The organism is Pseudoalteromonas sp. MMG010 (assembly GCF_018100905.1).
In the GTDB taxonomy this organism is placed as follows: domain Bacteria; phylum Pseudomonadota; class Gammaproteobacteria; order Enterobacterales; family Alteromonadaceae; genus Pseudoalteromonas.
Genome location: NZ_JAGJEG010000011.1, coordinates 1 through 57,671 on the forward strand (window position 1 = coordinate 1; position 57,671 = coordinate 57,671).

Annotated in this window: 50 protein-coding genes and 1 riboswitch; of the genes, 25 read left to right on the forward strand and 25 right to left on the reverse strand. The window is 37.8% G+C overall.

The window, feature by feature from the left end:
- Window positions 1-599: 599 nt before the first annotated feature.
- From nqrM to erpA, 9 genes are all read right to left on the reverse strand, one after another.
- A complete protein-coding gene (gene nqrM / locus J8L70_RS11835) occupies window positions 600-812 on the reverse strand; it encodes a (Na+)-NQR maturation NqrM (RefSeq protein WP_211055798.1) in 213 nt (70 codons plus the stop codon).
- Window positions 813-914: 102 nt separating this feature from the next.
- A complete protein-coding gene (locus J8L70_RS11840) occupies window positions 915-1,946 on the reverse strand; it encodes an FAD:protein FMN transferase (protein ID WP_211055799.1) in 1,032 nt (343 codons plus the stop codon).
- Between the two features lie 100 nt (window positions 1,947-2,046).
- The gene (gene nqrF / locus J8L70_RS11845; protein ID WP_211055800.1) at window positions 2,047-3,276 is read right to left on the reverse strand and encodes an NADH:ubiquinone reductase (Na(+)-transporting) subunit F; all 1,230 of its coding nucleotides are present in this window, start codon (window positions 3,274-3,276) and stop codon (window positions 2,047-2,049) included.
- 18 nt (window positions 3,277-3,294) lie between these two features.
- Complete coding sequence (gene nqrE / locus J8L70_RS11850) at window positions 3,295-3,903, reverse strand: NADH:ubiquinone reductase (Na(+)-transporting) subunit E (RefSeq protein WP_211055801.1); 609 nt, start codon at window positions 3,901-3,903, stop codon at window positions 3,295-3,297.
- Between the two features lie 10 nt (window positions 3,904-3,913).
- Window positions 3,914-4,546, reverse strand: a complete 633-nt coding sequence (locus tag J8L70_RS11855; protein ID WP_211001516.1) for an NADH:ubiquinone reductase (Na(+)-transporting) subunit D — start codon at window positions 4,544-4,546, stop codon at window positions 3,914-3,916.
- A complete protein-coding gene (locus J8L70_RS11860; RefSeq protein ID WP_211055802.1) occupies window positions 4,546-5,298 on the reverse strand; it encodes a Na(+)-translocating NADH-quinone reductase subunit C in 753 nt (250 codons plus the stop codon). Before J8L70_RS11860 ends, J8L70_RS11855 begins: the two co-directional genes overlap by 1 nt.
- A complete protein-coding gene (locus tag J8L70_RS11865; protein ID WP_211055803.1) occupies window positions 5,291-6,493 on the reverse strand; it encodes an NADH:ubiquinone reductase (Na(+)-transporting) subunit B in 1,203 nt (400 codons plus the stop codon). The genes J8L70_RS11860 and J8L70_RS11865 overlap by 8 nt, the downstream gene beginning before the upstream one ends.
- A gap of 4 nt (window positions 6,494-6,497) precedes the next feature.
- Complete coding sequence (locus tag J8L70_RS11870) at window positions 6,498-7,841, reverse strand: Na(+)-translocating NADH-quinone reductase subunit A (RefSeq protein WP_211055804.1); 1,344 nt, start codon at window positions 7,839-7,841, stop codon at window positions 6,498-6,500.
- Window positions 7,842-8,299: 458 nt separating this feature from the next.
- On the reverse strand, window positions 8,300-8,638 hold the full coding sequence (gene erpA / locus J8L70_RS11875; RefSeq protein ID WP_211055805.1) for an iron-sulfur cluster insertion protein ErpA: 339 nt from the start codon (window positions 8,636-8,638) through the stop codon (window positions 8,300-8,302).
- Between the two features lie 206 nt (window positions 8,639-8,844).
- Between erpA and J8L70_RS11880 the strand changes: the two genes are divergently transcribed.
- The 6 genes from J8L70_RS11880 to J8L70_RS11905 all read left to right on the forward strand — a co-directional run bounded on the left by J8L70_RS11880 (window position 8,845) and on the right by J8L70_RS11905 (window position 18,714).
- Window positions 8,845-12,006 (forward strand): HD domain-containing phosphohydrolase, encoded by a 3,162-nt coding sequence (locus J8L70_RS11880; RefSeq protein WP_211055806.1) that lies wholly within the window; start codon window positions 8,845-8,847, stop codon window positions 12,004-12,006.
- Window positions 12,007-12,140: 134 nt separating this feature from the next.
- Entirely contained in the window at window positions 12,141-13,823 is a 1,683-nt protein-coding gene (locus J8L70_RS11885; RefSeq protein WP_211055894.1) for a chloride channel protein, read from the forward strand.
- 14 nt (window positions 13,824-13,837) lie between these two features.
- Window positions 13,838-14,272 carry a CopD family protein gene (locus tag J8L70_RS11890; RefSeq protein ID WP_211055807.1) on the forward strand — a complete coding sequence of 145 codons (435 nt, stop codon included), beginning with the start codon at window positions 13,838-13,840 and terminating at the stop codon, window positions 14,270-14,272.
- Window positions 14,273-14,355: 83 nt separating this feature from the next.
- A complete protein-coding gene (locus tag J8L70_RS11895; RefSeq protein WP_211055808.1) occupies window positions 14,356-15,372 on the forward strand; it encodes an aspartate carbamoyltransferase in 1,017 nt (338 codons plus the stop codon).
- 35 nt (window positions 15,373-15,407) lie between these two features.
- Window positions 15,408-16,688: a glutamate-1-semialdehyde 2,1-aminomutase gene (gene hemL, locus J8L70_RS11900; RefSeq protein ID WP_211055809.1), complete on the forward strand. Its 1,281-nt coding sequence runs from the start codon at window positions 15,408-15,410 to the stop codon at window positions 16,686-16,688.
- 184 nt (window positions 16,689-16,872) lie between these two features.
- Window positions 16,873-18,714, forward strand: a complete 1,842-nt coding sequence (locus J8L70_RS11905; protein WP_211055810.1) for a HAMP domain-containing methyl-accepting chemotaxis protein — start codon at window positions 16,873-16,875, stop codon at window positions 18,712-18,714.
- A gap of 78 nt (window positions 18,715-18,792) precedes the next feature.
- Here the strand turns inward: J8L70_RS11905 and mrcB are convergent, their stop codons facing one another.
- The 5 genes from mrcB to J8L70_RS11930 all read right to left on the reverse strand — a co-directional run bounded on the left by mrcB (window position 18,793) and on the right by J8L70_RS11930 (window position 24,659).
- Complete coding sequence (gene mrcB / locus J8L70_RS11910) at window positions 18,793-21,276, reverse strand: penicillin-binding protein 1B (RefSeq protein WP_282098180.1); 2,484 nt, start codon at window positions 21,274-21,276, stop codon at window positions 18,793-18,795.
- A gap of 81 nt (window positions 21,277-21,357) precedes the next feature.
- On the reverse strand, window positions 21,358-21,519 hold the full coding sequence (locus J8L70_RS11915) for a YqaE/Pmp3 family membrane protein (protein WP_211055811.1): 162 nt from the start codon (window positions 21,517-21,519) through the stop codon (window positions 21,358-21,360).
- A 149-nt stretch (window positions 21,520-21,668) separates the two neighbouring features.
- Window positions 21,669-22,892 carry an ammonium transporter gene (locus J8L70_RS11920; protein WP_211055812.1) on the reverse strand — a complete coding sequence of 408 codons (1,224 nt, stop codon included), beginning with the start codon at window positions 22,890-22,892 and terminating at the stop codon, window positions 21,669-21,671.
- Window positions 22,893-22,901: 9 nt separating this feature from the next.
- The gene (locus J8L70_RS11925) at window positions 22,902-23,240 is read right to left on the reverse strand and encodes a P-II family nitrogen regulator (RefSeq protein ID WP_211055813.1); all 339 of its coding nucleotides are present in this window, start codon (window positions 23,238-23,240) and stop codon (window positions 22,902-22,904) included.
- Between the two features lie 183 nt (window positions 23,241-23,423).
- Window positions 23,424-24,659 carry a response regulator gene (locus tag J8L70_RS11930; RefSeq protein WP_211055814.1) on the reverse strand — a complete coding sequence of 412 codons (1,236 nt, stop codon included), beginning with the start codon at window positions 24,657-24,659 and terminating at the stop codon, window positions 23,424-23,426.
- A 375-nt stretch (window positions 24,660-25,034) separates the two neighbouring features.
- On the opposite strand from J8L70_RS11930, the gene J8L70_RS11935 reads away from it, so the two are divergent.
- The gene (locus J8L70_RS11935; RefSeq protein WP_211055815.1) at window positions 25,035-26,552 is read left to right on the forward strand and encodes a carboxypeptidase; all 1,518 of its coding nucleotides are present in this window, start codon (window positions 25,035-25,037) and stop codon (window positions 26,550-26,552) included.
- Between the two features lie 61 nt (window positions 26,553-26,613).
- Here J8L70_RS11935 and J8L70_RS11940 read toward each other — a convergent pair whose 3' ends face one another.
- A complete protein-coding gene (locus J8L70_RS11940; RefSeq protein ID WP_211055816.1) occupies window positions 26,614-27,330 on the reverse strand; it encodes an START domain-containing protein in 717 nt (238 codons plus the stop codon).
- 2 nt (window positions 27,331-27,332) lie between these two features.
- Window positions 27,333-28,853 carry a CYTH and CHAD domain-containing protein gene (locus tag J8L70_RS11945; RefSeq protein ID WP_211055817.1) on the reverse strand — a complete coding sequence of 507 codons (1,521 nt, stop codon included), beginning with the start codon at window positions 28,851-28,853 and terminating at the stop codon, window positions 27,333-27,335.
- A 343-nt stretch (window positions 28,854-29,196) separates the two neighbouring features.
- Here J8L70_RS11945 and J8L70_RS11950 point away from each other — a divergent pair, with 343 nt between their 5' ends.
- Window positions 29,197-29,802, forward strand: coding sequence for a TIGR04211 family SH3 domain-containing protein (locus tag J8L70_RS11950; RefSeq protein ID WP_211055818.1), 606 nt, complete (start codon window positions 29,197-29,199; stop codon window positions 29,800-29,802).
- A gap of 63 nt (window positions 29,803-29,865) precedes the next feature.
- Here the strand turns inward: J8L70_RS11950 and J8L70_RS11955 are convergent, their stop codons facing one another.
- The gene (locus J8L70_RS11955; protein WP_211055819.1) at window positions 29,866-30,348 is read right to left on the reverse strand and encodes a winged helix-turn-helix transcriptional regulator; all 483 of its coding nucleotides are present in this window, start codon (window positions 30,346-30,348) and stop codon (window positions 29,866-29,868) included.
- 169 nt (window positions 30,349-30,517) lie between these two features.
- Between J8L70_RS11955 and putA the strand changes: the two genes are divergently transcribed.
- Window positions 30,518-34,321 carry a bifunctional proline dehydrogenase/L-glutamate gamma-semialdehyde dehydrogenase PutA gene (putA, locus tag J8L70_RS11960; RefSeq protein ID WP_211055820.1) on the forward strand — a complete coding sequence of 1,268 codons (3,804 nt, stop codon included), beginning with the start codon at window positions 30,518-30,520 and terminating at the stop codon, window positions 34,319-34,321.
- Between the two features lie 200 nt (window positions 34,322-34,521).
- On the opposite strand, the gene J8L70_RS11965 is transcribed toward putA, so the two are convergent.
- Complete coding sequence (locus J8L70_RS11965) at window positions 34,522-35,514, reverse strand: general secretion pathway protein GspB (RefSeq protein ID WP_211055821.1); 993 nt, start codon at window positions 35,512-35,514, stop codon at window positions 34,522-34,524.
- An 11-nt stretch (window positions 35,515-35,525) separates the two neighbouring features.
- Window positions 35,526-36,446, reverse strand: coding sequence for an AAA family ATPase (locus J8L70_RS11970; protein WP_211055822.1), 921 nt, complete (start codon window positions 36,444-36,446; stop codon window positions 35,526-35,528).
- Between the two features lie 233 nt (window positions 36,447-36,679).
- On the opposite strand from J8L70_RS11970, the gene J8L70_RS11975 reads away from it, so the two are divergent.
- Window positions 36,680-37,084: a VOC family protein gene (locus J8L70_RS11975; protein ID WP_211055823.1), complete on the forward strand. Its 405-nt coding sequence runs from the start codon at window positions 36,680-36,682 to the stop codon at window positions 37,082-37,084.
- 82 nt (window positions 37,085-37,166) lie between these two features.
- Here the strand turns inward: J8L70_RS11975 and J8L70_RS11980 are convergent, their stop codons facing one another.
- The 4 genes from J8L70_RS11980 to J8L70_RS11995 all read right to left on the reverse strand — a co-directional run bounded on the left by J8L70_RS11980 (window position 37,167) and on the right by J8L70_RS11995 (window position 40,486).
- The gene (locus J8L70_RS11980; protein WP_211055824.1) at window positions 37,167-37,682 is read right to left on the reverse strand and encodes a DUF1566 domain-containing protein; all 516 of its coding nucleotides are present in this window, start codon (window positions 37,680-37,682) and stop codon (window positions 37,167-37,169) included.
- An 8-nt stretch (window positions 37,683-37,690) separates the two neighbouring features.
- The gene (locus J8L70_RS11985; RefSeq protein WP_211055825.1) at window positions 37,691-39,349 is read right to left on the reverse strand and encodes a DUF1566 domain-containing protein; all 1,659 of its coding nucleotides are present in this window, start codon (window positions 39,347-39,349) and stop codon (window positions 37,691-37,693) included.
- 89 nt (window positions 39,350-39,438) lie between these two features.
- Entirely contained in the window at window positions 39,439-39,771 is a 333-nt protein-coding gene (locus J8L70_RS11990) for a hypothetical protein (protein ID WP_211055826.1), read from the reverse strand.
- Between the two features lie 22 nt (window positions 39,772-39,793).
- Window positions 39,794-40,486, reverse strand: a complete 693-nt coding sequence (locus J8L70_RS11995) for a DUF2982 domain-containing protein (RefSeq protein ID WP_211055827.1) — start codon at window positions 40,484-40,486, stop codon at window positions 39,794-39,796.
- A gap of 245 nt (window positions 40,487-40,731) precedes the next feature.
- Between J8L70_RS11995 and J8L70_RS12000 the strand changes: the two genes are divergently transcribed.
- The 3 genes from J8L70_RS12000 (at window position 40,732) to msrA (ending at window position 45,517) form a co-directional block, all read left to right on the forward strand.
- On the forward strand, window positions 40,732-41,784 hold the full coding sequence (locus tag J8L70_RS12000; RefSeq protein WP_211055828.1) for an efflux RND transporter periplasmic adaptor subunit: 1,053 nt from the start codon (window positions 40,732-40,734) through the stop codon (window positions 41,782-41,784).
- Between the two features lie 6 nt (window positions 41,785-41,790).
- Entirely contained in the window at window positions 41,791-44,889 is a 3,099-nt protein-coding gene (locus J8L70_RS12005; protein WP_211055829.1) for an efflux RND transporter permease subunit, read from the forward strand.
- Between the two features lie 91 nt (window positions 44,890-44,980).
- On the forward strand, window positions 44,981-45,517 hold the full coding sequence (msrA, locus tag J8L70_RS12010; RefSeq protein WP_211055830.1) for a peptide-methionine (S)-S-oxide reductase MsrA: 537 nt from the start codon (window positions 44,981-44,983) through the stop codon (window positions 45,515-45,517).
- A 56-nt stretch (window positions 45,518-45,573) separates the two neighbouring features.
- Here the strand turns inward: msrA and J8L70_RS12015 are convergent, their stop codons facing one another.
- Complete coding sequence (locus J8L70_RS12015) at window positions 45,574-47,400, reverse strand: TonB-dependent receptor (protein WP_211055831.1); 1,827 nt, start codon at window positions 47,398-47,400, stop codon at window positions 45,574-45,576.
- A gap of 35 nt (window positions 47,401-47,435) precedes the next feature.
- Window positions 47,436-47,613: riboswitch (cobalamin riboswitch) on the reverse strand.
- A 270-nt stretch (window positions 47,614-47,883) separates the two neighbouring features.
- Between J8L70_RS12015 and J8L70_RS12020 the strand changes: the two genes are divergently transcribed.
- The 10 genes from J8L70_RS12020 to J8L70_RS12065 all read left to right on the forward strand — a co-directional run bounded on the left by J8L70_RS12020 (window position 47,884) and on the right by J8L70_RS12065 (window position 55,703).
- Complete coding sequence (locus tag J8L70_RS12020; protein WP_211055832.1) at window positions 47,884-48,054, forward strand: DUF1328 domain-containing protein; 171 nt, start codon at window positions 47,884-47,886, stop codon at window positions 48,052-48,054.
- Window positions 48,055-48,099: 45 nt separating this feature from the next.
- On the forward strand, window positions 48,100-48,294 hold the full coding sequence (locus J8L70_RS12025; protein ID WP_211055833.1) for a hypothetical protein: 195 nt from the start codon (window positions 48,100-48,102) through the stop codon (window positions 48,292-48,294).
- A 307-nt stretch (window positions 48,295-48,601) separates the two neighbouring features.
- Window positions 48,602-49,969, forward strand: a complete 1,368-nt coding sequence (locus J8L70_RS12030; RefSeq protein ID WP_211055834.1) for a sigma-54 dependent transcriptional regulator — start codon at window positions 48,602-48,604, stop codon at window positions 49,967-49,969.
- Complete coding sequence (locus tag J8L70_RS12035) at window positions 49,966-50,190, forward strand: histidine kinase dimerization/phospho-acceptor domain-containing protein (protein WP_211055835.1); 225 nt, start codon at window positions 49,966-49,968, stop codon at window positions 50,188-50,190. Before J8L70_RS12030 ends, J8L70_RS12035 begins: the two co-directional genes overlap by 4 nt.
- Before the next feature lie 2 nt (window positions 50,191-50,192).
- Window positions 50,193-51,653, forward strand: a complete 1,461-nt coding sequence (locus J8L70_RS12040) for an ATP-binding protein (RefSeq protein ID WP_211055836.1) — start codon at window positions 50,193-50,195, stop codon at window positions 51,651-51,653.
- Between the two features lie 15 nt (window positions 51,654-51,668).
- Window positions 51,669-52,160 (forward strand): response regulator, encoded by a 492-nt coding sequence (locus J8L70_RS12045; protein WP_211055837.1) that lies wholly within the window; start codon window positions 51,669-51,671, stop codon window positions 52,158-52,160.
- Between the two features lie 26 nt (window positions 52,161-52,186).
- Window positions 52,187-54,145: a response regulator gene (locus J8L70_RS12050; RefSeq protein ID WP_211055838.1), complete on the forward strand. Its 1,959-nt coding sequence runs from the start codon at window positions 52,187-52,189 to the stop codon at window positions 54,143-54,145.
- Window positions 54,146-54,653: 508 nt separating this feature from the next.
- Window positions 54,654-54,977 (forward strand): DUF883 domain-containing protein, encoded by a 324-nt coding sequence (locus J8L70_RS12055; RefSeq protein ID WP_211055839.1) that lies wholly within the window; start codon window positions 54,654-54,656, stop codon window positions 54,975-54,977.
- A 67-nt stretch (window positions 54,978-55,044) separates the two neighbouring features.
- Window positions 55,045-55,446 carry a hypothetical protein gene (locus J8L70_RS12060; RefSeq protein WP_211055840.1) on the forward strand — a complete coding sequence of 134 codons (402 nt, stop codon included), beginning with the start codon at window positions 55,045-55,047 and terminating at the stop codon, window positions 55,444-55,446.
- Window positions 55,447-55,448: 2 nt separating this feature from the next.
- Window positions 55,449-55,703 carry a hypothetical protein gene (locus tag J8L70_RS12065; protein ID WP_211055841.1) on the forward strand — a complete coding sequence of 85 codons (255 nt, stop codon included), beginning with the start codon at window positions 55,449-55,451 and terminating at the stop codon, window positions 55,701-55,703.
- Between the two features lie 81 nt (window positions 55,704-55,784).
- Here J8L70_RS12065 and J8L70_RS12070 read toward each other — a convergent pair whose 3' ends face one another.
- Window positions 55,785-56,267 carry a YajQ family cyclic di-GMP-binding protein gene (locus J8L70_RS12070; RefSeq protein ID WP_211055842.1) on the reverse strand — a complete coding sequence of 161 codons (483 nt, stop codon included), beginning with the start codon at window positions 56,265-56,267 and terminating at the stop codon, window positions 55,785-55,787.
- Window positions 56,268-56,416: 149 nt separating this feature from the next.
- On the opposite strand from J8L70_RS12070, the gene J8L70_RS12075 reads away from it, so the two are divergent.
- The gene (locus J8L70_RS12075) at window positions 56,417-56,767 is read left to right on the forward strand and encodes a VanZ family protein (RefSeq protein WP_211055843.1); all 351 of its coding nucleotides are present in this window, start codon (window positions 56,417-56,419) and stop codon (window positions 56,765-56,767) included.
- Window positions 56,760-57,662, forward strand: coding sequence for a 2-dehydropantoate 2-reductase (locus J8L70_RS12080; RefSeq protein ID WP_211055844.1), 903 nt, complete (start codon window positions 56,760-56,762; stop codon window positions 57,660-57,662). The genes J8L70_RS12075 and J8L70_RS12080 overlap by 8 nt, the downstream gene beginning before the upstream one ends.
- The last annotated feature ends 9 nt before the right edge of the window (window positions 57,663-57,671 follow it).

The window sequence follows — 57,671 nt, forward strand, 5'->3', positions numbered from 1 at the left end:
CACACACATTTATAAAGATTTGGTTTTAAAAAATGTGGACGTTGATAGAGAATAAAAACAGTCCAGATAAGGTCACCACCTAACCTGAACTGCCTTTCACACTGACAACATCTTTACACACACATTTATAAAGATTCGGTTTTAATAAATGTGGACGTTGATAGAGGATAAAAACAGTCCAGATAAGGTCACCACCTAACCTGAACTGCCTTTCACACTGACAACATCTTTACACACACATTTATAAAGATTCGGTTTTAGATTAACGCCATTGGCATTAATAATTAATTTGGTTAGACAGCGCTTTAGTTATTTTTATTGTTTGCTAACTGCCTATAGGTTCAATTTAGAGTAATCACTCAAAACCGACAAGCGATAAAATAAACACCGATAAGTGAAAAAAACTAATCTATGTCCCTATTTCGCACAAATTTAAAAAATCACTTTTAAATTAATGCTTTATATTAAAAGTTAGGGGGAGTTGGTAGAAATAAAATAAAGGAATTTATTGCTCTATCAAGCAAATATTAAGAAAGGTTATACCGTTAAAATAAAAAAAGCGCTATTTAAAAGCGCTTTTCGTTAGTTAAATTACTGAATTATAAAATTTGATTTTCTTTCCATACTTGCTCTTTTTCCAAGCGTTTTTTTCGCTTGTCACAGGGATCATCACAGTCACATGCTTTATCGATCCCCACAGAGCCCAAACCACCACAGCTACTGGCCATAGATTTCTTTTGTACAATCATTCCAATCGCCATTGCTGTAACAATTAAAATAAGTAAACCAAAAGTAAGAAGAAAAAGTGACATTATTTAGCCTCTGCTATCTACAAAAGTTAGTTCTATATACTTGAACATTTATTAAATTATACACCTAAACCCCAAGTCGATGCGAGTAGTTAACTGGTAACTCTACAAATAAGGCTTAAATGCCGGGCTTGAGTAGGTAATTAATCCCTGTTCACCCTTCGCAATTAAGTAGACCGGCAAATCATGTTTTTCTGCGTAACTTTTTGCTTTTTTCATACCCATCACAGTTAAAGCCGTGGCTAAGCCATCAGCTGTCATTGCACTAGGATGAAGTACAGTCACCGATACTAAATCATGTTTTATAGGCATACCCGAATTTGGGTTAATTAAATGAGTATAAACTTCACCATCCATTTCATAAAAAATACGATAATCCCCTGAGGTCGCAATACCGTTTGTACCAGGCGATAAAACACGGTGTACTTTACGCTCTCCAGGCTTAGCATCTGGTTGCTCAATTGCAATTTTCCAATCTTGATTATTCGGCTTCTTGCCGGCAATACGAAGCTCACCGCCAATCTCAACCATATAGCTAGTAATCCCGTAACTTTCTAATAGTTGTGCTACTTTATCGATACCATAGCCTTTAGCAGTCGCCGAAAATGACAGTTCCAACCCATCTATAGTCTTACTTAACCCTTGTGTATTTAAAGTCAGTTTATCAAGCCCAATTTTCTCAACCATTTTTGCAAGTTCAATATTGCTTGGGCGATTACTCGGCTTCTTATCAGGCCCAAAGCCCCATAGGTCAATAAGTGGACCCATAGTCACATCGAGGGTTTTTGTTGATTTACCTAATCGAATCGATTCACTGATCACAGCCCTAAAATCATCGCTAATAGGCATCACTTGATTAGCAGGGAGCCTGTTAAATGTGTTTATTTCAGAGTCATCAATATAAGTAGACATAGACTGGTTTACACTTTTGAGCACATCGTCTATTTGTGTTTGTAATTCTTTAGGTGAAAGCTGCGCCTGCTCATCATAAAACTTAATATGATAAGTAGTCCCCATTGTTCTACCTTCTAAAAAAGCCCCTTCTGGTACTGCCTTTTCACCACAACCTGTGAGTAATAAAGTCAATGTAATAAATAATAAAGCAATAAAGCTTTGAGAAGTACTCACTCGGTTCATAAAAGCCTACTTATAAAATAAAGAATAAAAAAAAGCCTCGTAGCACTTAGTGCGACGAGGCTAGTATTTTAACCAAAACTAAACTGTTTTGGTATGGGTGTTAGCCACCGAAATCATCTAATAAGATATTTTCGTCTTCTACACCTAAGTCTTTAAGCATTGTGATAACTGCCGCGTTCATCATTGGAGGACCACACATGTAGAACTCACAATCTTCTGGGGCTTCGTGATCTTTAAGATAGTTCTCAAATAACACGTTATGGATAAAGCCAGTATAGCCTTCCCAGTTATCTTCAGGTTGTGGATCTGAAAGTGCTGTATGCCATACGAAGTTTTCATTTTCAGCAGCTAAGCCGTCAAAATCTTCTACATAGAACATTTCACGTTTAGAACGTGCACCATACCAAAAGCTCATCTTACGTTTAGAGTTTAAACGTTTAAGTTGGTCAAAGATATGTGAACGCATTGGCGCCATACCAGCACCACCACCTACAAATACCATTTCGGCATCAGTGTCTTTAGCAAAGAACTCACCAAATGGACCAGAGATTGTCACTTTATCACCTGCTTTAAGTGACCAAATGTATGATGACATTTTACCACAAGGTAAGCTTAAATCTCTTGGAGGAGGAGAAGCAATACGCACATTAAGCATAATGATACCCTCTTCCTCAGGGTAGTTAGCCATTGAGTATGCACGAATAGTTTCTTCGTCAACTTTAGACTCTAGGTTAAAGAAACCAAAATGTTCCCAGTCACCACGATATTCTTCAGGTACATCAAAATCAGCATATTTAACGTGGTGTGCTGGCGCTTCTATTTGAATATAACCACCGGCACGAAACGGTACTGACTCACCATCAGGAATTTGTAGCTTAAGTTCTTTAATGAACGTTGCTTTGTTATCATTAGAGATAACTTCACAATCCCATTTTTTAACACCAAAAATTGACTCTTCAAGCTCAATTTCCATGTCGTTTTTAACATTAACCTGACACGCTAAACGACAGCCTTCACGGGCTTCACCTTTAGAGATGTGATCAAGTTCTGTTGGCAAAATATCGCCACCACCTTCTTTTATGTGAACACGACACTGACCACAAGAGCCACCACCGCCACACGCAGATGATACGAAAATGCCTGATTCAGAAAGCGCGCCTAAAAGCTTGCTACCTGCAGAGGTTTTAATCGCTTTATCTGCATCGCCATTAATACCTATAATGATGTCACCGCTAGCCACTAATTTAGATTTAGCACCAATAATAACTAAAACTAAAATAACAACGATAGCAATGAAAACACCAACGCCTAAGAAAATCTGATAATCCATGATTTATCCTCGCTACCTTTACAGTGAAATACCAGAGAATGACATAAAGCCTAGACCCATTAAACCAACAGTGATAAAGGTAATACCTAAACCACGTAAGCCATCTGGTACGTCTGAGTACTTCATCTTCTCACGGATACCTGCAAGTAATGTAATTGCAAGCGCCCAACCAACACCAGCGCCAACACCATAAACAACAGACTCGCCGAAGTTATAGTTACGCTCAACCATGAATGATACCGCACCAAAGATTGCACAGTTAACTGTGATCAATGGTAAGAAGATACCTAATGCGTTGTAAAGTGCAGGGAAAAACTTATCTAATGCCATTTCTAAAATTTGCACCAGTGCAGCAATTACACCAATGAAAGTTAAGAAACGTAAAAAGCTAAGGTCAGCATCTGGGTAACCAAGCCACTCAAGAGAGCCCGGAGCAAGTACCGCATGATAAACCAAGTTGTTTACAGGTACAGAAATACCTAATACAACAATAACCGCAACACCTAAACCAATTGACGTAGTTACTTTTTTAGATACTGCTAAGAAAGTACACATACCCAAGAAGAAAGATAACGCCAAGTTTTCAATAAAAACGGCTTTTACAAATAAACTAATATAATGTTCCACTGTTTTCCCCTTACGCTTTAGCTTCTACTTGGTCTTTCTTAAAGGTACGTAGTACCCATATGAATAAACCAATGATGAAGAATGCACTCGGTGGTAAAATCAATAGACCCATAGGTTGATACCAACCACCATCTTGTACTAATGGGATAATATCAACACCGAATAGTGAACCTTTACCAAATAACTCACGAATGAAGCCAACTGTTAGTAGGACTACTGAGTAGCCTAAGCCATTACCAATACCATCAAGGAATGACATTAGTGGCGGCGACTTCATTGCGTATGCTTCAGCACGACCCATTACGATACAGTTAGTGATGATCAAACCAACGAATACTGAAAGCTCTTTTGCCGTAGCATAAGAAAACGCTTGCAGTACTTGGTCAACAACAATAACTAACGAGGCAATAATCGTCATTTGCACGATAATACGTACAGATGATGGTATTTGATTACGAATTAGTGAGATAAAGAAGCTTGAAAAAGCAGTTACTAATGTCAAAGCAATTGACATGATTAATGCATTTTTTAAGCTAGACGTTACCGCTAGTGCAGAACAAATACCAAGTACTTGTAAAGCAATCGGGTTGTTTGCTAAAACCGGACCAAATAGGACCGCCTTCATTTCTTTACTATCAGCCATTATTTCAATGCTCCTTTACGTACTTTCGCAAGGAAAGGGCCAAAGCCATTTTCGCCAGTCCAAAAGTCAACTGCATGCTCAACACCGTTAGATGTTAGTGTTGCACCTGAAAGACCATCAATCTTATGCTCATCGCTACCTGCAGTGCCTTTAACTATTTGGATAGGTAATTCTTTACCTTGCCATGTAGCAGTCCACTGTGGGTTTTGAATTTCGCCGCCTAAGCCTGGTGTTTCGTTATGTTTGTAAAAAATAATGTTTTTTACTGTTTCACCATCGCTTTCAAGCGAAATAAAACCATACATTAAACCCCATAAGCCGTAGCCTTGGATTGGTAAAATGATCGCGTCTGTAGAGCCATCAGCTTTTTTAGAAAAGTACACTGGTGATTCTTTCGTTACACGTTGAATACCCGCGATATCTTTAACGCCTTTCTCTTTAAGAGAAACACTTAAAGCTGTATCGTATTTACTTTTTTCAAAGTCAAAAATAGTTGGGTCTGTATCAACAAACTCACCTGTTGTCATATTAACAACGCGCGCTTCAATTTTTGCATTAAATACGTCAGATACATTTTCAGCACCTTCAATACCTGCCGCAACTAAAATATTACTTTGAATATCTTTTTCTTTATTTGCTTGCTGTAAAGGACGAAGACTTACAGAAGCAAACGAAACAATAATTGCACATACTAAACATAGCGCAACAACTACTGCTAACGTTTTGCCGATTGATTCGTTATTACTAGACATGACGTGCCAACCTCCGCTTGATATTTGCTTGCACTACAAAGTGATCGAATAATGGTGCAAATAAGTTAGCAAATAAAATTGCTAGCATCATACCTTCAGGGAAAGCAGGATTTACAACACGAATCATTACAACCATAAAGCCAATTAATAGGCCGTAGGCTATTTTACCTTTATCAGTAAATGCAGCAGATACTGGGTCAGTAGCCATAAAGAACATACCAAACGCAAATCCACCTAACACTAAGTGCCAATGCCAAGGCATAGCAAATACAGGGTTAGTTTCAGAGCCAACGGTATTAAGTAAGAATGCTGTAGCAACCATACCTAGGAATACACCTAGTACAATGCGCCATGAAGCAATACGTACATAAATTAAAAATAGACCACCAAGTAATAATGCAGCAGTTGAGGTTTCACCAACAGAACCTTGAATGAATCCGTAAAACGCATCCCACCAAAGAGCCATGTTGCTGTAATCAAGCGAGCCTACAAATGCTTGACCAAGCATTGTTGCACCTGAGAATGAATCAACAGCAGTCCATACTGTGTCACCCGAAATTTGAGCTGGGTATGCAAAGAATAAAAATGCACGACCTGCTAGTGCTGGGTTTAAGAAGTTACGCCCAGTACCACCAAATATCTCTTTAGCGATTACAACACCAAATGTAATACCCAGTGCAACCTGCCATAAAGGAATTGTAGCGGGTAAAATAAGTGCGAATAATACAGAGGTTACGAAGAAACCTTCGTTAATTTCATGTTTGCGCACAGAAGCAAATATAACTTCCCAAAATCCACCTACAGCAAAAGTTACTGCATAAATAGGCAGGAAGAAACAGGCTCCGTAGAACATTTTAGCGCCCCAACCCGATGCGGCAGTTAATTCACCACCAAATAGTTGGAACAGACCTACTTGCCAAGAATCAGCTAGCTCAAAACCTTGTGCTAATGCACCGGCGGCCTGATGGCCAATATTGAACATACCAAAAAACATAGCTGGGAACGTCGCCATCCACACTAAAATCATCATGCGTTTTAGGTCAATGTTATCACGAACGTGAGTTGCGCCTTTATTTACATAGCCTGGGGTATAAAAAATAGTCGCGGCTGCTTCATACAGGGCGTACCACTTTTCATGTTTACCACCGGCTTCAAAATGCGGCTCGATATCTTCTAGAAATTTCTTTAAACCCATCTCTCTAGCCTTCCTTCTCGATCGTTGTTAAGCAATCGCGTAGGATTGAACCATACTCGTATTTGCCCGGACAAACGAAGGTACATAACGCTAAATCTTCTTCATCAAGTTCAAGCGCACCTAATGATATAGCACCGTCTAAATCACGTGCAATTAAGTCACGTAATAATAGTGTTGGTAAAATATCCAGTGGCATAACTCGCTCATAGCTACCAATCGGTACCATGGCACGTTTTGAACCACCTGTTGAGGTTGTCATGTTGAAAACACGGCTTGGCATTAAATGCGAAAGGAATGTACGTGTAACAGAGAATTTATCACTGCCTGGTGCAATCCAGCCAAACAACTCTTTTTCGCGCCCTTCAAGTAAAACAGATACTTGAACATGGTAACGACCTAAGAATGCATGCACACCATTTGAAATAGCACCTGATAACACAGAACCAGAAATAACACGGTTATCTCCATCTTCTAGTTCACCAGCAACTAAATCATCTAATGAAGCACCGAGTTGTGTTTTCACTAAACGAGGGTTTTTAACGCGAGGTCCAGCAAGCGAGATTACACGATCAGTGTAAATTTCACCGCTAAGGAATAATTGACCAAACGCAATAACGTCTTGATAGCCAATATGCCAAACTTGCTTGCTTACAGATACCGCATCAAGATGATGTATATGAGTACCTACCAGACCAGCTGGATGCACACCACCAAACTCATGTACTTCTACTTGAGCTATTGATGAGCTAGGAACTTGGCTACCTGCTTTTTTACAAACAAATACTTTACCATCGGTCAAACGCGAAACAACGGCTAAACCAGCTTCAAACGCAGCGGCATTTTCGGCAATAATCACTGCAGGATCTGCAGCAAGTGGGTTAGTGTCGATTGCGGTCACAAAAATAGAACTAGGATTTGCATCCACAGCCGCTACTTTGCTAAATGGGCGAGCACGAAGTGCTGTCCATTGACCAGACTGAATAAGTACTTCTTTAGCTTTTTCACGCGATAAACTTGGTAGTTCATCTGCACTGAAAGAGTCAAAGGTGATTTGCTCACTGCCTGCTACTTCAATAACAACAGATTGCAGCACACGTTTAGCACCACGATTAATTTCTTTTACTGTACCAGAAGCTGGTGCAGTAAATAATACGCCTGGGTTCTTTTTATCTTCAAAAAGTACCTGGCCTTTTTTGACTTGGTCATCCACACGAACATGCATGGTTGGACGCATACCAATAAACTCTTCACCTAGCACAGCTACACGTTTGACGGCAGAACCATCATGAATAACTTGCTGAGGCGCGCCCTCTAAGGGTAAATCCAGACCTTTTTTTATGTTGATCATACGCACTTGCATTAATTAACGGAAAGAAACTGAACGATGGTATTAAATACCTTGTTTATTGGGCTATCAGTAAATTATTAAGGCGACTAACACGACCTTTTATGACCATAGCCAAATAAGCAACGTACTAAAACTCATCACATATGACTTTGATTTTAACATTATTGTGCACGACTATGCGAGTCTAAATATTAAATTTATCTTACAGAAATGATTATTTTGTTTGTTAAATATATTTTAGTGTTAATTGAGGTACGCCGATAGAGGGGATTTTTTTAATAGTCTACAAAAAACATTGAGCCACAATAAGACCAAAGTTGTAATTTAAATAAAGAAATAAGCGAAGGTGTGATCTAGTACAAATAAAAAAGAGTGTCGTAATAAGCTACTTTTTATTCAACATTTAAAAAGCAGCTTATTCATTCGCGGGACTTTAAGCTTAATCAGCTTACAGTGATTTATACGCTAAAGCTTGCACCACAACCACAGGTGGTTGTTGCATTAGGGTTTGAAACAAAAAAGCGTGCGCCTTCAAGGCCTTCTGTATAATCAACTTCACCATCTACTAAGTATTGCAAACTCATTGGATCAACAACTAAAGTGACACCTTTTTTAACGATTTCTAAGTCACCAGGGTTTGCTTTTTCATCAAAAGTAAAACCATACTGGAATCCAGAACAGCCCCCTCCAGTAACATAAACACGTAATTTTAGATCAGGATTTTCTTCTTCATCAATAAGTTGTTTAACTCGACTTGCAGCCGCATCTGTAAATTTAATAGGTAATTCTTCAGACATTCTCTCACCCCTAATACCAATATGCGCGGATTATCTAATACCCGAGTATTTTAATCAAGTATAGCAAAAAATTAGCTGTGATTCCGTTAAGTACCCCTGCACTAATAAAGACTTTAAATTAATACTTAATAAGTAATTTAGTATTAATTTAAAGTATAAACTAGCACTTTATGGCAAAAGGTTCTATTTTATGGACAATTAGGAAAATGCAGTCATTTATTAAACTTATGGAAAAGTTCTTTAATATTATCCCCAAAGTAAACTCACGCTTTACTGTACGCTTTACTGTTGTATCTTTACTTGCCTTAATGTGTAGTATTGTCGCTAGCATTAGTGTTGCACTGCAATATTATTATAGTACTGCGCAATTACAAGAACATGTACTACAAGAGTTTGAACAAGCATTAGTGCAAACCAAAGATGCATTAAGTGAAAATGATGAACAAGCAAAGCTATTAGTTGATTTACTAGCCATCTATCCTAATATTGAAAATCAGCCTGAAGCTGTGAAATTACATACATTCACCGAAATGATGGCGATAAACCCCGTCGTTTTTGGACTTTATATTGCCACTCCCAATGGACGTTTTTTTGAAGTGGTTAACTTAAATGCCGCTGGAGCCAGAGAGCAATACTATGCAGATAATAAAGATACCTGGTTAAGCGTAACAATTGATCCTGCAAAAAAACAAAATAAACAAATTTTAACGTATTATAACCAGCAGTTAGAAGTTACAAATATTGTTGAAAAGCCAAACACCTATAACCCTTTAGTAAGACCTTGGTTTTTACAAGCAAAACAACATACCACACGTGGTGAACCGTATTTATTTCAATTTTCTCAACTTCCAGGGATCACCTACTCCAGAAAACTCGCTGATAATAAAGGGGTGATTGCTTTAGATATTAGTTTATCAAGCTTGTCACAAAATCTAGCAAAACATGCAAGTACTTTTGCAGGTGAAGCCTATTTAATAAAGCGCAATGGTGAGCTAATTGCGCAGTATGATGAAAGCACTGAGCAAAACCTAAAAAGCACTATAACGCCATTAATACTCAGCCCCAGTGAGCGTCAATATATAAATAGCTTGCACACAATAAATATATCTAATGGTGCGGATTGGCAACCTATTGATTTTTCTCTTTCAGGCGTCCCGAAAGGCTACGCAGTTGATGTTTTGAAACTTATCCATGAAAAAATAGGGTTAAAAGCTAATTTCGTAAATGGCTTTACTTGGCAAGAATTCACTCAACAATTTAAAAACCAAGAACTCACTATTTTAAATGCCGTATATGATACCGCGCACAATAGAGAGCTTGGTTTATTATCAGCTCCTTACGGTGATTTACCGCTAGGGCTTTTAACTAAATCAGACAACCACTATGATGCTCTCTCTCAGTTGCATTCAAAGAAACTGGCGGTGGCTCATGGTTTCTCTATTGTGGAAGAAATACAAAAGTCACACCCACAAATAAATCTTGTGCGCTTTACCAAAAGCCATGAGATGCTTGAATTAGTCTCATCAGGTAAAGTTGATGCAGCGCTCGATAGCGCATTAACTATGAACGATTTAGTCAGTGAATTTGCTATTGATAATTTAAGCGTCACTAGGGATATTAATTTAGGTGCCGTTAATATTGATACTCAGTTAAGGCTGTTAATTCAATCCGATCACCAACAATTATTGCCCATTATAAATAAAGCAATTACACAATTAAAACCGCAGTTAGCGACACTTGAAAAAAAATGGCTATTTAACGAAAAAAATAACGTAACAGAGCGTGTATTACCCTACATACATGAAATCGATAATATAGCAGCCCCGCCATTAGATACTTTAATAAAAATAAAATATGAGGGTATAAAAAAGCGATTATTTTTTGGCGAGCTTGAAACCGGCTTAGCAAATAATCAATTACTTGTTCTGGCTATTGATGAAAAAACATTATTTTCTTCTGTTTATAAAAGTATTACTAAAAGTAGTTTAATTACGCTTGGAGTTATTATTATATTACTGCCGCTGACCTATTTATGTGCCTCTCCCGTTACAGCCACATTTGATATGCTTTTATTACAAGCACAACATATTGCCAAACGTCACTACGATGTAGTTAAAGTCACCCCGAGTAATATCATTGAAGTAAAGCGCTTATCTTTAGCAATAAAAAAAATGTCTAATCACTTACATCGACATGAAATATCGCAACGAAACTTAATTGATTCAATGGTTAAACTTATAGCACAAGCCATCGATGAAAAATCACCGTATACGGGTGGGCATTGCAATCGCGTCCCTGAGCTCGGAGAAATGCTTTTAAAAGCGGCGTGCCAATCAGACTCAAAAAACTTTAAAGACTTTAATATTACATCGCCCCAACAATGGCGCGAATTTAAAACCGCAGCCTGGTTACATGATTGTGGTAAAATTACCACACCTGAGCATATCGTAGACAAAGGCTCAAAACTTGAATGTATATACAACCGCATCCATGAAATACGAATGCGTTTTGAAGTGCTCCACCGCGATTATGAAATAGAATACTTAAACCACGTCATTTTAGCCCCTGAACAGCAACAACAGCTGCACAGTAAAAAGTGCGCTAAACAGATGCAACTACAAACAGATTTTGCATTTATTGCCAATGCGAATATTGGTAGTGAGTTTATGCCCGCACATCATCAAAACAAAATAAAAACGCTAGCAAAGTTCACCTGGCAACGTCATTTTGATGATCAATTAGGGCTTTCACCTATTGAAGAATTAAATCGACCACCTGAGCAAAACACACTCCCCGTAACTGAATTTTTACTTGATGATAAACAACAACATATTACATTTAGAAGAAAAGAATACTCATTACCTGACAAGTTAAAAATTGATATGGTGATACCCAAATATAAAGCAAATCGCGGTGAGATTTATAATTTGTGTATACCAAAAGGAACCCTCACCCCAGAGGATCGATTTAAAATAAATGAACATATTATTAGTACCATAAAAATACTCGATCAGATCCCGTTTCCACCAGAGTTAGAAAATGTGCCGCGTATTGCATCAACGCACCACGAGACAATGCGCGGAGACGGTTACCCACGTAAGCTTAAAGGAGAAGAGTTGAGTATTCCTGAACGGATCTTAGCGCTTGCTGATGTTTTTGAAGCGCTTACAGCTTCAGATCGTCCTTATAAAAAAGCCAAAAAACTCAGTGAAGCATTAAATATATTGCATCAAATGGCGATTGAACGACATATCGACATTACGTTATTTCGCTTATTCATACGCAGCAAAGTCTATTTAGATTACGCCAACAAATTTTTACCTAAAGTTCAAATTGATGAAATAGACGAAAATAAATACCTTAGTTAACACCCTATACTGAGGCAATGACATCGATTTCTTTAAAGTCGTTATTATTTAAAAATACACAAGGACTTCGCCTTACTCTTTTGCTAAAATACTGCTGAAAAGTGCTTTGAGGAACTGCGTTGCAAAACTATAGCATCTGGCTTGAAAAACTTAGACGGCAATTAGCTAAACCTAAGACATCTATACAATTATGCTTACTTGGCGTAGTCGCTGGTTTAATTGCTGCTTTTTTTATTATTTTATTTCGTTTAACAATATTATTTTTCCAAAGCCTTTTTTTAGATACTCCCGATGATTTTACAACACTCCCGACTCTAGAGCGGGTATTACTGCCTCTATTTGCAGCACTACTGATTGCCTTATTTGCCGCCTTTACGGGTTTTAAACATTATCGATTAGGCATTCCTTTTGTCATACATCGTATTAAACGCCATTACGGGCATATGCCACTTTATAATACGATTAATCAATTTGTAGGCGGCGCACTGGCGTTAATTAGTGGCTTTTCTGTTGGCCGAGAGGGTCCAAGTGTTCACATGGGAGCTACTGGCGCTAGCCTACTGGCAGATAAACTGCACTTACCACATAATGCAATGCGTACGCTTAGTGGCTGTGGAGTTGCAGCCGGTATTGCAGCATCATTTAACACCCCATTAGCCGCGGTTATTTTTGTTATGGAAGTAGTGCTAAGAGAATATAAAGTGCATATTTTTGTACCCATTATGCTTGCTGCTGTAACCGGAGCGCTAGCCACCCAATTTGTATTTGGTGAAGGCTCTGAATTAGCACTGATAAGTATTGCACCTTTAAGTGGCTGGCATTACCCCTACCTTATATTATGTGGTATGGCTCTGGGCGCTGTTGCATATAGTTTTAATCAAAACTTAATGTTAATTTTAAAAACATTTAAGCCTTTAAGTATGTTCCCACGCCTGTTAATTGCAGGGTGTATTGCTAGTATGATTGCCTACACAGTGCCACAAGCCATGGGCTCAGGAATGAGCGCAATAACATTAGCAGTTGAATCACCCGATGATGTAAAAATGCTCACCACTATTTTAATCGCTAAATTGCTTGCCACATTATTTGCAATAGGATTAGGGATCCCGGGTGGTTTAATAGGTCCAGTTATAGGATTAGGTGTATTAACTGGCACGTTAATGGCCTTTTTTGCACAGTTTATCAGCCCCGGAACAGATATTGCCGGCACCTATGGAGTATTAGGTATGGCTGGGTTAATGGCTGCAACCTTACATGCACCACTTGCGGCCTTAACGACCGTGATGGAACTTACATCAAGTCCCGAAATAATTGTACCTGCTATGTTGGTGATCACCACCGCTTATGTCACTGCATTACAAGCATTTGGAAATCGCTCTATTTTCATGCAGCAACTTGACTTTCAAGCTCTTGAATACCATGTTTCACCCGCAACCGAAGCATTACAAAAAGTGGGAATTATGGATGATATGGATGAGCACTTTAAACTACTCTACTCAGATGATAAAGAACAAATAAAAGACACGCTAAATGCCCTTGATAGTCATACCCCTTTAATTGTTTTTGATGAAGAAAATGGGTATCGATTAGCTGAATACGATTTAACTTTATTAGCCGACGAAACAATCAATATTAAATACATCAGTTTGCAAGGCATTAATAGCCAAGCAACATTAGCCGACGCCTTCGATATGCTAAAGGAAAAACGTAGTGGTGCTTTATATGTCTATAACTTACTAGATAATCAACAAATAATGGGATTATTACGCTGGGACAAAATCCATCATATTTTAACCATACGCAATAGCTTACTGTAAAAAACGAGGCACACATGAGCGCACTACTAATTTATAAAACCTTACATATCTTTTTTATGATAGCTTGGTTTGCCGGTATTTTTTATCTCCCACGGTTATTTGTTTATCATGCAATGAGCGAAGAAAAATCATGTAATTCAATGTTAAAAGTAATGGAGCGACGATTATTATTCTTTGTCACCCCTTTTGCTATTTTAACCGCCGTATTTGGAGTGCTAACCATAATAGAATATGGACGTGATTGGTTTAGATATAGCATGTGGTTACATTATAAATTATTACTGGTGATTATCTTATATATCTATCATGGTTACTGCTTTAAATTACTCAGTGACTTTAAACACGATAGAAACACTAAAAGTCATCGCTTTTATCGACTATTTAATGAATTACCCGTTATTGCTTTACTCATTATTGTTGCATTAGCAGTGATAAAACCCAGCTTATAAAATACTTTAATTTGCTACAATACGCGCGATAGCGTGCCCACAATGTGGATTATCGCGCCCCTTTTTTAAAATAGGAATAACCCATGCTAAGTTTCCAAGGTGAAAATATACTCTCCGTTAATCAATTAGACCGAGACTGTATTGAGCGTATTTTTACAGTCGCAAAAAATATGGAGCCTTATGCTAAAAAACAAAAATGCACCAAAGTGCTCGATGGCGCAATACTCGCTAATTTGTTTTTCGAGCCCAGTACCCGTACTCGAGTAAGCTTTGGCACGGCCTTTAATTTGCTCGGTGGCGGTGTGCGCGAAACCACAGGAATGCAAAGCTCTGCATTAGCAAAAGGCGAATCATTATACGATACAGCCCGTGTTATTTCGGCCTATGCCGATGCTGTCGCTATGCGCCACCCTGATGCAGGTTCGGTTGCAGAGTTTTCCTCAGGGTGTGATGTCCCTGTTATAAATGGTGGTGATGGTGCTAACGAACACCCAACGCAAGCTCTTCTTGATTTACTAACTATCGAACGTGAGCTTACCCGCTTTGGTGGAAATATTGACGGCATGCATATCGCACTTGTTGGCGATTTAAGATACGGGCGTACGGTTCATTCATTATCTAAATTACTTTGTCACTATAAAAATGTTAAGTTTTCGATGGTCGCGCCCGATGGCTTACAAATGCCTGATTCAATTTTATCAGCGGTTGAAGATGCTGGACACCAGATAAAATTAGTCAATCAAATGCAAGGTAATCTAGCAGCCGATATCGTATACCAAACACGTATCCAAGAAGAGCGCTTCCCATCACAAGAAGAAGCAAACAAGTACCGTGGGGGTTTTAGAATAAGCCAATCAATTTATAATACCCACTGTAAGCCCAACTCAGTATTAATGCACCCACTGCCTCGCGATAGCCGTATAGAGGCAAATGAATTAGATAACGATTTAAATGCTAACGATAATTTGGCTATTTTTCGCCAAGTACAAAATGGGGTACTCATTCGCATGGCTTTGTTTGCACTTACTTTAGGGGTAGAGAACAAAGTACAGCAATATGAAGTCGATGTACCTTGGTTTAGCCGTAAGCGTGATAGCTAAATTTTAATATTAAAAGATACACAATAGGAATTTTCATGACAATTAGCCAAAACTTATTCGAACGCGCGCAAGCCTCTATTCCAGGCGGTGTTAATTCACCTGTACGCGCATTTAATGGCGTGGGTGGCACCCCACTATTTATTACCAAAGCACAAGGCCCTTTTACTTTTGATGCTGATGGTAATCGTTATATAGACTATGTAGGTTCATGGGGGCCGATGATCATGGGTCATAATCACCCAGCCATAAAGCAAGCTGTGCTTGATGCTGTTGAAAACGGGTTAAGCTACGGTGCCCCAACCGAAGCTGAAATTCTAATGGCCGAAAAAGTAAAGCAATTAGTCCCTTCAATTGAAAAAGTACGCATGGTGAGTTCTGGCACCGAAGCAACAATGAGTGCAATTCGCTTGGCGCGAGGCTTCACTGGCCGTGACAAAATATTAAAATTTGAAGGGTGTTACCACGGTCACGCCGATTCATTATTAGTTAAAGCTGGTTCAGGGGCTTTAACTATGGGTGTACCCAATTCACCGGGGATCCCTGAAGATTTTGCAAAGCACACGTTAACAGTATCATTTAATAACTTAGCCGAAGTTGAAGCTATTTTTGCTAAATACGCCGACGAAATTGCATGTATTATCGTAGAGCCTGTCGCAGGCAACATGAATTGCATTCCACCGGTACCTGGTTTTTTAGAAGGCCTTCGCAGTGTGTGTGATAAATACCAGTCAGTGCTAATCTTTGATGAGGTAATGACAGGCTTCAGAGTTGCCCTAGGTGGTGCACAAGCTTATTACAATATTAAACCAGATCTTACCTGTTTAGGTAAGGTCATCGGTGGTGGTATGCCAGTAGGTGCATTTGGTGGTAAAACAGAAATCATGGATTACATTGCACCCGTCGGGCCAGTCTATCAAGCGGGCACGTTATCAGGTAACCCTATTGCAATGGCTGCCGGCTTAAAATCACTTGAATTATTAAGCGAACCTGGCCTACATGATAAATTAGAAGCGATTTCTAAATCTATTTGTGAAGGGTTTGAAGCCGCAGCAAAACAAGCGGGTATTCCTTTATGTACTAACTATGCCGGTGGCATGTATGGTTTCTTCTTTACTGAAGCAGAAAAAGTAACAAGCTATCAGCAAGCGACAGAGTGTGATCTTGAACGTTTTAAACGTTTTTTCCACTTAATGCTCGAAGAAGGAGTGTATCTAGCACCTTCAGCTTTTGAAGCGGGCTTTGTTTGTGCGCAACATAGCGAAAAAGAAGTTAACGATACAATCGCGGCAGCACAGCGCGCTTTTGCTAAACTATAAAATCTATTGTTATAAAAAAGCCCGTAAGGGCTTTTTTTATGTCTCAATTTTGAAATTATTTCTACTTTTAACCGGTTTCTATCAGATGAAAGTCTATTTTTTTGTAATAAATGACGAAATTTCTCGCTTTTCATTACTAACTATCTAATATTTAAAATAAATCAATCTCAAAAAAGAGAGTGTTATGTCAGGCATCCTTCAACTTGTCGCTCCCGCCATTAGGTTAATGGCCAATTTAAAGTATAAAACAAAAATTAGTTTGGTTTTTGGTATCTTATTAGTGCCTTTAGCACTGAGCTTATTTTTCTTAGTATCGCTATTAAGTCATAACATCAATGTGTCTAACATGCAGCAGCAAGGCCTAAAATCCTACCGCCCTTTACTAACTAATTTAATCAAGAGTGATATATCTGACAATGCAAAAATTGCTCGTTCGTTGGGCTTTAATATAAAAGACAATCAAAATAGCAATGCATTAGATTTGATATCGATCCAATCTAATTTAGCATTAGATAGCCAGTTATCCAGCGCTTATCTCAACAGGACCTTAGTCTCTGCGGTACCGGCACTCATTAAACAAGTTAATGCCACCTCAGCAAGTGCCAATACGGTACTTAATAATAATCGCTTCACTCCCGACACATTTATTTCTTTATCAAACTTATCAAAATCGCTTCCTTCGTATGTTCAGCAGTTAACACAAAGTATAAGTGTTGCAACACAAGCCGATAAATCAGTCAGTAAAAAGCTTTCAGTTGAGATTAATAATTTACAAAATGCGGCTGCAGCCTTTAAATCATCCATCGACAGTAAGTTACTCGAACCTGATAATATCGAACTAAGTAAAAATGAATTTGCTCAATTAAATCAAACATTACACACTGCTATAAGTGCTTTCATTAATAAAAGTATTCCAACCTTAGAAACATTAATAGACACAAAATTAAAAGATCAGCTATGGACAAGAAATATTGTTTTAATTGCCTCTTTTATTAGTTTAATTAGCGCCTTTTATTTAATGATTGGCTTTTATTTTGCAGTTGTCGATACAATAAATCGCTTTGCCGATGCCGCGGGAAGTGCCGCTGAGGGTAACTTAAATGCCCATTTAGAAATCCAAGGCAAAGATGAAATGAGCCTTATCGTGACACGCTATAATGAATTACTAAAAGCCTTTAATCACCTACTTAATAAAGTACAAACCAGCACTGCTGAGCTAGGTGGTGCAACAGAATCTTTATCACAAGCAAGTGAACAAACCAGTAGTGATGTGCAAAAACAGCAAAGTAGAGTGAATGCCATTTATACTGCATTAAGTGATATGACACAAAGTGCACAGGCCGTTGAAGAATCGGCAAATCAGGCCATGATAACAGCACAAGACGCTGCGACTCATGTAAAACAAGGCTCAACTAACACAATGGAACTCTCTAAGTATATGCAAGAGTTACAAATTGAATTTGCTCAAAGCCAAGAATCATTAGATTTACTCGCTCAAGATAGCCAAAATATTAGTCAGGTCAGTAAAGGGATTAGCGAAATAGCAGATCAAACTAATTTGCTTGCTTTAAATGCTGCGATTGAAGCAGCAAGAGCCGGTGAGCAAGGGCGTGGTTTTGCCGTCGTTGCAGACGAAGTACGTACCTTAGCACAACGCACTCAGAGCCAAACCCAAGAAATACATCAAATTATTAGTTCTTTACAGCAAGCCTCAGAAGATACACAACAAAAGATGCAATCAAGTGTGTTAAAAATGGAGCAATCTGTCGCTGCAGCAAACGAAACCAATGCAATTTTACAAAATGCAGAACAAAGCATGACTGATATTCAACATCAAGGAGAAGTTATTGCGCAACGAGTCGAGCTGCAATCAAGTGCAACAGCACAAGCGCTCAGTGATGCCCAAGAGGTGAGTCATTTAGCCGATCAAACCCTCGAATCTGCACAATCTACCTTGCAAGATGCACAGCAATTGACCTCGCTATCGAATGCTTTAACCAAGTCGATGAGCTTTTTTAAATCATAAAGCGATATCTACTAATTTAAATCGCAAATAAATACGGGTTATAAATGATTAAATAACCCGTATATTTTTAAACCCTTATTATTTAATACACGCCGGTCTTGGTTCAAATTCAGTACTTCTGATTGGTAATTGCACCACCTTGCCACAGCCTGGAGGGGCTTGCAGACCTGTTTTTTCATTTACAAATGCCCAGCGTATTGACGCAGGGCGAGTATCAGCGATTGACTGCGGGTTAAGTGGTTTTAAATATCGAATATACGCCTCTAATGCGCCTACACTACCCGTTAAGCCGGTACTTTTATTATCATCACGGCCTAACCAAGTGACCGTGACTGTGTTTTGATCAAACCCGGCAAACCAGCTATCACGTAAATCATTACTTGTTCCTGTTTTACCTGCTAACTGTATAGATGGAAAGTGTAAATTTAAACGCTTAGCTGTTCCGTCTTTTTTCACTCGTTTCATTGCATATTTGGTCATATACATCGCATCTTTTTCAAAACGAGACTGTGGTTTTACTTGATGCTCATATAATACATTGCCTAACGAGTCGGTAAGCGCTGTGATAGCGGTTAGTTTATTGTATGCCCCATCAGCTGCGATCGTACTATACAACTGTGCTACTTCAAAACTAGACATTTCAATTGCCCCTAAAAGTAATGATGGATAAGGGTTAATTTCATTTTCGAAACCTAATTTATGTAGGGTTTCAATTACATGTTCAACACCAACATCTAAACCAACATTAACCGCCGGAATATTAATACTTTTGCTAAATGCTTTATATAACGGCATCATTCCACGGTATGTGCGATCAAAATTTTCCGGTTGCCAGATATTGCCTTGTTCGTCTTTAACTTGTAAAGGTGAGTCATCAACCAAAGTCGCTAGGTTATAATGTGGTAACTCTAAGGCTGATAAGTAAACTGAAGGCTTAACTAAAGAACCTATATTTCTTTTTGTATCAAGAACACGATTAAACCCTGAATAACGCACATCACGCCCTGCAACTAATGCAGATACGCCACCTTTAGCTACATTTACAGAAATCATTGCTGCTTCTAGTTTTTCTGTTCTCGGACGTTTTTCTAAATACGGCAAGCTATTTTTAATCGCCTCTTCCATGGCTGTTTGCTTTTGTAAATCAAAGTACGTAAAGACTCTTACACCTGCATCCAATGTTTCTTGGTTTGGTAATAATTGTTTTAATTCTCGGTTTACTAAATCTAAATATCCTGGATAGGTTTTTTGTAAACTCGCTTTCATTGGATAAATATCAAGTGGTCTTTGCAACGCAGAACGATATTCATTTGTTGTTAGTAATGCGTTCTCAGCCATGAGTCGTAACACCAGATCCCGACGTTTTACCGTACGTTTTTTATAACGCCTAGGGTTATAATAAGAAGGCCCTTTTACCATAGCGACTAATAACGCTATCTGATCGAACTCTAACTCATCGACTGGTTTACCAAAGTAAAATTGTGCTGCTAAGCCAACACCATGAACGCCCTCGTTATAAGACTGCCCTAAGTAAACTTCATTTAAATACGCTTCTAGTATTTGGTCTTTTGAATAACGATAATCTAAAATCAGAGCAATAAATGCCTCGTTAATTTTACGTACCAATGAGCGCTCTCGTGTTAGATAAATATTTTTAGCGAGTTGCTGTGTTAACGTACTACCTCCTTGTACTGTGCGCCCTGCACGAATATTTGTATAAAGCGCACGTAATATAGAGAAAACTGAGACACCATGATGCTGATAAAAATCTCTATCCTCCACAACTAACAACGTTTCTTTTAAAATATCAGGAATTTTAGTAAGCGGAACAAACTCACGATCTTGTTTAGATTCATTGCCAATACGTGCAATTTGCACCGGCTCTAAACGTGCACGGGTTATTCTCCTACCGAATTTATCTTTAATTGCCGCGACTTTATTACCCGCGAAACGTAGTTCAAATATTTCAGCATTTTCTAACCCATCATAAAACTCAAACTCACGACGGTAAATTTTTATACTGTTAGCCGTTTTAACATACTGCCCTGTTCTATTTAGTTTATTAACTGATGAGTAATTTAGTCTTGCCAGCTCCCACTCAACCTCCTCACTTGACAGGAATTGCTCTGGGTAAAAGTTCATTGAGCGTGCATATACCTGTGCAGGCAGTTGCCATTTATTACCCTCGAACTGGCGAGTAATTTTTGAATCTAAATAAATGAAATAAAGCACCATAGCAACGATAAGTGCCAAGCTAAATTTCCAAAAAAAAGACCATAATAGCTTTATGACTGAGCGAGGTTTTTTATTTTTAGGTTTTTTCTTTTTAGGATTTGTATTTTTAGGCTTGGTATTTTTAGACTTGGTATTTTTAGAATTAGTCTGATTTTTAGAGTTAGTTGCTTTTTTATTCTCAGCGGCTTTTTTAGGTTTATTACCGGCTGTATTTTTTTTACCTTTAGAGGCGACACCTGTGTTTGCGGGCTTATCTGTTTTAGTGCTCTTTTTTTTAGACGTTTTTTTTGTAGAGTTAGCTTTAGAGTCTTTTTTGTTATCAGCCATTTAAGTTTGCTATTTATATCCAATTTTTACAGATAACACCTATAGTATCATCTGTAAAATTAACAGTCACTGAAACAAAACTTACCGAGTGCATAACCATAGCGCGTGGATTACTGCAGGGATAAAGAAAAGTAAACAAAGTACAATGTTAATAATTAAATCTTTACCAACACCCGCTTTTAAAAATACAGCAACCGGTGGTAAAAAAATTGAGATTATAATAAGTAATAGTTTGTTATCCATTTTAAGCCTTTTTAATTAATAAAGTCCCAACCAAGTATACACACCATTACGATATTGTTAACTAAAAGATAACAAAAGTATTAACCAATAAAAAAGCCTTACTTTCGTAAGGCTTTTTAAACACACAATAAATTGTATTCTATTGGTTATTAACGTACTGAAACAAACTCTGGGTAAGCATCGATACCACAATCATGTTGGTCCATACCGTTTAGTTCTTCTTCTTCAGTAACACGTATGCCCATTGTTTTGTTCAAGATAACCCAAACAATTAATGAAGCTACAAATACGAATGCTAGAATAGTTACTAAACCAATTAGTTGGTTAACAAAGCTAGCGTCGCCGTTTGTTAAAGGTACTAACATAATACCTAAAGCGCCACACACACCATGAACTGATATAGCACCAACTGGATCATCAATCTTAACTTTATCAAGACCTACAATGCTAAATACAACTAATACACCGCCTAATAAGCCAAGTAAACACGCCATTAATGGTGAAGGTGAAAGTGGGTCTGCAGTGATAACAACTAAGCCTGCAAGTGCACCATTAAGTACCATAGTTAAATCAGCTTTACCCCAAAGTACTTTACAAACAGTCAGTGCTGCAATTGCGCCCATTGCCGCCGCTGCATTTGTATTAAGTAAGATTTGACCTACTGCTGTTGCATTTTCTTTGTCAGATAGTAATAACTGTGAACCACCGTTAAAACCAAACCAGCCCATCCAAAGGATGAATGTACCTAAAGTAGCAAGTGGTAAGTTAGAACCTGGAATTGGGAATATTTCACCGTTTTTACCATATTTACCTTTACGAGCACCTAGAATAATTACACCGGCTAATGCAGCCGCTGCACCTGCACCATGAACAATTGCAGAACCTGCAAAGTCAACAAAGCCCATTTCTGAAAGGAAACCACCGCCCCAAGTCCAGTAACCCTCAATTGGGTAAATAAGACCGGTTAAAACTACCGCGAATGCTAAGAAAGCAAATAACTTCATACGCTCTGCAACTGCACCAGATACAATTGACATTGCAGTAGCGACAAACACTACTTGGAAGAAGAAATCAGATTCTAAAGAGTGATCAGCATCAGCTGCTTGTGTGCCAATTAACGCACCAAATGAAGGGATAAGACCACCTTCAGCGTTGTCTACATACATTATGTTGTAACCAACAAGTAAAAACATCGTACAGGCAATTGAGTAAAGTGCGATATTTTTAGTGAGTATTTCAGTGGTATTTTTAGAGCGTACTAAACCCGCTTCTAACATAGCGAAACCTGCCGCCATCCACATTACTAAAATACCTGAGATTAAAAAGTAGAATGTATCCAGTGAAAATTTTAGTTCTATTATTGTATTTTCCATAGGGCCCCCTTAAATTGCTTCATCGTCTAGTTCGCCCGTACGAATACGAACAATTTGATCTAAGTCATATACAAAAATCTTACCGTCACCAATCTTTCCTGTCGAAGCGATTTTGGTGATAGCATCAACAACGCGCTGACAGTTTTCAGTTCGTGTTGCAATTTCAAGTTTAATTTTTGGAATAAAATCTACTTGATATTCAGCACCACGATATAATTCTGTATGACCTCGTTGACGGCCAAAGCCTTTAACATCAACAACTGTCATTCCTTCTATACCTAAATCAGCAAGTGCTTCACGCACATCATCTAATTTAAATGGTTTGATTATTGCACTAATCATTTTCATAGTGGCCCCCTTTGGACTCATTATTGTTATCCTGTGAGCTGTTGTAATCCAACCTTTATGCCACTATTTAAAAGCGATTAAAAACAACAACTTAAACAAAAACAAAACCACAACTCAAAAAAAAACGCACCATTAAGGTGCGCATTATTTACAATCTAGCTACATTGGTGCGGTACTTTATATTTACTTCTTTTGTAATACGATACAATCTCTGTTGTTATTCTTCGCTTGATATAGGGCTTCATCTGCTAAACGCATCGCTTCTGTTAATGTCACATCAAAAAAATGAGCCACCCCGATACTGACCGTAATTTTATGGGCTTGATTATTAATAACAAAATCATAGTTTGCCAAGCGAGATCTAAATGCATCAAGTAATTCATATGCTTGATTGATATCTAACTCAGTTAAAATAATCGCAAACTCCTCTCCTCCAACACGCGCGACGGTATAAGGTGAAAAGGAGTTTTTTAATAAATTAGCAACTTGCTTTAAAGCTTGATCTCCCGCCTCATGCCCAAAGGTATCATTAATTTTTTTAAAAAAATCAATATCGAGTAACGCTAAACTATTTTGCTTAGTTTTATCATTTAATAATCTTTCTGCAAACTGATAAAAGTAGCGCCGATTATAAAGCCCCGTTAAATGGTCTTTCGCTGCACTTTCTTTGATATCGGTGATCAAGGCGAGCTGTTCCATTGTTTGCAAAATACGACAGTGAAACTCTTCATTCATAAAAGGTTTATTTAAAAAGTCATTTGCGCCATATTTAATAAATCTGACAGATAAACCACTTTTACCGGCTCCCGAAAGCCCTATAATCGCTAAATCATCACGACCTCTAAAATTGCGCACCGCTTTTACTAACTCAAAACCGTCCATCGAAGGCATCGCATAATCAGTTAATAACAGTTTAATTTCGGGATCATTTTTAATAATTTCAAGTGCATGTAAGCCATCACTTGCGGCACTTACTTTAAACAATTGCTTCTCTAGCATTTGCTTCATAATTGATCGACTTAAAACCGAGTCATCAGCAACTAATGCTTTACACCCTTCATTTCGTAATAATTGCGCGACTAATTTAATCGCATAATGATAAGAGTCGCGATTATCTTTAATAACATAATCAATAACACCCAGTTCCAGCATCTGTTGACGTTTGTATTCATCTATCTTTGATGTCAGCACAACGGTGGGTATTTTTTTAGACAAGGTGTACTTAGCGACTTCACCACTGGGCGCATCTGGTAAAGTTAAATCGACTAACGCTAAAGTATAAGTGTATTGTTCTATATAGGTCTTACATTCAGCTAACGACCACGCAAAATCAACCGCAACATCAAGATACTGAGCTGTTAAATGGCGCAAAACCTGTTGTACTACTTTGCTGTCTTCAACTATCAATACTCTTTGCATAGACCCTCTTTAAACAATAAAACTCGTTGTTACTGACACTGAAATTTCATGTGTACAGTTCATAAATACACGACCGGCACGCTAAAGTATGCATTAGCGCTTTGTAAAAGCAGCTACTCATATTCACCATACTTAATTTTCCTGTAAATATACGTCATTATAGGAACAAGCTAAACAGTTAACCATAAAAGCGAATAATTTATATTTTAAGAACAATTCTTTATAGTTACAAAATAAAAACTAGCAGCACTTTATCACTACAAAAAAGTAAAGTTAGGTCACTTCATCTGTAATTTAAGTCGCTAGTCTCATTAACTTTGTGATTATTTGTATTTTTATCTTTAATAGCGTCATTAAATATAAAAAGGATAAATAATGAAGATCACACAATTAATGGGTGCATCACTCATATTGCTAACATTAAATATACATACTGTGTTTGCCAATGATCACCAACGTCGAATCGATATCGACACTAAAGTGGTGACGCAGCATAAAGCAAAAATAAACGGTCAACGCTTTAGCTACACTGCAACAGCGGGTACACAACCAGTATGGGATGATAAGGGCAATGCAATAGCCACATTGCAATATACCTATTATAAGCGCGATAAAATAGATGATGACTCTAAGCGCCCACTCCTTATTTCTTTCAATGGTGGGCCAGGCTCTGCATCAGTTTGGATGCACATTGCTTATACCGGTCCACGTGTATTAAAAATTGATGATGAAGGCTATCCAATTCAGCCATACGGTATTAAAGATAATCCATATTCAGTGCTTGATATTGCCGATATAGTTTATGTTAATCCAGTGAATACGGGTTACTCACGAGTACTTGAAAATGAAGCTGGTGAACTCCCCTCAAAGGCAAAACAAAAAGAGATGTTTTTTGGGGTAAATGCCGATATAAAATACCTTGCTGAGTGGCTTAATACATTTGTAAATCGTAACGAACGTTGGCGCTCACCTAAATTCTTAATTGGCGAAAGTTATGGCACGACGCGTGTTTCGGGTTTAGCCCACGAGTTACAAAATCGCCAATGGATGTATGTCAATGGCGTTGTATTAGTTTCACCTACTGAAATTGGCATAAAGCGAGAGGGCCCAGTAGAGGCTGCTAATCGCCTGCCATACTTTGCAGCTACAGCTTGGTACCACAAAGCGTTACCAACCCAGTTACAAGCAAAAGATTTAGATGAATTGCTCCCTGAAGTAGAACGTTTTACCATTAATGAATTATTACCAGCGATTGCAAAAGGTGGATTTATAGATCCCGATGAAAAGCGTCAAATTATAAAGAAAATGGCCTATTTTTCGGGGGTATCTGAACAATTCATTACACAAAACAACCTTGATATTACGCCAAGCTCATATTGGAAAGAATTGCTGCGTGACCGAGGTCAGACTATAGGGCGCTTAGATTCTCGCTACTTAGGCATTGATAAAAAAGACGCAGGTGATAGACCCGATTACTGGGCTGAGTTAACGTCATGGTTGCACTCATTTACTCCCGCGATTAACCATTACTTACGCAATGAGCTAAATTATAAAACCGATGTTAAATATAATTTATTTGGCAACGTCCACCCATGGGATAGAAGTAATAACAATACTGGCGAAAACCTTCGTCTTGCTATGGCACAAAATCCTTACTTAAACGTCATGATTCAGTCAGGTTATTATGATGGCGCAACAAATTACTTTGACGCAAAATATACCCTATGGCAACTAGACCCAAGTGGCAAGATGAAAAACCGTTTGAGTTTTAAAGGCTATAGAAGTGGGCATATGATGTATTTACGACATGCTGATTTAAAAAGTTCAAACAATGACTTACGTGACTTTATAACCACATCGTTACCGGCACCAGGCCAAGCGGCTAAATACTAATAAGGTTCTTTGTGTTTATGCTTATGTTAGCGCTCAGGCTAGCATAAGCCTATTTCCCAGCTTAAGATTTAACGTTACTTTCAAACTGAGTACATTTTCCAGCTTCAATAATCTGCCCTGTCTTTTTGTATTTATTTTCAGCTAACATTGTACGCAAATTTGTTAATGTTTTAGCGACACTTTTCAAAATAACTTTATTGTTTAACCATAACGCAATTGAGCCCTCTGGTAAGCTATATACTTGGTATTCTATAGTTAAATAATGCAGGTGCTGGGTAAGTAACCAAGACGCTTGAAGTGTTTTTATACGAATAAGTGTGGGTTTTTCTGCTATATATTCAGGTTTTGCAAAGACTTTTAAAACACTTTGCGTGGTATTTAATTTTTGATAACAAGAATAAGTGATCACATCTCTGTTAGAGACCGGCCAAGGAGAATCAATAAAAGTATACACAAGATTCTCTGATTTACTTAAAAAGCGCAGCAGCTTAACTTGAGATATATTTTCGATCCAATCTGCTGCTTTATCTGTATCACTTAATAAAGTTAAAAAATCTTTTGCGCTAACGTTATCAATATCAACACGGCCTTTAACTTCAATTGCCCCACTTTGATGCTCTATATACTGAACATCAAGTGTCTGTTTATTAATGTAACTTTGCCAAGCATTTTGGCTAAATACATTTTCACAAAAAATACTCAAGCATACAAAAAGCAAATAATGACACCCCCTTAGTAAACCATTTAAAAAAGACGATAAAACAAAGGGGTGTATCATGGCTATTGCCAATAAGGTTCTATATCAAAAGATGCTCTTCTGCTTTGCTCCATCGCATTGACTAAAAACTCCGATTTTTGATCAAGCCATGCCTGGATTTTTGCCAGCTGTTCATCTTCTTGTCCTGCACACAGCTGCTTTAAATACTCCAAAGTGCTTAACTCATACATTCCATGAGAAATATCAAGCCAAGGTAATCTAAACTCTAATCGAGCATCTTTATCAAATAAGTTTCCTAAGCAATTACCACTTAATAAGCTATTTTCTAGTTGAGTGCGCAAGTTAATATAATCAAAACAAGTTAATTTTTGTTTTGCTGGTAATAGCTTATGTACATTTTTCCAATCTTTATCAAAAAGGCGTTTAGCAATATCTGCAATGGGTAATTCAGCAGCCTGCAATTGTGCTTGGCCCCAGTCTTTACGCCATTGTTTATCTATTAACCACGTTGTTAAACTTAGTAATAAGCGGTTGTAGCGCGCACTATGAAATAAAGCCTGTATATCATCAACACTTGGTTGTAATTGCTTTAAATCGCTAATTACTTGTGCCAACGCCGGTGCAGAGCTAATTTTTTTATAAAATGCATGGCGTTTTGAAGTATACGTTTTTAATTGGATCGCATTCTCAACCCAAGCTAATTCACTTAACAACCACTTTAGTTCATTACGTAAATGTTCTGTGCTTTGTTTAGAAACGATATCGTCAAACAACCAAAAATTATGACGGATTAAACTAATACCATCGGTTACACGTTTTAGGGTTTTTAAGCTTGCTTTGTTGAAATAGCACTGTTCATGTTTTTGTACAAATTGAATACCAAACGTCATCGCTGCTATTAATGCTTGTTCTTGTGTAGAATTTTCTGGCAATTTCACAAAGCCAATAGATTTACTAGGCTTTAGCGGTTTATCATCGGCTAATCTATAGCCTCGGGCTGCTTTAGAATATAACCCTAAACGAATACAGTTTTGGCTCACCAATAAATCAGCTAACTCAAATAAATCGTTGCGACTGCCTTCAATTAGTTCAATTTCAAGCTCACGTATAATTTCAACTTTATCTGCGCCAACAACCTCACCTTTATCTAGTACGACTTCTATTTTTGCTCCGTTTGGTGATTCAATTAACCAAGTACGGCGAATAAAGTTAGTACTGAATATAGGGTAAATATTATCTGCTATCGACTCCACTTGCATTGCGTGAGGCCATATATTGGCATCAAAGGCAGCTAAGTTCGGCTGATTTGTTGGTAAAGGTAAGTTGTACTCTGGCCGTTGATGTAACCCGCCAATAACTTCACCAGCAAGTTTAATTGTTTGTTCACACTCACTGTCGCTACAACGCGTTCTAAAACCAATATCAAGGGCTCTTAACTCTCGATTTGGGGTATCATAATAAGCGTTAATTAAATTACGAGAGGGCTTATTTGTGACCGTTTTAGCAAATTTAGTGATTAAAGAAGGGATCAGTTGAACTACGGCATCTGATACCAAAAATTTCAGTTCTATCTCAGTATCCATTATGGGTGAGGATTACCTTTAAAATATATAAGTGCTCAAAATAAACAAAGCCGTGGTATTTTGCAAATTTTTAACACTGAAATTTAATAATTATGAAGCTAAAATCCGCTAACAGCAGCTAAATCAAGACGTTTCATTTTCTATTTGTGTCTCACCTTTGAAGGCCAAATCAATATCCTCGCTTAATTTAAGCAACGCGCAATAAAGCCATTCGTGCTCATTTTTATTTTGTGAGAACATATCAGCCTTGCTATTAATCGACTAAATCCATACTATCTAACTACTTATGTGAATTACTCCGCTAAATTGTTGAACAAAGCAACTTAGCTTACAAGGTAGATCAATGCTAAAACACTGTTTACTAGGGCTAATACTTACAGCCACCACCTTCATGAGCTCTGCGCAAGAGGCGCAAACATCAGCTGAAACCAACGCCCAAAATGCATATATAGTTGATAATCTGTATACTTTTATGCGCTCTGGCGCAGGGAAAAATTATCGTTTATTAGGCTCTGTCGATGCGGGCAGCAAAATTACTGTTTTGTCCGAACAAAATAATGGGTTTATTCAGATAAAAGATGAGAAAGGACGTGAAGGCTGGGTTGAAGCTAAGTTCATAAGTAATGAAGCGGGTTTGCATCAACAATATCAAGAACTCAGTAGTAGCATGACGATTGTGCAAAACCAATTGCGCCAAGCTGAAGTTGAGCTACCCAAGCTGCAACAACAAAATCATCGTTTAACCGAGCAAAACCAAAGTTTATCAGCTCAAATTGCAAAATTAAAAATGACCATAGAGCAAGAGCGTACAGGTAAACAAGCTGCAACAGCGAAAGAAAAGCGCCAACTTCTGACCTATGGCGGTGCAATTGCATTTATTGGTTTATTTATCGGCATCATTTTAACGATTGCATTATCACGACGTAAGCGTTACGAAGGTTGGGCATAAACCGTTACCCACCTTACTCACAATAAAAAAGCATCGATTGATGCTTTTTTATTGTTTATGGCGTTAGTTATCTAACCTAAGTCCTGAGTCTTGTTTTATTTTTTCTATTACCATATAGCTATGATGAGTCCCTACCCCTGGAATATCGACCAAATCCCCAAGTACTTCTCGATACTCATCCATATCCGACACTCGAATTTTTAATAAATAATCATAACCGCCGGCCACCATATCGCACTCAACCACCTGCTTTATTTTTAAAATGCGCTCGCGAAACACTTTAAACACAGCAGTATTAGAGCTCACTAACGACACTTGAACATGTGCTAATAAACTCTGGTTTAACTTAGCTTCACTGAGTTTAGCACAATACCCTTCTATATAGCCTTCTTGCTCTAAACGTTTTACACGGTCTAAGCATGGGCTTGGGCTTAAATTTACCTGCTTGGCGAGGTTAACATTAGAAATTCGGCCATTACTTTGCAGAACCTCTAAAATTGCTAAATCAATACGATCTAGCATTCGTAATCTACTGGATATACTCATAACAGAATTTTATGCGGATAAGTTAGGTTTATGCCCTGTAAATTATCGTAAAACGCGAAATTTAACCAGCATATTCTGCTGAATTTTAATTAGAATGCACAAATTATATGACTGATAATTTATTGGTAATTAATTTTACTTTAAATCTAAACACTCTTAAGGGTTGCTTATGTTATTCAATGGCGATTTAACGACAACGTGTCCAATTAGACAAAAAATCCGAGATTTTTACCGCATCGATGAAAATGCCGTAATTGACCACATTTTACCCCTTGCAGAAGTTGGGGTAAAAGCACGTAGCCGAGCATGGGAAAGAGCTCGCCAAATTGTTTTAAACATTCGTAAAGACCAAGATGGACAAAGTGGTGTTGATGCATTACTAAACGAATTTTCACTTTCAAGTGAAGAAGGTGTCGTACTTATGTGCTTAGCCGAAGCTCTGCTTCGCGTACCAGATAAAGCAACTCAAGATACATTAATCCGCGATAAACTTGCAAAAGGTGATTGGAGCTCTCATTTAGGAAGCAGCGACTCGTTATTTGTAAATGCTTCATCGTGGGGACTGTTAGTCACGGGTAAAATGGTTAACTACACAGATAAGACCAAAGAACAACAATTTGGCATGTTAAAAAAGACCATTGGTCGTTTAGGTGAGCCTGTTATTCGAAAGTCAGTTAACTTTGCAATGAAAATAATGGGTAAACAATTCGTCATGGGACGAACTATTGACGAAGCCATTGAGCGTGCAGCCGATAAAGAACAAAAAGGCTATGTTTATTCGTACGATATGCTCGGTGAAGGGGCTCGTACAGCACAAGATGCGCAGCGTTATTATAATAGTTACATGAATGCCATACATGCAATTGGTACAGCGGCAAACGGTCGCGGACCAATTAAAAGCCCTGGCATATCAGTGAAATTATCAGCTATTCACCCTCGTTATGAATTTTCGCATAAAGAGCGTGTCATCACCGAAATAATTCCTAAATTAAAAGAGCTCGCTCTGGCGGCAAAAAAATACGATATTGGTTTCACTGTTGATGCAGAAGAGGCCGACCGTTTAGATATTTCTTTAGATATTATTGAGGCGGTATTTAGTGACCCTGACCTTGATGGTTGGCATGGATTTGGTTTAGCAGTACAAGCTTATCAAAAGCGTGCTATTTTTGTCATCGAATGGCTAACTGAGTTATCACGTCGCGTTGGCCGTAAATTAATGGTGCGATTGGTAAAAGGTGCATACTGGGATACCGAAATAAAAACGACACAGCAAGACGGACTCGATCATTACCCCGTATTTACGCGCAAAGCCACCACGGATGTTTCGTATAAAGCCTGTGCAATAAAAATGCTCGAAGCACGTGATGCGCTGTACCCTCAGTTTGCGACTCACAATGCATACACGGCAGCCACAATACTTGAAGTTGCTAAAGGCGATCATAGTGGTTTTGAATTTCAACGCTTACACGGTATGGGCGAATCATTGTTTGATCAAATCGTCACCGAAGAAAAAATTCAATGCCGTGTTTACGCACCTGTTGGGCAACATGAAGACCTATTAGCATATTTAGTACGTCGTTTATTAGAAAACGGTGCCAACTCATCGTTTGTAAATGCCATTGTTGATACCACAAAGCCGGTAGAATCATTGTTACCAGATCCGGTAGAAACGCTTCAAGGACTTCGTAACAAGTACAATACCCAAATTAAAATGCCAATAGACTTGTACGGTGAAGAACGTGCAAATTCTAAAGGGATGGATTTAACCGATATTAATGTTATTACGCCATTTAAAGAAAATCTTGATAATTGGTTTAACGAACATTTAATTAAAGAAAGTGATGTACCACAAGGGTCATTAGCGGTTAAAAACCCAGCCAATCATCAAGAAATAATTGGTCATGTAAAATTACACAGCGCCGATGAAATGCAAGTTATGTTGGAAAATGCCGAAACGGCATTTGAATCATGGTCACAAACCACTGTAACAGAGCGTGCTAATTTACTGCGCAGAGTGGCTGATATATTGGAGCGACATCATGATGAGTTAGTTGCTATTTGTATCAAAGAAGCCGGTAAAGTAGCACAAGATGGTATTGATGAAGTACGTGAAGCAGTTGATTTTTGTCGATACTATGCAGCGCGTGCTGAAGAATTATCACAAGATGAGCGTTTTGAAGCACGTGGGGTTATCTTATGTATAAGCCCTTGGAATTTCCCGTTAGCCATTTTCTTAGGTCAAGTTGGAGCAGCTATTGTAACCGGCAATACCGTAATCGCTAAGCCAGCAGAACAAACAAGTTTAATTGCCTTGCGTGCCATTGAGCTTATGCTATCAGTCGGTCTGCCTGAGCATGTAGTACAGCCTGTGATTGCCCGTGGTGCAGAAGTGGGTAAAACGATTGTACCTGATGAGCGCATACAAGCTGTTATGTTTACTGGTTCAACTCAAACTGGTACCGTCATTTCGCAAACTTTAGCTGCACGTAACGATATTCAAGTTCCACTGATTGCCGAAACAGGTGGACAAAACTGTATGATTGTTGACTCAACAGCTCTGCCAGAGCAAGTGGTTGATGATGTAATTAGTTCAGGTTTTCAAAGTGCAGGCCAACGTTGCTCGGCTTTACGTGTATTGTTTATTCAAGACGATGTAGCCGACGGCATAATTACGATGATTAAAGGTGCGTTAAAGGAGCTACATATTGGTGATCCATCACTATTATCTACCGATGTAGGTCCTGTTATTGATGAAAAAGCACTAAAAAGCCTCAATGACCATGTTGAATACTTAAAAGGTAATGCAACACTGCATTATCAATGCGATATACCTGATAACAGTGAAAATGGTGCTTACTTCTTTGCTCCTCGTTTATACGAAATAGCCGATTTATCTATACTCAAACGTGAAGTATTTGGTCCATGTGTTCATATTGTTCGCTTTAAAGCGAACGATATAGACAATGTGATTGATCAAATTAATAACACCGGTTTTGGCTTAACCATGGGAATACATTCACGCATAGAAGAGCGCTGTGAGTATTTAGCTAAAATGTCTCGTGCAGGTAATGTGTATGTTAACCGCAATATGATCGGGGCTATTGTAGGTGTTCAGCCATTTGGTGGCCGCGGTTTATCGGGTACAGGCCCTAAAGCCGGTGGTCCTAACTACCTACAGCGCCTAGTGAAAGAAAAGGCATCGCCTGATAACGTACAAATGACGAACCTCACACCCGACGAGCTAGATTTACATCATTACAGCGGAGCGAATGAGCAAGTTGAGCGATTAATGTTTAACTCAATGCGAGACGAAAAAATTTGGCGTGCAACCCCACTTAACGACCGAGTGTCGGCCGTTAGGCAATTGCTTGCAAAAATAGCAACCGTTGAAATCATCGACGATTTAGCCGACGATTTAGCATTAACACTTGCCGAAGCGCGTGCTCAATTAAATCGACTAGAAAAGCACATGCGAAAGTATACGACCTTACCAGGGCCAACGGGGGAATCTAACACATTACACCTAGAAGCGCGTGGCTGTGTGGTTTGTTATGCAGATAAAAGCACCTCATTTAATTTTTGGGCTCTGTCTATTATCACCGCTATTGCTGCTGGTAATACTGTAATTACGGTAGCTTCAGAGTTATTTTACGATGAAGCTTTGGCCTTTAGAGATAAGTTTATTGCTACAGGCGTTGCAGAAGGTGTTTTCCAAGTAGCTCGTCCAAATCAGCTACAGGCAATATTAGCGCACCCTCATTTGTCGGGGGCCGTCGTTGCAGCTCGTTCATCGAGATTAGGTTACTTTAGTCAACAATTGGCGCAACGAAAAGGAGCTATTTTACCGGTTATTAGCTCTGAATATTACGATACTTTAATTAAGCGTTTAATTACTGAAAAGACCATTAGTATAGATACGACCGCCTCAGGGGGTAATACATCCTTAATGACTTTAGAAGAAGATGACGAGTAACCTAAATTAAATACCCATAAAAATAAAGGCACCTGTTGGTGCCTTTTTATTTGCTTGTTTGATGAAACTCTGCAATTTGATCTTGATATAGCAACAAACGTTACTTACCTTAAAAAATCACTGACAAAAGCAAAAAAACCTAAATAACCAAGAGCTAAAACATTGATTTAGAGCGCTTTTAATCATTTAATTATAAGTTATTAATCAGGCCAATCTTGCAGTGCTTTTAAGCTAAACTCATAACCATCAAAATTAAGTACACTTTGCTCAGGAGTAATTTCATTAACTCTAAGTGCCCCTAAACGGTCTCCTTCATAAAGCTCACGACCATTAATCTTTATCCATCGTTTATCTGGAGTGGAAGAATAGATATGTGCTTGATATTTAATTGGCGGTATTAAACGAAGTAAACCATCTGGTAATAATTCTATTGGCTGCACTCTTGAAGATGATTTAGTTCCTTGCGTGACTTCATAATCATTTAGTTGTTGGGTTTCTTGCACTGCTTTTGCAAATGCATTTTTAAGTTTATCAGGTACAGTCTCTAATTCAGGATCATCAAATCCAATCCTGGCTTGACTATTATCATTAGTTAACGGCTTACCAAGCACTTTATATTTACTTAAATCCAGTTGCGTATTATTTTCATCCGCTGCGTTATTGATATTACTAGCCGTATTAACGGTGTTAGCAGAATTTTTTTGCACCTTGCTCGCAGTCACCTTTTTAGGTTTTTGCTTTAAGGGTGTTTGTACCGCAATATATTCACCTTGTGCGTTTAGTGTTACTTGCTGTAAGCCATTTTCAGTTTGAATATATATTGGCTGCTGCTCAACGACTGTCGTAACTGGTGCGGAGTCTGCTGCAACAGGATCGCTTTTTATCTCTGCCATTGTACTTTGAGTACTTTTTGCGATTGAAGCAGGTAATGGTTCAGCCTCAAGCGCTAACGTTTGCTTAACGACATTAGCACTTGAATCGTGACGACTGGGCTGTTGCTGTACCCATTGCCCCGTAAAATAACCACCAGCGATAAGTAAAATAGACACTAAGCTGGCACCAAGTCCAAATGAAATCTGGCGATAACGCTTTAATGCGTGTTGTTGTTTTTCTTGTGCCTGTTGCATATCGTATTGCACTGCATTTGCATCGCTACTTTGTGACTGCTTTAAAGCATCTAATAAAATAGACATAAATTACCTAGTTAAAAAATATATGAAAGCCCAAAGCCAGCAAAGAAAAGGCCAAATACGGCAATTGATAAGCCCAACTTAGCATTAAATTTAAAAGAATTACCTTGCTTCGTTGGTATTAAATCTAATGGGAGCGCTTCTTTTGCCGCCAATTGAACAATATCACTTTCGATGATCAATGTTTGCTTAGAGAACGCACTAACTAAAGCGCGTTCGCACACTAAGTTTATCAACCGAGGAACACCCTGAGTAAGTTCATGTACAGTTTTCATTGCTTCTAAAGTAAACAGCCCTTTTTCAGAACCTGCAATAAACAATCTATGCTGTATATACGAAATAGTTTGCCCTTGAGTTAACGCAAGTAAATGATACCTTGCAGTAATTCTTTGTGCTAACTGCCTTAACTCATTGCGCTTTAATAATAATTGTAACTCGGGTTGACCTACCAAAACGATCTGTAATAGTTTTTTATGATTCGTTTCTATATTAGTCAGTAACCTCAATTGCTCCAATACATCTGGAGCTAACAATTGTGCTTCATCAATAATTAATAATGTGTGAATACCGGCTGCATTATTTTTCTCTAAATACTGCTTAATTGTATTAGTAAGCACTTTAAGGCTAGTACTTTGTTCATCATAATCGATGCCTAGCTCATCACAGATACTACCTAGTAACTCTACCTGCGATAAAGCAGGATTATGTATCATCGCTGTTTGTGTATTCTCAGGGAGCTTTTCTAACATGCTACGAGTTAATGTGGTTTTACCTGTCCCCACTTCACCTGTTAGCAGTACAAAACCTCCATCTTCTCCCAGCCCATATGTTAAATGAGCTAATGCTTCTTTGTGTCGCTCACTTAAAAATAAATAATGAGGGTTAGGCGAGATTGAAAATGGTTTTTCGTGCAAGCCAAAATAACTTAAATACACCGCACTGTTCCTTCAAAATAAAATAAGCGCCTATAATGGCAAAAAAAACCGGTAAGTGACAATATTGTCAGGGTTTTATAGAAAAAAGAACGTTAAAAAGTAAATATACCGCAAATATCAAAATTTAAGATATATTTTATTAAACAAACACCTATATTTTTAAAAGCGAATACGCAGAGGGGTTAATTTATTTTTCCTTCTCACTTTCATTTTTCACTATGAGTAACAAAACCATGCATTCTCCCGCACAACAAATAGCAAGTGTTGCTTTAGTGGTAAGAGATTACGACGAAGCCATTGATTTTTACACTAATAAATTACTTTTCACTTTACTTGAAGACACACAACTAGAGAAAGGAAAGCGTTGGGTACAAGTTGCCCCACCAAATACCTCAGGTATGAGCCTTATTTTAGCAAAAGCCTCTACTGAAGAACAAAGAAACGCGATTGGTAATCAAACAGGTGGCCGTGTATTTCTGTTTTTACAAACCAATGACTTTTGGCGAGATTATAATCGAATGAAAGAAAAAGGCGTTACATTTACACAAGCTCCTAGAGAAGAAGATTATGGTACGGTTGTTGTGTTTCAAGACTTATATGGTAACAAATGGGATTTATTGCAACTTACCTCACAGTAATGCCACGAAAGACGCTGAAGATATATTCTGCAGCGTCCATATAAGCTTACTTTACATTATCGATAAAACGTTAAATAAATGCCTACTCTTCATAGCGTACCAAGCGTAAATACACATTACTGGTTTTATCATGCAAACTATTTAAACCACTATCAAATTGATAAACCCATGCTGAGCCTGTCGTCGTCACCCCTGAAGTATTACTCCAATAGTTTTGTGACTCAGTGTCAAAAAATACACTCTCATTAATACTTGGGTCGGTGCAACTATGCTCCAAAATAGTAGCGAGCTCTTTTATATTCGGTACTTGCCAATCATCATACGAAGCTGTGTCATCATTTTGTGCGCCACGTAAAGCCTCTTGCCAAGTTAATTGTTGAGCTGATCCTGTACATGTATTGGTATCGCTATCATAACTTTGACCATAGCTACACACTTGCCACATTAAGCCTGTTTGCGTATCTGATACCGTGCCATCTGCATTAATTGTAAAGCGTGCAGTCAGGCTTGTTTCATCAACACTGTCATAACAGGTTTGTGCTGCGACATGGCTACTTAATACAAATAAAGAGACTGCCGTTATATATATATATTTCATATTTCCTCCTAACGACTACGAACTAAACGAACATAAGCCGTTTGTTCTTTTGGATAGGCTAAATCGTTACCATTGCTCATATCGATTATATAAGCTTGCGAAAGACTGGTGCCATCAGCTGCTGTTTGTGACGTCCAATACCTTAAATGACCCAATGTGTCGTAATCTGGAGTATTTGGAAAGAAAGACTCATTAAGTAAAACATCTTGACCTTGCTTGCCATAATCTAACAAACCTAGTAGTTCATTATAAGTGGGGACACGCCAATTGGTGCCGCCACAAAAATCGAGATCATTAACTTCATCAACATAAGCTTGCAAACCACAATGCGTGTCGCTTGGGCACGTAGAGTTAGCTTCACCTGCGGTACTACCAACCGCAGTGGTACCATCTGTTGTTATAAACCAAGTATAATGATTATTTGCAGCTCGTGTTTGGGTATCTGGCAAGGTACTCATTACCACTTCTTTAACTTCCCATACCAGCCCAGTTACATTATCTCTAATACAACTAAAGTCATCGGATTCATCGCTTACTTCATCTGCAAACTCGTTTAATTTAGTATAGTCAAAGGCAAGATCGCCCTGCCCTATTTTGTCTAAATTATTAGCAAAACTATCGCGTCCAAGTTCTGCATCTTGCTCTGGAAAATCAGCACTATCACAATTTATTCTTTGCGTATTGTTGTAACATTGATCAATACCAGTATCGTTTATTAAGCCAAGGGATTTAGGTGTAATATCAATTGTTACATCGTCAGTATCAGTACGCCCTTCGGAGTCAGTAACCGTTACTTGAAAACTAATTTCAGTATTTGTATCGACATCTGAGGCAATAAAACTTGTTGTACATTGCTCACTATTGGCAAGTGTTTCAGCAACACCTGTCAATTGCTCCCATTCGCAGCTATAGGTATCGGTTGTTACTTCACTGTCGGTTGCATCTAAAGTCACTTCGTCAAATTCATCGACTTGTTGATCTTCACCAGCTTGGGCAATAACCACTTCATCTGTTTCATTAAGCGTTAAATCATACTCAATACTACTCACACCGCCTTCATCATCGGTCACTGTTAACTGCCAGATAAAATTAGTATTTTCGTCTAGAAGAGGATGGTTAAAGCTAATTGTAGAGTTTGTAAAACTATCCACTTCCAAAGTTGAACCAGAAAGTAACTCCCACACATAACTATCTATTTGCCCATTTTCATCGGGGTCATATGATTCTTCAGCACTTAAGGTCACCACATCATTATATTCTGATGGCAATGTTTCTGGTGCAGTTTGTGTTACCACTGCAATAGGGATTTGGTTATTAGATGTTATAAATATACTCACTTCATCGCTGACTAAGCTACCGTTATCGGTTTGATAACTTACACTTAAAATGAGTTCGCTGTCAGCTTTAACATCGGGTGCCGTTAGCGTTTGCTCGGCACCATCAAGGGGGAATCCGTCAATTGAAGGGCCACTGACTCGCTGCCAAGTATAAGTACCGTCATCCGGCGAGCCTGTTGCTGTAATTGTAAAATCTGTTTTTTCTATAATATTAAGATCAGAACCGGCATTTACAGTCGTTTGGATATCAGCGCTACTGTCAGAACCTCCTCCGCCACATGCACTTAATAGCACACACGAAACAAGTGGTATATAAGCTAATGCTTTCATGCTTAGCATCCTTCATTGTCAAAAAGTCGTTTTATTGACAATAGTTAAGCAATAAAAATGCCACTATATAGAGAACTTAATATTCAATATTATAAATAGCTATCTTGGTGAACTCTAACAAATAACTTAGTGCCTTTTTTACTATAATCGACTTTGTACTCACGACCATCTAAAGCTTGGATAAATAATAATTGTTTTACTTCACTAAATACATCGGGTGAAGCAATACTCACCATTTCTAGGTAACGCTCTTTTGCTGCTCGTCTGTTTTTTGGTAACTCTTCTTTAAAAGGCTCCAAGCCATGTTGGGTTACTTTTATACGAGGATCAGAATCACCATTAACGATTACTAAATCGAGTTTTTTATCTTTATGAATTATGGTATTACGACCACTTTTAATAAAAGCTCTTTCTTGGCTCATATTGACTTCCTACAACTTTAAATTAAGCATCTGTTTGCTTAGTATTTAATTTAATAAACTGCTGTGGATTATATTTCCATTTATTTAAACGGTTACTAACGTCACAGACATCCGTATCTAACTCACTTGCTAGGAGTAATAAGTCATACCCTGTAAATTCTTTTATAAGCGCAGTTCTATTTGCAAACATGGCTAATAATCCGGAATACTTATACCCAGCTTTTGATTTATAATTCGACTCTTCTATTAACCATTTTGATGGGCAATTGCCAATTTTGCAATTTTTTTGTGCTATTTGTAGAAATAAGTTGCGCTGCTCTATCAATAATTTACCCGCTAATCTTATCGAAATATTCATCAACAGCTCATCGATATTATTCACTCTAATTCCCAAAGCATTTATAGCCGTTCCATCTGCCATTTTTGGGACGCCACAATAACGAATATTTGACGCCTTTAATCGCCAACAGCCAAATTTATGATAATAAATAAACTCATCGTGATTTAGTTCGATATTATTATAAGGTTGCTGTGTTTTTAAAAAGCCAATTAAAATGCTAACAACACATACGCTGACTATAAATATTTCAATGATACTTATAACAGTGGGTTGTAAAATATTAAACAGCATTATAAATACTAAACCAAAAGCACCTACTATAATGCACTCTATTGCATGGCGAGCGCCTTGAGCTCGGTATTTAATACTTGTCACTTTATTTACCTATACAAATAAAAAGTAATATAAAAGAAGTACATTAAAATACCCCATAAAACCACTTTGCGGATCGTAATACATGTTTTACAACGTGTTTTAAACATCATTTCCTCATTTTTTTATGGGTAAAAATAGTAAAATAATAAGATTTACGCCAAACACACAAATTTTTGAGATACATAACCCGTATTCTCCGGTCTTATTTTGTACACTAAGTGCAATTAATTTTCTGGTATGAAAAAATGTATTCTAAACAAACAGGCAAAGCTCTTTTTCCATTTATAATCACACTTCTTATTATTTTTAGTGTGTATTTATATTTACCATCAACTCATGGCAAACAAAATAGTCGCTCTGAGACAAGCACCACTGTAAAAGCACATACAGTAACCTCGCAAGAAAACGCGGTTTTAATCGAAGCGATAGGGAGCGCCCGCGCTAATCAAGCTATCTTTATTAAAAGTGCACAAAACGATTATGTAAAGGCTATTTATTTTAAAGATGGTGACTTTGTTAAAAAAGGACAAGAATTAGTTCAATTACAAAACCTGCAAGAGCAATTAGATGTAAAAGAACTAAGTATTAACTTACAAGAAGAAAAGCGTCAACTTAATCGTTTAACCAAACTTGCAAGCAGTCAATCAACATCAAAATCACTCCTTGATGAGCAACGTTCGAAAGTCGATGCCACCGAAGCACAACTGCAAAATGCAAAGTCAAAACTATCAGAAATGACAATTATCGCACCGTTTACTGGGCTGCTAGGTAAACGTGAAATATCAGCCGGCGCATATGTAAATAATAGTACGATAATTACCACGCTTGATGATGTGAGTATTATAAAAGTAGATTTTAAAGTACCTGAAAAGTATTTAGCTCAATTATCTTTAGGCATGAAGGTATTTACGCAAAATGACGCTTACCCAGACAAAACCTTTACCGGTAAAGTGACTCATATCAGCTCTCGTATCGATTCGGTTACTCGAAGTGTAGAAGTAACAGCAAGTTTTATTAATGAATCGGGTTTTTTACGCCCAGGTATGTTACTCAATACCGCCTTAGAGCTTAGTAGCAATCAAGCTCTGATGGTACCTGAAAAAGCCGTTATCCCTTTGCAAGACAAACATTATGTATTTCAAATACAAGATGGAATCGCTCAGCGTGTTGAAGTACATGTTACCTCTCGTAACAATGGCTGGGTTGCGATTGATAAGGGATTAAGCAACGGCGAGCAAGTTATTACCGAAGGCGTTATTAAAATTCGCTCTGGTAGTAAAGTAAGTGTTGAGGGGTAATTAAGCGTGAAAATTACTGACACTAGCGTTAAACGCCCTGTTTTTGCCATTGTAATAAATTTACTATTACTCACTTTTGGCTTAGTCGCCTTTAGTATGCTGCCTTTGCGTGAGTATCCTGATATTGAAACCCCAATTGTTAATATCAGTACCGAATATACCGGTGCCTCTGCTGAAATCATTGAAACCAAAATAACCCAAATAATAGAAAACCGCATTTCGGGTATCGAAGGTATTAAAAGTATCAATTCATCAAGTCGAAATGGGCAATCAAACATTACCATTGAGTTTGATATTAATCGTGATATCGATGCCGCATCCAACGATGTACGCGAACGTGTAGCGCGTGCACTTGACAGCTTACCCGATCAGGTGCGCCCGCCAGAAGTGTCTAAATCAAATAGTGATGAAAGCCCCATTGTATGGTTTGTATTAAACAGTGACTCAATGGACTCATTACAATTATCGGATTACGCACAGCGCTTCATCGTTGATAGACTTGCTGTAGTTGATGGTGTCTCTAATGTGCGCATTGGTGGCGAGCGAAAGTATGCAATGAAAATTTGGTTAAATCGCCAAGCTATGGCAGCTCGTGGGATTACTGCAAATGATATAGAAAACACCTTACGCACCGAAAATGTCGAATTACCCGCAGGTGAAATTGAATCGATTGACCGTGATTTTACGGTACGAACTGCGCGTAGCTACAAAGATCAACGTGACTTTAATAACCTTGTTGTTAAACGTGGTGAACAGGGGTACTTAGTTCGTTTGGGCGAAGTCGCCGACGTACATTTAGAAGCAGCCGACGACGAAAGCTTATTTCGTGGTAATGGCCGTAATATGATTGGCTTAGGCATTGTAAAACAAGCCAAAGCAAACACCCTTACTGTTGTTGATAATGCACGAGCAGAAATTGAAAAAATAAAACGCAACCTGCCACAAGGTACAACAATTGGAAACAGCTATGACTCATCTATCTTTATAAAAGAGTCTATTAACGAAGTGTACAGTACGCTGGTTATTTCGATGGGCTTAGTGGTACTTATAATTTTTATATTTTTAGGAAATATACGTGCAACGTTAATACCGGCAGTAACAGTGCCTGTTGCACTTGTGGGTAGCTTTATGTTTTTACTGGCAATGGGCTACTCGATTAACTTGCTAACCCTACTTGCCCTAGTGCTTGCAATTGGTTTAGTCGTTGATGATGCCATTGTTATGTTAGAGAACATATATCGCCGTATAGAGCTTGGAGAACCCCCATTGCTTGCGGCATATCGCGGTGCTCGTGAAGTGGGTTTTGCCGTTATTGCAACAACGTTGGTGCTTATTTCAGTATTTGTTCCTCTAGTTTTTATGGATGGTCGTATAGGAGCGCTATTCACAGAGTTTGCTATGGCGGTAAGTGCCGCAGTGTTTTTTTCTAGTGTAACAGCATTAACTCTTTCACCAGCTCTATGTTCTAAGTTTTTAAAACCATCGACTAAGCAAAGTAAATTTAATCAATGGGTTGATGTCGTTTTTGGTAAAATTGAAGCAAGTTACCGCCGCTCTTTAGTCTCTAATATGACTCGTAAGTGGGGGTTATTAATCAGCTTATTATTAGCAGGTTTTGTAAGCTACTCATTGTTCACAAAAATCCCTTCTGAGCTAACACCAAAAGAAGATAGAGGTACATTTTATATACTCATGAATGGCCCTGAAGGTTCAAGTTATGAAAATAACGCTGACAATATGGCAAAAATAGAGCAGCGCCTTACCCCTTACTCAGAATCAGGAGAGTTAAGTCGCGTGCTAGTGCGAGTTCCTGGTTTCGGTAACAGCGGAGGTGTAGCGATTATTGGTATGGCTGATTGGGATGAAAGAAAACGTTCAACGTGGGAAGTGATGGATGAAATCAGCCAAAAAATGCAAGAAGTTACCGATGTTAGAGCTTTTGCCATTATGCGAAGAGGTATAGGTGGCAGAGGTGTTTCTCAACCTATTGAATTTGTATTACAAGGCAATGACTATACGCAACTTGCTGATTGGCGCGATAGAATTATAAAACGCGCAGAAAAAAATCCAGGTCTTGTTAGAATCGATCATGATTACAAAGAAACATTCCCACAGTTTTTAGTCAGCATTGATAAAAATAAAGCCGCCGATTTAGGGGTGTCTGTTTCAGATGTAGGTACTACCCTTGAAACAATGCTAGGACAGCGCCGAGTAACTACATTTATCGACCGTGGAGAAGAATACGATGTCATTTTAAAAGGGACTAAAGCCGATTTTAGCAACCCGACTGACATTTCAAATATCTATCTTAAATCACGCAGTGGTGAACTCGTCCCTCTTGATAGCTTAATTAGTCTAAAAGAAGAAGCAACGGCCTCACGTTTAAATCGTTATAACCGAATGAGAGCCATTACTTTAAGTGCTAACTTAGCCGATGGTTATACGCTTGAGCAAGCGCTTAACTTTTTAAATGAGGTAGCCGCAGAAGAAAATGACATCGATGGAGCTATTGATTATAAAGGCGAATCACAGCTTTATTACGAAGGTGCGTCTGCGATGACTTATGTATTTATTTTAGCGCTAACCGTTACCTTTTTAGTCCTTGCCGCTCAATTTGAAAGCTTTATGCACCCTTTTGTTATCATGCTAACCGTACCATTAGGTTTAATGGGCGCAATGTTCGGGCTTTGGTCTACAGGGTTAACCTTAAATATTTACAGCCAAATTGGTATTGTTATGCTTATAGGGTTAAGTGCTAAAAACGGTATTCTCATTGTCGAATTCACTAACCAATTACGCGATAAAGGCGTAGAGTTTAAAGAAGCCATTTTACAAGCTGCTACACAGCGCTTACGCCCAATCATAATGACCTCTTTAACAACGGTTATGAGTGCCGTGCCTTTAGTATTAGCCACAGGGCCCGGTGCAGAAAGCCGCATGGTAATTGGTGTGGTGGTATTTACTGGAGTGATAGTGTCGACCCTACTCACTCTTTTTGTTGTACCAGCTGCATATTATGCACTTGCACGTAACACACAATCCCCTGAGTTTTTACAGCAAAAGTTAGACCAGCAAGCAGCAGATAAACCTGTTGAAAAGATCTAATGACGGTATTGCGTCGTAACCTTGTTGTTGCGACGCAGACACTTTATGCTCGCCCTTTAACTTTAACCTGTATATACATTTAGGAATACTTATGAGCTTAACAACACAAGTTGCTACATTTGGCGGCGGCTGTTTTTGGTGTATTGATGCAGCATTTAGACGTGTACACGGTGTACTCTCAGTATGCTCTGGCTATGCCGGCGGCGAAACCAATGATCCAACCTATCAATCGGTTTGCTCGGGTACAACGGGCCACGCTGAAGTAGTTAACATTGAATTTGATCATACCGTGATAAGCTTTGACACTCTGCTTGCCATGTTTTTCACCCTGCACGATGCAACACAACTAAACCGACAAGGTAATGATATCGGCACACAATATCGAAGCGTAGTGTATTACCATGATGAAACACAGCAACAACAAACCCATAAAATGATTGAGCAATTACAAAAACATTGTAGTGAGCCAATTGTAACTGAGGTCAGCCCCGCGGGTATTTTTTACCCTGGAGAAGTATTCCATCAAAATTATTATAACGAAAACCCTCAACAGGGCTATTGCAGTATCTTAATTGCGCCCAAGCTTAAAAAGTTTGCAGCAATGTACCAGGCATACTTAACCAACTAACTGATTTAAGTTAAAAAAAAGCCCTTACGGGCTTTTTTATTTTCATTTTTTGCGAATTAAAATTGGTAACTTGCACCAACAAAAAAGCGACGTTCAGGCGTATTATAATAGTATACATCGCCAGTTACGAAATCTGAGCTTGAGTCAACCACGTTATACTCACGGTCAAATAGGTTCTCTACACGTAATGAAAACGCAATATGATCATTTAACTGATAATTTCCCGCAACATTAAATAATGTATACGAACCTAATCGCGATACGCTTCCCTCTCTATCACCACGATATTGCATGCTAATACTGGCATCAAAGTCGCCTAATTCTTTTGCTAATGCCCAATTTAGTGTCTGCTTAGAAACGTAATTAAGTTGTTCACCCGTCACAGTATTTTCAGCCGTTAAATAAGTAACGTTTAAATCACTGTCTATACCAAACACTTGGTTTGATAGGCTAAACTCAACCCCTTCATAACGGGCTTCGTCTATATTGGCTAATGCAAAGTTAGCATCGTAATCAATTTTGTCTTCGATATCGTTTCTAAATATAGCAACATCAACGCTCGTTGAATGATAGTTAACCGTTAAGCCTATTTCTGTATTTAAAGACGTTTCTGGTTGTAAATCTGCATTACCAAAGTTTGGATAATATAAATCATTAAAGGTAGGGGCTTTAAAACCCGTACTTTGACTAACGCGAAAAACAGCATATTCAGACAAATGATAACCCGCTGCAGCGGTATAAGTCGTTTCGTTACCAAACTTTTCGTCATCATCATTACGCAAAGTAAGGTTTGCAAGTACCTGGTCATTATCAAAATATGCCCCAACAAATACAGCTAAAACATCGCGGCTTTGTTCATCAAAAACAATAGAGCTCTGTGATACATCATCGTTATACCAATTTACACCACCGCTGATATTAAATTCGCTATTAAATGTATATTGCCCACTGTAATCAATTTGGCTGCGTTTAGTAATGAAAGTACTTGTTAACGCATCACCCGAAAAATAATCAGTGTAGGTATTATCAGAATCATCTGTTGCAAACGATATATCTATACGATGCGATTGGTTTTCGTAAGTTTTACTCCAACCTAGGGCAATTTGATAGTTTTTAAACTCATTATTTTCGACGGTGCTATCAAATGGGCTAAAACCACTATCGTAGTTTGCGAAGCCTTCACTGTATTGACCTAAAAGCTTAACATCACCTAATTGACTATCACTATAATTAACATTAAAGCCTAAATTTTTATTTTCATATCCATCATCATCAGGGCCAGCACCTTGTAACACATCAAAACCATCAGTTTTTTCAAAACCAGCATTAAAAGCCGTTTTTAACCCCGCTTTTTGAACCGCCCCTGCTAATTGGTAATTTTGATAATTATTTGAGCCAAAGGTCGCATCAAGTGAAATGTTATTAGCTTGGCGAGTGATAATATTTATAACACCTGCTAAGGCATCTGAACCATAAACTGCAGCACGCGAGCCTTTTACGATCTCAATACGCTCAATACTATTTAAAGGGACATTACTTAGCGCTTTTTGCCCTAAAGTTGCCGAACCAGTGCGTACACCATCAATTAAAATTAACGTGTCACCTGAGCCGGTACCACGTAACGACACTCCCGAATTTTGACCAAAACCACCGTTTGGATTTACTTGGATACCTGCTTGGGTACCTAATAAAGTCGGTAAGTCTCTAACATTACTAGCTTCAATATCAGCACGTTCTATTACCTCTACACTGGCTAAAACGTCGCTTAATGGCTGTTCAAATTTATTCGCTGTAATGGTGATTTTTTCGATATCTTGGTTTGCAGACACTGAAAGTGATAACGCAGCAGAGATTGCCACGCCTAAAGCAGTTTTATATAACATGATGTCCCCTACCTTTGCCCACCGCAAAGATTTAGTAAGTAAGATTGCATCAAGGCCGGTCTCCGGACTCAGGATAAGGCATGAAAATACGCTATCGCTTCACCGTTGCGGGGGCAGTGTTGGGATTGTCATCATAGTAAAAACGCACCAACTTCCCGATTATCTAATAATGTATAAGCAGCCATTATTAGCACCTTGAAAATAGGCCGTTATTGTGAGCATTTTGTTTACCAATGTCAATGGACGTCTATATAGCCAAAAATAATGTAAAGCGTCTTTTATACCCTTTAGCCCTGTGAGTATATTTTGCAATGAATGAAGTAAAATTTTACTTAACAGCCTGTAAAAAGTTCCCATAACAAAAACAAAGACAACAAATTAACATTTAAAAACAACAAGTTAAATGTTGGCACTTAACTAGCAATATATCTAATAAGTTTTTACAAAAACCGAAACAAGGTTCAACAATAGAGGAAATTAACTATGTTACGCTGGGCATTAATCTTTTTTGTTATTGCAATTATTGCCGCTATATTTGGATTTGGTGGTATTGCAGGAGCAGCAACAGGTATTGCTAAAATTCTGTTTTTTGTATTTGTACTGCTGTTAGTTGTTTCACTAATCGCAAATGCAGTTAGAGGCAAAAGGCCTTAAATATTTAGCACCCTTAGCTCAATTTTTATTATATGGAGAATAATTATGAAAACATTAAACGCTATAAAAGTATTATCACTAAGTACCCTACTAACTTTTGGCTTAGCTGCGTGTGACGATGGTCCCGCTGAAAATGCAGGTGAAACACTCGATGAAATGGCGACAGATACTGGCAATGCAATTGAAGATGCCTGTGAAAGCGTTAAAGAAGGTGTAAATGCAGAAAATGAAAACTGTTAAATATATTCTTTAAGTAAGAGGTAATAATTACCTCTTACTTTCTTGAAAAAATTTAACTCCTCCCCAAATTTACCAATACCACACCCTATAAAAAAATTAATTATGATCTTTAATTTTAATTTAAGCGTATATACCTAATTGGGTACATATTTTAACTGTAAATTAAGTTTGTATATGCCATTGTGGTTCATAAATCAGGTTTTATCATAAGCAACATTATTCGGTTGCACTAATAACAATAGTTATAAATCCTTTTAGGATGCTTTAACATACTGATATATAACTTATATTAACAGGAGATAATCAGTTGAAATCGATTTTATTAATTGATGATGATATTAACTTTACTGAAGTTGCTAGTCATATAATGGAATACTTAGGCCACATTGTTTGTGTAGCCGTCACAGTAAAAGAAGCCCAAGAATGGCTACAACATAATGATTATGACCATGTTTTTATTGATTTTATGCTCCCTGATGGGAGTGGGTTGCATGTATATGATTACATGGTTAAAAACGGAAAAAAATCGCGCTGTACTTTCATTACTGGTAACCCAAAAATAAAAACCGCTATCAGTGATATCACTGGCCCCAATGTCGATTATTTAATGAAACCAATTGAACGTGAAGACATTGAAAATGCGCTAAAACCGAAGAAAAAAACAACACCACCCGCCAAAAAAGCGGCATCATCACCTAGCCAAAAACAAACTCCTGCCATTGCACCAAACGCACACTTTGATTGTTTAATTGGTGAATCTCCAGCAATGAAAAAGCTGTATAAAATGATTGAGCGAGTAGCCCGTAGCAGCGCCAATGTCATGCTAATGGGTGAAAGCGGAGTCGGTAAAGAGTTAGTTGCTCAGGCTTTGCATAATGCAAGTGATTACGAAGGTGACTTAATTGCAACCAACTGTGGTGGATTATCAAAAGAGTTAATTGGTAGTGAATTATTTGGTCACGAAAAAGGTTCATTTACAGGGGCTACAGGACAAAAGCAAGGCGTATTTGAGCGCGCTCAATCTGGTACTTTGTTTCTTGATGAAGTAACAGAAATGCCCATCGATATGCAGCCTAATTTACTGCGGGTACTCGAAACAAAACGCGTTAGCCGTGTTGGCGGGACACAAGAAATTCCTATTAACTGTCGAGTTGTTAGTGCCACAAACCGAACACTAGAAGAGATTGCGCAAGATAATATATTACGAGAAGATATATATTTTAGATTGGCCGTATTTCCTATTAACATTCCCCCACTGCGTGAAAGAAAAGAAGATATACCTCTTTTAGTCAATACCTTTTTAACTGAACTCAATCAAGAACATCAAGAGTCATTTGCAGTGACAACAAGCCAAATGGGTAGCTTTATTAATCATGATTGGCCTGGCAATGTACGAGAGTTAAGACACACATTACACCGCGCATTTATTATGAGTGAACCTGGTACAAAACAGCTAGAGGTTCCGAGCTCTTTTGCCTCTCCGTTTTCAAATGCAAAAAATAATCATAACTCAGCAATAGTTAGTGCCGGTAAAACCATTGAAGAAGTAGAAAAAACATTAATTTACGCCACATTAAAAGAGGTCGACGGTAATAAAACCATGGCTGCAGATATGCTTGGAATTTCAACAAAAACCCTTTATAACCGTTTACACGCCTACGGTGAGCCTTTATGAGTAATTTAAATAAACAAGTACACGATATACGCAAACCACTAAACGCGATTAGTATGCAGGCTGAGTTAATTAAAATGCTCATTGAAATGCAAACACCCGACTCTTCAAATAAAGTAACCGCTGCTGCGACAACAATTATTGAGCAAGCAAAATTATGCAGCACACAACTACAAACCTTGTTTGAATATTTAGAAAAAAACACTGAATTTGAGAAACGATAATAATGAAAATGCAATACGGGTTTAAAAATACGACCAACATATTACTGCTTGTTGCGGTTGTATTTTTTTCGATGAATACCTTTTTAAGTAGAACAACAGTTAAAGAATTAACTGAACTACAGCAAAACATAAGACACTCATCTAAAACAATCAATTTATATCAGCAAATACATGTTGCACTACTTACAGCGCAAGCAAATCAGCGAGAATTTTATTTTACTCAGAATCCACTTTATTTAAGTGAATTTAATAACGCAATGGATAAAATAAATCAAAGTATTAGCACGTCAAACACACTTTCTTTTTCTGAGGGTAGTCAAAGTAAATTATTTTCAAAGCTACTTTCATTAATAAAACAACAACAAATTAATATGCAAAATGCTGTTGAAAAAACACAGTCGAACAGCCCTCTCCCCCCGGTTAAAAGTAATGAAGTACAACAAGGTGAAATAGCAATAAAAGAATTGTTTTCGCAATTAAAAGACAAAGAGCAAACCATTAACAGTAATTTAGTCGATTTACTAAAAAAGTCCTCTAGAGAATCACAAAATAATTTTATTATTTCATTTTTAATTAGTTTTGCCTTGATTGTCGGCGTGTTTTTACTTGCTAGAGTAAATATTAAAAGCCAAATAGAGCGTCAAACAGAAGTTGAACAGCAAAACCAACGACTACAAAAAGCCGTGGATGAGAGAACCAAAGAGCTCTCACTATTTTCTGAAGAACTGACGCGAAGTAACCGTGAACTCGAAGACTTTGCTTTTGTTGCTTCACATGACCTACAAGAGCCACTAAGAAAAATAATGGCCTTTGGCGATAGGCTAGATACCCAATCAGACAACCTCAATGATAAACAGCGTGATTATTTGCAACGTATGCGTGGTGCAGCAGCAAGAATGAGTAAATTAATAAGTGACTTATTGGAGTTCTCTCGAGTGAGTACTCGAGGCAAAGACTTTCAAAAAGTTGAACTTAACTTAATTTTTCAAGATTGTATTGATGACTTAAACGTACTTATTGAAGAGGCAGGCACTAAAATAACAATCGAAGAAATGCCAACGATCGATGCAGATCCCACCCAAATGCAACAATTGTTTTTCAATTTAGTGGCTAATGGGATAAAATTCTCACAACATGAGAGCGATCCTCATGTGTCAATCTCAGTGCACTCGACAACTCAACCCGAGGAAATTGAATTAGAAGGTCTCGCTGACTGGATCACCATTACGGTAAAAGATAATGGCATCGGGTTTAGCCAAGAATACACTGACAAAATATTTGCTCCATTTCAGCGCTTACACTCTCGACAGCAATATAAAGGAACCGGGATCGGCTTAGCAATATGTCGACGTGTCGTTGAGCGACATAATGGGGTTATACATGCAATAAGCGAGCAAGCTAATGGTGCTGAATTTTCAGTAACTCTGCCTGCTATAAACTTTCTTAATAGCATCAAACAGTAGCTCTAAGGCATCTAAATGCAAACTATGAATGATATAAATGCACCATACACCATTTTAATGGCCGATGATGATGAAGATGACAGATTACTCGCACAAGACGCGATGCAAGCTGCTGGGTCTGAATATAATTGCTTTGCCGTTGCCGATGGACAACAGTTACTCGATTACTTAAAAGGTGAAGGGGAATACGCACAGCAAGGGAGTAAAGTGATGCCCAATGTAATTTTACTCGATTTAAATATGCCCATTCTTGATGGGCGAGAAACACTCAAACGTTTAAAGTCTGACGCTTTACTGTCAAAAATACCCGTTGTTATTTTATCAACCAGTGCTGAAAGAGAAGATATCACCGAAGGTTATGGCTTAGGTGCGTCATCGTATATGGTAAAACCCACCGACTTTTCAAGTTTAGTGAATATGATGAAACAATTTAACGAATATTGGTTTGAATGTGCCACTGTACCTTCATTTGATCGTGCTGGCATCGTTTCTCCTCCTTATAAATAAAATTAAAATACTATAAGGCAGTTAACATGAATAACGTACGCTCTGTATTGGTCATTGACGATGACGAAGATGATACTTTTTTAATAGAAAGTCGACTGGAATCTTTTTTTGGTCAGCAATGTCAATTTGTTTCATGCTATGAAAAGCATGATGCTGTTAATTATTTAAAAGAGCGTACTTTCGATTTATGTATTTTGGATTATCATTTAGCTGGTTATAAAGGAATAGAGATTCTGCACAGCGTCGCTAATGCAGAGCTAGCAACACCTATTGTGATGCTAACAGGCCAAGATGATAACGAGGTTGCCAAACAAGTCATTAAAGCCGGCGCACAAGATTTCATCATGAAATCATCAATTGATGAAGTCGTATTTGAAAAATCAATTCAATATGCCATTGCCAGAAAAGAACTCGAATTTGCAAAAGTTGTTAGTCAGCAAAACGAAGCTCAAAGTATTGCCAAAGATAAATTTATTGCCCATTTGAGCCACGAGTTACGCACCCCTCTTACATCAATATTAGGGTATACCTCATTATTACTCGATAATGAGAATACAAAACCATTTCAACAAGAGTTAAAAGTAATTGCCAATAACGGATCTCACTTATTAAATTTATTAAATGATGTCCTCGATTTATCAAAAATTGCTGCCAATAAATTTGAACTAAGAGCAAAACCCACTGATTTTCAGCAGTTATTAGCCGAAGTTAACTCTTTAATTTCGGTAAGCGCTATTGATAAGGGGCTTTCATTAACGTTTGTTGGAAAAACAAAACTCCCTGAACAAATTGAAATCGATGATATTCGTTTTAAGCAAGTGCTGTTAAACCTGCTTGGCAATGCAATAAAATTTACCGATAAAGGTTTTATCACTGTTAGTGTTGAGTATTTCGCACAGCAAAAACAGTTAAAAGTTCGAGTACGAGATACCGGAATAGGCATGAGTAAAAGCCAATTGAATGACATCTTTGGTGCTTTTACACAAATTGAAGACGTAGCAAATAGACGTGCAGGTGGAGCCGGTTTAGGCCTCTCTATTTCTACCGAAATTGTAAAGCAAATGGGAGGCACAATCACTGTTGATTCCACGATTGGAGAAGGATCATGCTTTACTTTATCTTTACCTTGCCATACCAGCAGTGATCAATTAGTTGATTATTATTTTAATCTGGATGCAAAAGAGCACTCATCATTAACTACCCCGCAATTAACGGGAAAAGTATTAGTTGTTGACGACGTATTTGAAATCAGACAATTAGTTGGCTTGTTTTTAAGCGAAACAGGGCTGCAAGTAGAGTACGCAGGCAATGGTGAGCAAGCGTTACAAAAAGTCACTGACATTGCTGGCACCCACCAGCAATATGATATGGTTATTATGGACCTTCATATGCCGGCAATGACGGGGCAAGAAGCGATTGTAAAAATGAGAGTGGTTGAACCATCGCTCTGTGTTATTGCCATGACTGCCGCTATGGGTAAAGGCTTGCATGACACCTTAATTCAAGAAGGATTTAATGATTTAATTGCTAAACCAATTAACAAAGAGTCTCTTTGGCATGTGCTAACAGCAAACTTGCATGCTAAAAACATAAATAAAAATGATAATACAGCAGCGACAACCCCCGCCAAAAAAACACTAATTCATTTAGTCGAAGACGATGAAGATAGCGCAACAATTATGCAAATGATTTTAAATCAACTTGGCTGTGATGTACTACACAGTAAAAATGCTTTAACGGCTATAGATACCGCAAAATCAAATCATAACATTGACTTTCATTTACTTGATTTAGGTTTACCCGACTTAAACTCAGATGATTTTTTAGATGCTTTTTTTCAACAATCAATCACCGGGAAGGTCACTATTTTAAGTGGCAGTCATGTGAGTCAGGCCTGTTTGACACGATATAATATTAAGCAGCACCTGTTAAAGCCTATTAATAAAGACACGCTTACACAATGGTTAACCCAGCAACGTCTTTGATAAAACTCAGTGTATTTTCTCTGTTTATAGTAATTGATAACACGACTTTACACTGCATAATTAAAGCTAGGTTGCTGCGACACGACACGCATCGTAACATGTCGTAATAACACTGAGTTAGCGTGATATTTTATATCAGAGTATAATGATATCACTCCACTCATTCGCCCTTTTTACAAACCAGTATCTGCCCTATAAATTCTAAAACTTCATTTAAAACATTAACTCACATAATAACGACTCAACTAATACCGCTTTATTTTAAGACATAATAACTTTATTTTAAGGCATAATAACAAGTCATCTAAGAAGTTAGGTTCCCCCCACGTTATAGCCCCTTATTTTTATACAACACAATATGAAATTATTTCAAAGTTCTCACTAAATTTTTCATAGCATTCAAATAAAAACAAAATTAAAGCATAAATATCAACAACTTAACACAAGGCATACGGTTTGCACTTAACTAATTGAATCTAATAAATACGAGTCATTCTAGGAGCAAATTATGTCACAGCAAAAAAGTACAGTCACCGAAGCGCAATCAACTACAAAAGCATCATCTACTACCGAGCACCCAATGACAGATAAAGTACAAGAAACCCTGCACAACTCTGTAGATGCTCTTGCTGAAAAGGCCGCTGCAACAGAAACATCTTTAAAACAAAGTGCAAAAGATGGCAGTGAAAATTTAAGCCTGAAACAACAAGAGTTGTTGTCTAAATGGGATAAATCATCAGTGAAAAGTTATGCCGTAAAGAACCCTGTAGCAACCGCTGGACTGGCTTTCGCCGCAGGTATGTTAGTGACTGCATTATTTAACAAAAAATAATGTATATAAGCACAACTTCAATTAACAACATACGTTGTTAATTGAAGTAACATAATCAGGAGAAAATATGCAAACCAATACGGAACAGCAAAACAATGGCGACACAATAAAGCAAAAAGATGCCTCATTTAGGTATAGCTATAAGGTGGTTGCTCGTTTAGCTAAAATAAAATTACTACGTTATAAAACAGTGTATTCACTAGCAAGCGCAGAAACTAAATTGAGCGCAACTGCGATTATGTATGCGGTGTTAGCATTCATGTGTGCAGCCTTTATTGCATTTAGCGTGTATATTATTTTAAACATACTTATTGGTGTGCTGCTTAATACATTCTTTGCTTCTGTCATAATCACCTTAGTGATATTAGCAGTGGGAAATATCGCTTTATTTGCTGGTTGTTTATCTGTGGTAAAAAGATTACTGATGCAAGTCGGTTTACCTCGCACTATTGCGTCATTTAAGGAGTAGCTATGTTATTTTTATTACAAAAGCAACGCGATCATGTAAAGCAGCAACATAACAAGTTGAACCGTGCTAAAGCGCTTGAAAAAACCTACACTAAGAAAGCAAAATCTGCATGTACATCACTTATTACATCGCCAAAAGGGATTATGGGTGCTTTTGCTTTAGGAGCAATACGAGAAGAGGCAAATGAGAAAAATATTAGCTTGAAAAAAATTGCTATTAAACGTTTTATTATTTCTGAATTGGCGAATATTTTTTGATAAAGCTATCACTTATCAAATGATAGCTTTATATGGGGGCACTGATACATGCGTACTTATATCAAGTGGTTGATACTTCTATTAATCTCTAAAGTTTTTAAACTGAAAAGGCTGACCTAGCTCAGCGGTACGCACAACTTGCATTGCCGCTTGTAAGTCATCGCGTTTTTTTCCAGTAACGCGTACTTCTTCGCCCTGAATCGCAGCTTGCACTTTTACTTTTGAGTCTTTAATGGCTTTCACTACTTTTTTAGCCATATCTTTCTCGATACCTTGCTTTAGGGCAACATTACGAAACACATTTTTTCCTGCGCGAGTAATATCTTGTAACTCTAAGCTTGCTACATCCATCCCTCGTTTAGAGATTTTATTAGCCAAAATATCAAACAGTTGCATGACTTGTTGATCAGCCTCTGCCTTTAATTTAATTGTTTTATCGTTTAATTCAATGGATGCATCAACACCTCTAAAATCAAACCTAGTTTCTAATTCGCGATTGGCATTATCTACTGCATTTTTCGCTTCGTTCATTTCTACTTCTGATACAATGTCAAATGACGGCATTGCTAACTCCTGCTCTTTTAAAAAACATAATGAAGTAATTATACCGTTTAATTTATAAAACTTTACATTTTTCTACCATTTGTTCAGGTGCGATACTTTTTTTGTTTGGTATACTGTTGCTTCATTTATAAGCGATTATAGGAATATTCGTGACTAGGCGTGTGTATCAAGCTATTTTTTTAATTAGCATTGCTATTTTTACCTTTTTATTTGCTAAAGAAGTAAAAGGAGCGGCTAACTTATTTCCTCATATTGATAAAGTGGCCCATTTTGGTATTTTTTTTGTGCTTGCAATTATTATGGATAAAGCATTTAAACTTCCTCTTTATAGCCAAATCTTATTATTAGCACTGTATGGCGCTGGCATAGAAATCATGCAAGATAGCCTACCTTATAGACAAGCCTCTTTTGCCGACTTTGTGGCAGACTTTGCAGGGGCCGCTAGCTATTTTTTAGTTAAAGTTATCGTATTTAAATATAAAAGAAAATCAAATGGCTAACATACTGATTGTGGGTGATGGTGCCATTGGGCAACTATTTAGTTACTTTTTAGGTAATGAGAATAAAGTACAATTACTCAGTCGAAAAAATACAACTAATACACGTTTTTACAGCCCATTAAACTCCCCTACTCAAGCAATTAATGCGCAGTGTATTTCGTTGTCCGAACTCAAGCACGCAGCTAAACCCGATATCATTATATTTACTGTCAAAGCTTTTCAGGTTGCATCGGCCTTCTCTGCACTTAAACCTTATATACCTGAGCAGTGTAATATTGTGTTAAGTCATAACGGAATGGGGAATGTTGAAGAGTTATCAACTGAACTTAACACTGAGCAAGCCTTATTTTTTTTAAGTACCAATATGGCTGGCTATAAAAGTAATGATTTCATCGTGCAGCACAGCGGAAAAGGAAGTAGTGTGATTGGTGCTTGCAATACAACAGCACAAAACAGACTCAATGATGTATTTAAACAACTATCGAGTATTCCTTTACTTAGTTGTACGCAGAACATAGATGCTTTAAGATTTGAAAAGTTATTAGTAAATATTGCTATTAACCCTTTAACAGCTTTACATAATGTTAAAAATGGCCAATTACGTGCCCCAAAATTTAACTCAATAATTACTCATTTATTAGCCGAAGCATGCCATGTAGCTAACGCTAAAGGCATCCATGTTAACTTAGTTGAAGCATTAAACCACGCATACCATATTATGTACCTTACAGCACAAAACTACTCTTCAATGCATCAAGATGTAAAACATAAAAGAGCCACTGAAATAGATGCTATTTGTGGCTATATTAGTAATCAAGGCAAATTATACAATATTAATACGCCGTACAATGATCAGCTACTTCATAAAATTAAGGCAAAAAAAAGCGTGGTTTAACCACGCTTT

Bases quoted from the DNA above. Each gene is read 5' to 3' on its own strand.
- putA (WP_211055820.1), top strand. From the start codon at position 30,518: ATGTTATTCAATGGCGATTTAACGACAACGTGTCCAATTAGACAAAAA.
- J8L70_RS11945 (WP_211055817.1), bottom strand. From the start codon at position 28,853: ATGGATACTGAGATAGAACTGAAATTTTTGGTATCAGATGCCGTAGTT.
- J8L70_RS12035 (WP_211055835.1), top strand. From the start codon at position 49,966: ATGAGTAATTTAAATAAACAAGTACACGATATACGCAAACCACTAAAC.
- J8L70_RS11895 (WP_211055808.1), top strand. From the start codon at position 14,356: ATGCTAAGTTTCCAAGGTGAAAATATACTCTCCGTTAATCAATTAGAC.
- J8L70_RS12015 (WP_211055831.1), bottom strand. From the start codon at position 47,400: ATGTTATATAAAACTGCTTTAGGCGTGGCAATCTCTGCTGCGTTATCA.
- J8L70_RS12055 (WP_211055839.1), top strand. From the start codon at position 54,654: ATGTCACAGCAAAAAAGTACAGTCACCGAAGCGCAATCAACTACAAAA.
- J8L70_RS11865 (WP_211055803.1), bottom strand. From the start codon at position 6,493: ATGGGTTTAAAGAAATTTCTAGAAGATATCGAGCCGCATTTTGAAGCC.
- J8L70_RS11920 (WP_211055812.1), bottom strand. From the start codon at position 22,892: ATGGAAAATACAATAATAGAACTAAAATTTTCACTGGATACATTCTAC.
- J8L70_RS11860 (WP_211055802.1), bottom strand. From the start codon at position 5,298: ATGTCTAGTAATAACGAATCAATCGGCAAAACGTTAGCAGTAGTTGTT.
- J8L70_RS11840 (WP_211055799.1), bottom strand. From the start codon at position 1,946: ATGAACCGAGTGAGTACTTCTCAAAGCTTTATTGCTTTATTATTTATT.
- J8L70_RS12070 (WP_211055842.1), bottom strand. From the start codon at position 56,267: ATGCCGTCATTTGACATTGTATCAGAAGTAGAAATGAACGAAGCGAAA.
- J8L70_RS12080 (WP_211055844.1), top strand. From the start codon at position 56,760: ATGGCTAACATACTGATTGTGGGTGATGGTGCCATTGGGCAACTATTT.
- J8L70_RS11925 (WP_211055813.1), bottom strand. From the start codon at position 23,240: ATGAAAATGATTAGTGCAATAATCAAACCATTTAAATTAGATGATGTG.
- J8L70_RS11985 (WP_211055825.1), bottom strand. From the start codon at position 39,349: ATGAAAGCATTAGCTTATATACCACTTGTTTCGTGTGTGCTATTAAGT.
- J8L70_RS12065 (WP_211055841.1), top strand. From the start codon at position 55,449: ATGTTATTTTTATTACAAAAGCAACGCGATCATGTAAAGCAGCAACAT.
- J8L70_RS12050 (WP_211055838.1), top strand. From the start codon at position 52,187: ATGAATAACGTACGCTCTGTATTGGTCATTGACGATGACGAAGATGAT.
- msrA (WP_211055830.1), top strand. From the start codon at position 44,981: ATGAGCTTAACAACACAAGTTGCTACATTTGGCGGCGGCTGTTTTTGG.
- J8L70_RS11950 (WP_211055818.1), top strand. From the start codon at position 29,197: ATGCTAAAACACTGTTTACTAGGGCTAATACTTACAGCCACCACCTTC.
- J8L70_RS12060 (WP_211055840.1), top strand. From the start codon at position 55,045: ATGCAAACCAATACGGAACAGCAAAACAATGGCGACACAATAAAGCAA.
- J8L70_RS11980 (WP_211055824.1), bottom strand. From the start codon at position 37,682: ATGAAATATATATATATAACGGCAGTCTCTTTATTTGTATTAAGTAGC.
- J8L70_RS11915 (WP_211055811.1), bottom strand. From the start codon at position 21,519: ATGGATAACAAACTATTACTTATTATAATCTCAATTTTTTTACCACCG.
- erpA (WP_211055805.1), bottom strand. From the start codon at position 8,638: ATGTCTGAAGAATTACCTATTAAATTTACAGATGCGGCTGCAAGTCGA.
- nqrM (WP_211055798.1), bottom strand. From the start codon at position 812: ATGTCACTTTTTCTTCTTACTTTTGGTTTACTTATTTTAATTGTTACA.
- J8L70_RS11905 (WP_211055810.1), top strand. From the start codon at position 16,873: ATGTCAGGCATCCTTCAACTTGTCGCTCCCGCCATTAGGTTAATGGCC.
- J8L70_RS11930 (WP_211055814.1), bottom strand. From the start codon at position 24,659: ATGCAAAGAGTATTGATAGTTGAAGACAGCAAAGTAGTACAACAGGTT.
- J8L70_RS11975 (WP_211055823.1), top strand. From the start codon at position 36,680: ATGCATTCTCCCGCACAACAAATAGCAAGTGTTGCTTTAGTGGTAAGA.
- J8L70_RS11940 (WP_211055816.1), bottom strand. From the start codon at position 27,330: ATGATACACCCCTTTGTTTTATCGTCTTTTTTAAATGGTTTACTAAGG.
- nqrF (WP_211055800.1), bottom strand. From the start codon at position 3,276: ATGGATTATCAGATTTTCTTAGGCGTTGGTGTTTTCATTGCTATCGTT.
- J8L70_RS12040 (WP_211055836.1), top strand. From the start codon at position 50,193: ATGAAAATGCAATACGGGTTTAAAAATACGACCAACATATTACTGCTT.
- J8L70_RS11880 (WP_211055806.1), top strand. From the start codon at position 8,845: ATGCAGTCATTTATTAAACTTATGGAAAAGTTCTTTAATATTATCCCC.
- J8L70_RS11965 (WP_211055821.1), bottom strand. From the start codon at position 35,514: ATGTCTATTTTATTAGATGCTTTAAAGCAGTCACAAAGTAGCGATGCA.
- J8L70_RS11990 (WP_211055826.1), bottom strand. From the start codon at position 39,771: ATGAGCCAAGAAAGAGCTTTTATTAAAAGTGGTCGTAATACCATAATT.
- J8L70_RS11890 (WP_211055807.1), top strand. From the start codon at position 13,838: ATGAGCGCACTACTAATTTATAAAACCTTACATATCTTTTTTATGATA.
- mrcB (WP_282098180.1), bottom strand. From the start codon at position 21,276: ATGGCTGATAACAAAAAAGACTCTAAAGCTAACTCTACAAAAAAAACG.
- J8L70_RS12025 (WP_211055833.1), top strand. From the start codon at position 48,100: ATGAAAACATTAAACGCTATAAAAGTATTATCACTAAGTACCCTACTA.
- J8L70_RS12020 (WP_211055832.1), top strand. From the start codon at position 47,884: ATGTTACGCTGGGCATTAATCTTTTTTGTTATTGCAATTATTGCCGCT.
- J8L70_RS11870 (WP_211055804.1), bottom strand. From the start codon at position 7,841: ATGATCAACATAAAAAAAGGTCTGGATTTACCCTTAGAGGGCGCGCCT.
- J8L70_RS11855 (WP_211001516.1), bottom strand. From the start codon at position 4,546: ATGGCTGATAGTAAAGAAATGAAGGCGGTCCTATTTGGTCCGGTTTTA.
- J8L70_RS12045 (WP_211055837.1), top strand. From the start codon at position 51,669: ATGCAAACTATGAATGATATAAATGCACCATACACCATTTTAATGGCC.
- J8L70_RS11935 (WP_211055815.1), top strand. From the start codon at position 25,035: ATGAAGATCACACAATTAATGGGTGCATCACTCATATTGCTAACATTA.
- J8L70_RS11955 (WP_211055819.1), bottom strand. From the start codon at position 30,348: ATGAGTATATCCAGTAGATTACGAATGCTAGATCGTATTGATTTAGCA.
- hemL (WP_211055809.1), top strand. From the start codon at position 15,408: ATGACAATTAGCCAAAACTTATTCGAACGCGCGCAAGCCTCTATTCCA.
- J8L70_RS12000 (WP_211055828.1), top strand. From the start codon at position 40,732: ATGTATTCTAAACAAACAGGCAAAGCTCTTTTTCCATTTATAATCACA.